This window comes from Rothia sp. HMSC071F11, from assembly GCF_001809115.1.
GTDB lineage: Bacteria > Actinomycetota > Actinomycetes > Actinomycetales > Micrococcaceae > Rothia > Rothia dentocariosa.
In genome coordinates this window covers 136,469-194,139 of record NZ_KV795763.1, presented here as the reverse complement: position 1 = coordinate 194,139, position 57,671 = coordinate 136,469, and the positions used below count along the sequence as shown (strand labels likewise).

The following is a 57,671-nucleotide window of genomic DNA, read 5'->3' as shown; positions in this document are numbered from 1 at the left end:
AGCAGCAACCCTGCTGGCAGCACGCGGATCAGGGCTGCGGTGAAGGGACGGTTGGGCGGCAGAAATTCGGAGGTGATGAGGTAGGTTGAGCCCCAAACCATGGGGACGAACGCCGTAATGATCAGCAAAGGCAGACGGTTTTTCATAGTTCTTCGCAGTCGGATAGATGCCTTGAGTTCAAGATAAATCCTAATCACTTTTTGTCTTGAAAGCAAGATAAAATAGTAATGAGTTGATTTTAGGAGGAATATGTCGAGCGCCCGTTCCCGCAGTATCCACCCCGATGCCGTGGACATTATTATCGATCAGTGGAAACGTGAACTCCCCGAGTTGGCTTCTGAAAATATGGCCCTGATTGGCCGTCTTAGGCGATGCTCCATCCTGCTCGCGCCGCGCCTTGACGAGGTTTTTGCTGCTTATGATCTTAGTAATGGCGCCTTTGATGTGTTGGCGACATTACGCCGCGCGGGTGCGCCCTATATTCTGACCCCGACCGAGCTTTTTGCTTCGCTCATGGTTACCTCGGGCACTATGACAACCCGTCTGCAGAAGGTGCAGAAGCGCGGGCTCATTGAGCGCATCCCTAACCCGGACGATGCCCGCAGTATGCTCGTGAAGCTGACGGCTTCCGGGCGTGAATTGGTGGAAAAAGTCGTCTTTGAACACGTGGAAAATGAGCGGCGTATTCTGGAAAAGCTGCCCACTGAGACACGCCGTCAGCTGGATGCGGGCCTCGCCGAACTGATGCGGGCGCTGGAGGATGCAAAGAAGGGCTAGGGTGGTGCCGCGTTAGGCTACCGTGCTTCATGGTTCCTCTGAGAGACGCTTTTTGATATATTAGTAAATGCATTGATAATCAATGTATTTACTAATATACGCAATGGAACATAACACTCTCGTAAGAAGGGAATACACGATGTGGAGCACCCAGCATTCTCAGATTACTGATGTCAGCATACCTGCTTTGTGGCGCACCTTTATTGCGGTGCACAGCGGCGAACTTACCCTGCCCGGCGGCGACCATTTTGAACCTGAACGGGAACTCGCAGTGGGTACGCGTATCGCAATGACTCCTGCCGGTCAGGAACAGGTCATCTCAACGGTCACCGAGTTCGTGCCTGAAAAGCGCTACGCCGACGAGACCCCGTTTAACGGTCTAATCCTGACCTTCCGTCACGAGTTTGAGCCGGTCAAGGAGGGCACACGCATTACTCACACCCTAGAAATCACAGGGGATGAGGCAGATACCCTAGGTGCACACATGGGGCCTGGTATAAGCTCTGATTTTCCCGCCCAGATGAGCGAGCTTATTAAGGCGGCACGTGCATCATGAGTGTTAGCAGGTTTGCTAACCCTGGTGCTGACAGCCCGGGGTTTGTGCTGTGGAAACTAACCCAGCGATGGCAGCGAGCGGTAGCTGATGCCCTGGAACCGCTGGGTGTTACGCAGACTCAGTTCGTGATTCTCGCCTGCGCCTACTGGCTAACTCAAAAGACCGAATCTGTACAACAGATCGATATTGCTAAAGCTGCTGGTATGGATGCACAAATGGTCTCTGACGTGCTGCGGCGCCTAGAGAAAAGCGAGCTTGTACAGCGTGTTTCAAACCCCGCGGATGGGCGGTCAAAGAATGTTCTTCTCACGGACGCGGGGCAGGATATTGCGATTCAGGCGATTCCCGCTGTCGAGCAGGTAGATGCACAATTCTTCGGTACAATGCGCTCGACAACTCTAGCGGACCTGCGGGCGGCACTTGAGAGGTAAATGGGGGCATTTCTCTCCGGGAGGAGAGTGCCTTCATGGTCTTTTGGCAGTGTGCTAGGCTGGAACCATATTTGCAAACTGGATGCCTGTTATAGGCAAGAGGAGCCGGTAGCGCTAACTGCCAGCCCCTCTCTGTGAGTAGGGTATTACCTCAGGCTCTTAAGCCAAGCTGAGATAAAGCCTACAATATGTGAAACGGCTTGAGCCGATCCATCAATCAGAATGTAGTTGATGAGGATCGCTTGAGCCGTTTCTACTATCTCGTAGAACAGCATTCCTACTGCGCTTGCGCGCCTTCCGCACGCAGATTTGGTGCCTCGCGCGCTCGGAATCTACGGTGCTCCAGCTCATCCGCCCCGAAAGTCATCACTGAATGTAAATTTGCAAACTGTACCGGTGACTCATTCCGGGAAGAAGGCACTCATAACTTTACCGCATGCTTTACGAGGAAATTTCGTGTGATTCTGGAGAATGCTTAAAAATGTGATTCTTCTATTTTTAAATTCTTTTCACGCGCACTAGGGATATTCCTAGAAGAAATATTGCGTCATAAAGCGTTATTCCATAACTTTGCCTGTACTCAGCGTTGATACCAGCGTTACACCCAATCTACGATAGAAATATCCATCCCGGATTTTTGTAAATTCTGCAATATCTTATTCAATCACCAGGAGACCCCATGCAGACCCTTATTATTAACGCCCACCCGGATCCCCAGAATAAAACTGCGTATTGCACCAACCGCCTCGTTGATTGCCTGACCAAGAAACTGCCGGATGCAACCGTGCTGAACCTCTACAATGAGGATATTCCCGAACTTACTGCCGAAACCCTGCCGCTTTACGGGTCGGTATATGATGAAAAATCGTCCCTGAGTAAGCGGGAACAGCAGATTCTTGCGCGCCGTGCTGAACTCATTGAACAGTTTAAAGCGGCTGATCGGCTGATTATCGCTATGCCCATGCACAATTTCACGGTGACTTCACGCCTGAAAGACTACCTGGATAACATTATTATGGGAGGGCAGACTTTCCAGTTTAGCGAGAATGGTCCGCAGGGTCTCATGGGCGGGCATAAGGCGCTGCTCGTGCAGTCAAGCGGCTCCGTGTACAGCACCGGTCCGCTGGCACCGTGGGAGCAATCGTACCCCTTCCTGCGGACCGCATTTGGGATGCTCGGGTTCGATTCGACCGATATTGTGCGTGCCGAAGGCACCATGGATCCAAATATTGGCCCAGACGTCGCTGTTGAGCGTGCCTGCGCCGAGCTTGAACAAAAACTGCCCGAGTTCCTTGCCTAGGCATCCAAGAATTGCTGGATGGGGAGAAATACCACAAAGTTCTAAGGTCTTGAAGCGGTGTGCTAAGCTGGAACCATATTTCATAGGATACACTCATGGCGGAGGAGCCCAGTAAGTTGGAATTACTAAGCTCCTCCTTGTGAGCAGGTTGTTACCTCAGGCTCTTACTCCAAGCTGAGATAAAGCCTACAATATGTGAAACGGCTTGAGCCGATCCATCAATCAGAATGTAGTTGATGAGGATCGCTTGAGCCGTTTCTACTATCTCGTAGAACAGCATTCCTACTCACCCCCTCTCCACCCTAAGAGTCATCACGGGGGTATATTTCATAGGATGTTCCGTGTGCTCTACCCCGGCGAAAAGGGTTATTTCAACTTTACTGTATATTTTTTGAAGAAAGTATTTTTCTTAAATACTTGTGGTCAAAAAGGGTCTTTATTCAAATAAAGAGCCTTTTTGCGTGGGAGGTTAGAGGGGGAAACAGGGGAGAGGACCGGGAGGAAAAGCAGCGGGAGGAAGGGCTTACTTCTCAACAGGAAACGGGTACAATAGAGTCCCCTGCCCGCATCCGGCATGTAGCGCTGACCGATATTACCTTGAGCCATGCCGCCCCAGAGACGGGCGCACTCCACAGACCGAGAAACGCATCTTCATGATACATAAACCTACACACGCCCTGCCCGAAAATACCGGCGCGGCAGACAAACCTAACGCAGCAGCAAAACTTGGCACAGTAGCGCCGTCCGAGGCGAACCCGCCCGTCACCGGTGCAGTTCCGGCGGTGATAGGTACCGTGCCCTCCACCACTGGTGCCATCCCGGCTGTGCCCGCACCTGATGCAGGCCCTGGGATGCCCAATATGGACGATCCCAAAAACATCTACCTGCTCAAAGATGCTCCCATTTTCAAGGCGCTTCTTTCCCTGGGTATCCCTATGGCAGCGGGTCTGGCGATCACCAGCATTTACAACGTCATTAACTCCTACTTCGTGGGGCACTACGGCACCGTCGAAGAGCTCGCCGCCACCGGATACGGCGTACCCGTCTTCGGTATTATCATGGCGATTGCGGGTGTGTTCGGTCTGGGCTCATCAACCCTGGCTTCGCGTCTGCTGGGTGAAGGCAATAAGGCACGTATTCGCAACGTAACCTCATTCGCCCTGTACTCTGCGCTTGCCTGTGGCGTGGTGGTCGCCATTGCTGGGTTCCTGTTCGCAGACCCGATTACCGGCCTGATGGGCGCTTCCGGGTCATCCTTTGAACCGACCAAAACCTTCGTGCACCTGCTCTTTTTGGGTGCGCCGTTTTCGGTCGGCCTGTTTACCCTGGAACAGCTGGTGCGTTCTGAAGGTTACGCCAAACAGTCCATGTACGGCATTATCTGGGGCGTCGTCATCAACTCAATTTTCGATGTTCTGCTGATTGCGGTCCTCGGCTGGGGTATCGCCGGTGCCGGTTGGGCGATGCTCGCCGCAAACGCCGCATCCATGGTGTACTACCTACAGTTCCTTATCCGCAAGAGTCCTAACTTTTCGTGGAAACCCAGCGATTTTGTGATCGCTGGCGACATTATTAAGCCCGTGTTCGCTGTGGGTGCCGCCGAACTGATTCAGAGTGCGAACCTGACCGTTTCTGCGCTGGTGCTCAACAATATTGCGGCAGGATACGGTGACGATTCTGTGGCCGCCTTTGGGCTGGCGATGCGCCTGAACATGGTACCCGAAATGCTGTGTATGGGTATTTGCATGGGCGGTATTCCGCTTTTCGCCTACGCCTACGGTGCCCGCAATCGAGACCGCGTGCGTTCGGCCTTGAAAACCGCCGCAATGGTATCGGTGGCAACCTCCATTATCTTCACCACCCCCGTTTTGATATTCCGTCGCCAGCTTCTTGAGCTCGTGGGTGACTCCTCGCTGGTCGCCACCGGCGAGAAAGTACTGGTCGCACTCATGCTTGCCGCCGTGTTTAATGCCGTGAGTATCGTGTTCGTCTCGTGGTTCCAGGCCGCCGGTAAAGGCTTGCCCGCCACGCTCATGACCCTGGGCATTGCCCTGCTTTTCTTCCCCGCAGTCATCTTCGGCAATATGTGGTTCGGCTTCGACGGCCTCACCTGGGCGTTCCCCTTCACCCAGATTTCGGCGTGCGTGCTGGGCGTGATCCTCTTCTTCGCAACCGGCGGTACTAAGGTGAAGGATGCGCCCGCATCGGGCACCCCCCGAGCACGGCGTGACCGAGATTAAGGTTGAGTCTGAGTAGCGGGTCTGCACTTTCTTCATTCGCACCCGTGAAAACGCTCTGACCTGAGTGTATGCCCGAAGCGTTATATAGCGGTGAATCCTGGAAACGGAATTTCACCTCTGTATAACGCTTTTGGTATATATCGGGCAAAGCAGCTCGAATAATATGCTCAAAACAGCATATAGGATTCTGCCGTGCAGCGCAGTATCAGAAGTTATTCCGTCATGGAACGACCTGCATATGCCCCACACGGGCACAGCCGTGTATGATAAGCGAGGCGGCAGCCCCGCACTCAGGGTAGAGCCAACCGGTTATATGCGTTTACCGGCATATAAGGAAAAACTTGCGGTATTGGTGCCATGTGAGGTTATTGCATGGCACGTACATATGCCGCAGGATTATTCCAGACTGGGTATATACCCTTGTCAGGCTTATATGCCTATACTCCATGCGTTCGCACGCCGCCTACGTTCAGCGACCATTACCCTATAAGGAGGTACACCGTGCCCCAAGCCGAGCATCTCGGTGTACCCGAAACACAGGTTGCCGGGGAGGCCGCATCGACAGCGAGTGCAGACGAGCTTTCCCGCGAAGTGCTTCATCAAAGCAACCTGAGTGAAGACTCCCGAAATATTTACTTCCTCAAAGATGCCCCGGTGATGCGCGCCCTGCTTGCCCTGGGTATCCCCATGGCAACCGGGCTGGCGATCACCGCCATCTACAACGTGGTAAATTCCTATTTCGTGGGGCACTTTGGCACGGTTGAAGACCTTGCCGCGCTTATCTTCGGGTTCCCGGTGGTAGGCGTCATTACCGCGCTGGCGGGGCTTTTCGGGGTGGGCGCATCCACCCTCACGGCACGATTGCTGGGTGAAGGCAACACCGCCCGCATTCCTGCCGTTACCTCTTTTGCTGTCTATGCTTCTCTAATCTTCGGCGTAGGGCTGGCGGTAGCGGGGATTTTCTTCGTCGATCCGCTCACCCGACTGATGGGTGCCGGTGGTGCCACCTATGAACCGACGCGCTGGTTCGTGACCGTGCTGCTCCTTGGCGCCCCGCCCTGGATGTGTATGTTTACCCTGGAACAGCTGGTGCGTGCCGAAGGCTATGCCAAACAATCCATGTACGGCCTGCTGTGGGGAGTACTCGCCAACCTCGTGCTGGATGTGCTGCTCATCGGCGTTTTACGTATGGGTGCGGCGGGCTCCGGTTGGGCTCTCATGGGGACAAACGTCGCCTGCATTATTTATTACATGCTGTTTTTGACCGCGAAGAGCAAGAATTTTTCGTGGTCGCTCAAGGATTTCACGCTCTCTGCCGACGTGCTTAAACCCGTGCTGTCGGTAGGTTCCTCGCAAATGGTATCGAGTCTTTTCCTCGTTGTCTCGGCCCTGGTGCTCAATAACCTGGCGGTTAAATACGGCGATGCGGCGGTCGCCTCCTTCGGCGTTTCGATCCGTTTGATTATGGTTCCGCAAACCCTGTGTACGGGTATCTGCATGGGCAGTATTCCACTTTTTGCATATACCTACGGTGCGGGGAACCGGGAGCGTCTGCGCGCCGCACTCAAGGTCGCGGTGCTGCTCTCGGTTGGAACCTCGGCGGTATTCTCGATTCCGGTTTGGGCGTTCCGCGACTGGGCGCTGTATCTTGCGGGTGGCCCCAGCATCATCACGACGGGGGATCAGGTGCTCACCGCTCTGCTTTTCTCAACCGTTTTCTACGCGCTAGTGATGCTGCTTGTTGCATGGTTCCAGGCCTGCGGTAAAGGCGTGGCGGCGGTAGTTTTGACCGCGAGCGTGGGTGTTTTCTTTTTCATCACGGTCTTCGCGGGCGATACACTTTTTGGATTTACCGGCCTCACCTGGGCGTTCCCCGTTACGCAGATGGGGTCGTGCGCGCTCGGGGTGGCGCTGTTTTGGGCGAGCGGGCGCACGCGCATCCGGCAGCTTGAAAAAGCGTGAGCACAGAATAAGCCGCCGGGCAACGAGCCTCACCCAAGGATTACGCTATTTCCACCAGGTATCGGCGATGCCTACTGGAACCGTGCGTTTATGCCGACTGCGCAGGTAGATGTTCTCCAACTTTTCGGCGACGGCGGGGTCAATATCTTTACCCTCCAGGTAGTCGTCGATCTGCGGGTAGGTGATGCCGAGTTCGTCCTCATCGGTGCGCCCGGGGATACCGTCAAGCAGGTCGGCTGTCGGCGGCTTAGCCCACAGCCGCTCGGATGCGCCCAGAACCCTCAGAAGCAGCTGATTCTGCCGCTTATTCAGCCCGGACAGCGGCAGTATATCCGCCCCTCCGTCGCCGAACTTCGTGAAGAAACCGGTCACGGATTCCGCCGCGTGGTCGGTGCCGACGACCAGCAGGGACGGGTCGCCAGCGAGCGCATACTGGGCGATCATGCGGGCACGCGCCTTGATATTTCCCTTGTTGAAGTCGCTGATGGGCGTGCCCACGGCAGCCGTGTAGGCGGTGTCGAAGCCATCGACCGCATCCGCAATATTGAAGGTGACGGTGCGGTCGGGGGCGATGAATTCGAGGGCTTTTTGTGCGTCTTCTTCGTCTACCTGCGTTTTATAGGGCAGGCGTACCGCCATGAACTGCGCCCGGTATCCTTCGGCGTTGAGTTTTTCGCTGGCGAGTTGGCAGAGCCTGCCCGCCAGTGTGGAATCGATGCCGCCGCTAATGCCGAGCACGAATCCGTGGGTGCTGGTTGCTTTCGCGTAGTCGCAGAGGAATTGTACGCGCCGCTGTATTTCCTCACGCGCCTGTTCTTCGGTCATATTGGGACGAACACCCATCTGTGCCACGATTTTTTCCTGAAGTTCACGCATATTTCTAGTGTACGCGGGCGTCGTCTTGCTGAGGGAACGAAAGATAATGCAGATACTCTAAAAATTTCATCAAATCTTTTGCTCTAAAGACCTAATTTACCGTTGTTTTTAATCCAGAAATACTACAAAGTGTCGCGGTGTATAAAACAGGCGGAACTATTTGCATTTTTGTTAGCCTAGGGTAGGTTCGCCTAATATTCGGTGAACCTCACACATCGCACCGATAGACCTCGAATGAAAGTACACTATCATGAGCCAACAGAACTTTGACCCTAATCAATATGGCCAACAGCCCGCACAGGGTATGCCTCAGCCGGTCTTGGGACAGGCAGCGGATGCGCAGGGCAAGGCAACGCTCGCGCATATATCCGTTTTTCTCACCTGGATCGCCACGCTTATTATGTGGTCGATCTATAAGGATAAGCCCGGATACGAGGTTGTTAAACGTGCCGCAGCGCGTGCCTTCAATGTCGCGATTACCATTTCGATTGCAACGATTGTGGGTATGATCATTCCCCTTATTTTGGCAGTAGTTGCTGTAGCTGGGAACAACGGTGGGCTCGCGGTTGTAGCCCTTATTCTTATCGTGGTTGTGGCAATCGTCATTGGTATATGGGGGATTGCCGGTGTCGTATGCCATATTATTGGCGCGGTGAAGGCCAACGCGGGAGAGACGGATTATAAGTACCCGCTGCCCGCCTTGAAGATCTTGAAAGATTAGTAAGACCTAGAGCATAGGCTTTCAGAGCCGATAACAATACCCCTGCAGTGAGACGCTCCTTCGATAAACCTGGAGCTTTCTACTGTGGGGGTATTGTTGTACCGTTCTGGATAATCCGCCGCATGAAACTGGTTCACAAGACTTCCCTAAAACTTCACACATAGGCACGGACAAGGCTTTATACCAGTATCGGAATATAAGAATATGCTCTCGGAACCCTTACTCTTGAGGGAGCCGAGAGCATATTCGTGATCGGTTATATACCGTGTGGACTATATACCGGAATCGGTATATGGCCAGGTCAGCGTGCTAACGCATAGTTGGCGTATTCCGCACGCTATTTCGGCAAAGACGTATCTGCCTTCGGAGAGCCCGTGGGCTCTGAGGGGCCCGGTAGCGAGCTATCCTTTGGAGATTCCGTGGGCTCCGATGGACCTGGCAGTGAGCTATCCTTTGGAGATTCCGTGGGCTCTGAGGGGCCCGGCAGTGAGCCATCCTTCGGAGATTCTGTAGGCTCTGACGGACTCGGCAGACTGCTCTGCTGCTGCTCACTCAGCGGAACCACTTGGGCGCGTTCACCGGCAGCTCCATTCTGACCGCTCAAATCGCCGGTACCGTTGTGCAGGTGCAGGAAGAGCGCCGAAGGCTTCTCTCCCTCAACGCGGTGCACCTTCCCCTCGCCGCCGTTACGGTCGGCAAAGAGCCCCGGAACACCCGCGCTCTCAGCCTCGAACCATACCTTCGGTGCGAACGGGTTGAAAGAGATCTTCTCGGTGACATCAACATAGTCGCCGCCAGCCTTCGCATTGCTCCACGTATTTGTTGAAACCGCATAGTCAATGCTTGAAGCCGTGTCAGCTGTCAAGCCCAGATCCTTGAGCGGCACGCCCAGCACCATCACGTTTGTATCCATGATGTTCGTGTCGGTATCACCCCAGGCGCCATTAAGCGGGTACCGGTTGGTTATTTCCCAGGTATCCCCATTCGCCTTCCACACCTTCACGAGTGGGTAATCCAGACCCTTTTCGGGCCCCACCTCAAGGTTGTAGTCGGGCTTACCGTCACGGTTGGTATCGAGCGTTACCTGAAGCTGACGTCCCGGGTGCATGGAATCCCAAATACCCCAGGTTGAAATACCGAAGTAGATCTTACCGTCGTTCGGATTCTGCCCGGCTGCCTTGAGCGCCGGGGCATCCGAGGCCGCACCTACATACTGCAGATCCATGCTCTGACTTGAGGGAAGATCCAAATTCTCGGTGGGGATGCGCGGGCTCGCAGCCCCCAGCTCGAAGGCTCCCATCATGGACCGATAACCGCCCTGGTTCACATCCTGCCCAGCGAGTTTGACGGTGGTTTCGGTGGCTTTACCATTCTCAAACTGAATCTCGGAGCCTTGAACCTTCATCGTAGAGATAGGCTTCGGTGCCGCATGAACGGGCAGGCGTATAAGCTCCTCCCCGTCGTCCTGGTTCGCATCCTCAAAGATTATGCGGCCGGAGACGCTCGCAATATACTGACGTTTGCCCGAGATAATAGGCTGGTACTGCCCATTAACATAGGACATGGCAGTTTGCTCTTTCTCCAGGGCGGGATCAATGGTCTTTTCCAGGAAGGGGGTGTAGGTCGAGAAGGTGATAGGAACTTTTACGGTCTCGCCCGGTTCGACGGTCACCAAAGGCGGTACCTCGGGACGTGATCCAGGGATTTCGGGACCATACTGGTACGAAAGCTCGTAGGTGTGGGCCACCGAATCCATATTCCGCACGACGATATTGCGGGTTACGGTATGGTCTTCGCCATCGAGGGGATATTCGAGAACGCCGAATGATAGGGAAACCCGCTCGGGATTTTCCTCATCGTAGACCAAAACCTTCGCGTTGACCGCCTTCTTGGCGTTCACGAAGCCAGACCCCATACGATCAACAGCATATTTATATCCTGAATTGTTGGTGATATTGGTGTCTGCGCTGTTCATGATCGCAGCCTTCACCATTGCCGGGGTATAGTCTGGATGCGCCTGCATCACCTGTGCAGCAATGCCGGAGACATGCGGTGCCGCCATTGAGGTTCCGGTGTTGTAAACCCCTTCGGTGCCCTGGCCGACTGATGCCGAAAAAATATCGACTCCTGGTGCAGCAACATCGGGTTTGATGAATCCTTCGGTGCCGTGCTGGCCGCGAGAACTCATAGAATTGAGGCCGAAGTCGAGCCTAGTAGGAATATGCGTTGCCTTCTTATAAGCCTCATTCGCTTCAACCTTGAAAGTTCCGGCCTCCACGTAGGGTTTTATGTCTGCGGCGAAGGCGGTGTTAATGCGGAACCCGGGGATTGTGGCGTTACCGCCAAATCCTTGCTGGGCAGGATAGTCCTTGAGGACGAGCAGCACGCCCGTGCCACCCGCCTGGGCAACATGATCGAAACGTTCGGCGGAAGTGCACTCGACCTTGTAGCTGTAGTCTACCTCCCAGTCGAGCATCACCCATTTACCCTTGATCTTTTCAGCTTCTTCAGGGGTGAAGGGCTTACAGCCGTCATGGTTGCGTTCGGGCGCGAGGGTTACATAGCCGGTGAGCTTATCGGCAGGTGCCTTATCGAGGGGGAAATTGAGCGAATAGTCACCATCAATAAACTTAAAGTCCCTAAAGGTGCCGTCAATAAAATCAAGGGGAATTCCGTTTTCGGGGCTGACAATTTTGAGCTGATCGGACACGCTCATAGCGCCGTTGGCGTTCGCAACCGAAATGCTGGATGCGGCGTTGGCGGGGCTGCCCGAATCCGAGTAGGTATCGCCCACGCCGTTGAACTCATTGGCGTTACCCGCCGCCGTGACGGTGAGAATACCTTGCTGCGCGAGGGCATCCACCATAGCGGAGTCGGGGTCATCAGCCGGAGAAAATTCGCTGCCAAGGGACAGGTTGATGATATTAGCGCGATCCGAGAAATCGCCGTCCTCATTGGGATCTAGAGCGCGGTCGAGCCCCTGCATCACTACGTTTGAGCTGCCCTGGCACCCGAACACGCGGATACTCAGCAGCTGCGCCTCGGGGGCGGAACCGGGACCGATCTTCATGTTCTTGAGATCGTTTTCGGTGAGTTTGGAGTAGTCGCCGCGGAAGGTACTGCCATCGGCATTCACCCCGTACCCTGCCGCGGTACCCGCCACGTGGGTGCCGTGCCCGCCGGTTCCATACCCTTCAGGACGGCAGTCGAGCGGATTGTTATCGGGCTTAGGGGTCGAACCCGCGTCGAGAGCGTTGTAGTCGTCACCCACGAGGTCGATGCCGCCAACCACCTTGGACCGGTCAATAAGCCCTGAGTCAGCATCGGGTAGGTCCGTCAGAGTTTTGGCCTTTTCGTAAGCCTCTTTCGTGCCGGGACCGCCAAAGTCGGTGTGGGTGTAGTCAATCCCGGAATCGACCACAGCGATCTTGACGCCCTTACCGGTGTACCCGGTGCTTTCAGCCCAAGCCTGCACGGCCTTAGAGTCTATATCGCTATAAGCGTTCATGCTCTTTTTCGCCACAATGGGGGTGATGCGCTCGACATCATCCCGCCCGGCAAGAGAACGGATTTTCTCAGCATTGCCGTGCAGGGCTACACCGCGCATCGTATTGTGCACGGTATAACGTATTTCTGCATCGGAATCCTGAGCCGCTTGGCGAGCCTGATTCTCGACTTGATCCTTGATAGAGGTGGCCTCACCCTGCTTCTTAACGGGTTCCTGTTTATTGTGCAGAACTTCGTCGGGCTGGGTCTGCTCGTAGGCACCCTGACCCTTGAATTTAACGAAGACGAGCACATCTCCCTCCGCCTTTTTCATGGTGGGGGAGAGCGCATCTGAATTCTGCGGTGCGGGGTTTGCGACATACTGCCCGTTTTCGTTGGTACCGCCCGGGTTTATGTCTGCGCTGGCAGGTGTGCCAAGCGCTAACAGAATACTTGTCGCGGCGGCAAGGCACCCTAAGGCGCCTCGTCTGCGATGATTCGGAGGCATATCATACTCCTTGATCCTTTGAAGGTAACAATGTACAGATGATGCGGAGTGAATATGTGTTAACCCTCGTAAGAAGCGGGGATACGCCCGAAAAGGTAGGATTTTCCCACCTTCTCGGGCGAAAATCCGCTGCTCGCGGGGTGGATTAGGGGAAGGGACTAGCCCTCAGCCTTGAGCACGCCCTGGTTGTAGCGGTACAGGAATGCCGCCATAGCATCGCGGTGGATAGGCTCCAGCGGGCGGTAGGTTTGATCCGGCCACCCGGTCGTCACCTTCTGCGCGGCAAGCCACTCGATCTCGCGGTAGAACATGCTGTTCGGGGCAACATCCTTAAACGTGGGTTTATCCGGTGCCGTGAAGGCCGGGCTGCCTGCATACCGGTAGAAGAACGCCGCCATTGCATCGCGGTTAACCGCATCCTGCGGGCGGAAGGTTCCATCCGCATACCCCGTCGTCAGCCGCTGCGCCGCAAACCACTCAATCTCCTTGTAGAACTGGTCGCCGGGAGCCACATCCTTGAACGTGGGCGTGCTCGGCGCGGTGAACTGCGGCGAACCCGCCAGGCGGTAGAAGTACGCCGCCATGGCGGCACGACTCGTATTCTCGGCGGGACGGAACGAACCATCCGGGTAGCCAGTCGTGATACGCCGCTGCGCCAGCCAGGCGATCTCGGTGTAGAACATATCGCCCTCCTTCACATCCGTGAAGCGTGGGGCAGAAGGGGTCTCTGTGCTCTGCTCGCTCACCGGAAGCACCTGGGCGCGCTCGCCGCTTGCACCCTGGGAACCCGAAAGGTCCCCGGTGCCGTTGTGCAGGTGCAGGAAGAGAGCCTTAGCCGAACCCGCATCCGAGGCGCGGTGCAGCGTCAGCTCGGTGGCGGGGGCATCCGCGAAAAGTCCGGGAATGCTCGACTCGGTACCGCTGAACCACACCTTCGGGGCGAAGGGGCTGTAGGTAATCCAGTCGGTCTGGCTGACGTTTTCCCACTCGTACTGAGTGATGGACTCAACACTGTAGCGAATCTGCGGGGCGTTCTCAGCCGTCAAACCCAGATCCTTCAGGGGCACGCTCATGATGAGTGTGTTTGTGTCCATCATGTTCGTATCGGTATCGCCCCAGGCGCCGTTAAGCGGATAGTAGGCGAGCTGCTCCAAAGACCCGTTCTTGTAGCCCATCAGGCGCACGATCGGGAAGTCCAACCCTGCGGAACGGTCAGTTTTGAGCACATAATCGGCGCGGTTATTGCCGTCTGTATCGATATTAACCGTGAAGGTGTTTTCCTCAGAGATCACATCCCAGTTCCTCCACGTGCTGATGCCGAAGGAAAGCGTACCTTCGTTCGGGTCTTTGCCTGCTTCCTTGAGCGCGGGCGCGTTCGAGGCCGCACCCACATGCTGCAGGTTCGCCTTCATATCGCTGCTGACCCACAGGTTGCTCGGGTTAACACGATTCACCGATGCGCCCCACTCGAAGGCTCCCAGCAGGGAACGGTATCCGCCCTGGTTCAGCTCAGTGCCCTCTAACGTGACTCGCGTCTGGGAGGAGCCAGCGGGAACCTGAACGTTGTTGCCCGCAACCTTCATGGTCGAAACCGGTTTGGGTGCCGCATGCAGGGGAACGCGCAGGGTTTGGTCGCCTTCGGTCAGCTTAATACGCCCGGATTCGGAGGCGATAAACTGCCGTGCCTGTTCGGGAACCATGGTCTTACCCGTGTTCAGGTCGATGGAGGACTGGGTCTTTTCCATCGCCGGGTCCATAGTTTTCTCCAAGCGTGCAGGGTCAATCGTGACCTTCACCTGGAAATTCTTCTTCTCACCCGGCTGCACCGTAATGCTGGAAGGCATCGAGAATTCAACACCAGGCATATCGGTGCTTCCCGCATAGGAAATCGAGTAGGTGTGCGCCTTGGAATCGAAATTCTCGACCGTCATCTCGCGGGTGAGCGACTGCTGACCGGCATCTGCCGCATATTCCAGCACGCCGAAAGTCTGCGAGACCTGCTCAGGACGGTCCGCGTTGTACAGAAGCACGCGGGTATCGACGGCAGCCTTCGCATCAATGCGCCCCGAACCCACGCGATCCACCGCGTAGGTATGCCCGTCGGCATCGTGCAGGTCATGGTCTGCGCTGTTCATCATCGCCGCCTTGATCTGAATCGGCGAATAATCCTGATGAGCCTGCAATACCTGCGCCGCCACACCGGAGGCAAAGGGCGCAGACATCGACGTACCCGTGTACTGAATCGAGCCCGTTCCGGTACCCACGGCGGCAGAGGAAATATTATTCCCCGGCGCGGCGAGATCGGGCTTCGTGTACCCGTATGAGCCGTGGAACCCGCGTGCGCTTGAGGTTGTCAGCTCATCAAATTTACCGCTCTGAACGCGCAGACCACCCTTGAGGTCTTCGCCCAGGCGAATCTCTAAGGTGCCAGCCTGCGCGGCCTCGCGAACCTTATCGGATGCGCTCTTCGTCACCCTGAAGCCCGGAATAGTTTCGTTCCCGGCGATCCCCAGTTCGGCGCGCTCTTCCTGGGAGGAAAGGACGACACCCTTAGCGCCAGCTTTCTCCGCATTGTCGAAACGGACTTTCGAGCCGCACGAAATAGTACCGTCTTCGTTCGCCCACTCGATAAAGACCCACCGATCCTTGATTTTGGCGGCGTCTTCGGCGCTGAACGCTTCACACCCGAACTTATTCGATGCGGATGCCGCAACGACTTGACCCCGCAGGGCCTCTTCGGAGGCTTTCGAATAGTTGTAGTCCACCGAATAGTCGCCCGGAACCTTCCCGGCAATCTGGCTGGGTGCAAGAATCTGCGCCGCATCCATGGCGTAGGTTGAACCCACCGAGTTCGCCACCGTCAGCGCCGAAATGGCGTTCGCGGGCTGGCCAGAGTCCGAGTAGGTATCGCCTACACCGTTGTATCCAGTCGCGTTACCCGCCGAGACAACAGCGAGCACACCCTGGCGGAACAGCGTTTCGACGGCGTAGGATTCCGGGTCATCTTCGGGCGAGAACTCGCCGCCAAGAGACATGTTCACCACCTGCGCGCGGTCGGAAAAATCGCCGTCGCCGTTGGGGTCGAGCACCTTATCGAGAGCCTGACCCACCAGGTTGGTGGCACCGCTGCACCCGAAGACGCGGAAGCTGTACAGCTGGGCATCCGGTGCAGAACCGGGACCGATCTTCATCTCGCCCAGTTTCTCAGGTGTCAGCGTGGAATAGTCGCCGCGGAAGGTCTTGCCCTGCGCATCCACACCCCAACCTGCCGCGGTACCCGCCACGTGGGTGCCGTGACCGCCGCTGATGCAGTCGATCGGGTTGTTATCGGGCACCGCCGTGTTCAGTCCGTTATAGTCGTCACCGGCAAGATCGTACCCGCCTAAGAACTTCGCGGGGTCGTAGAGACCGGACGATGCTTCCGGCATATTGGTGAGTTTCGTGGCCTCATCAAAGGCTTCTTTCGTGCCGGGCCCGCCGAAGTCGGCGTGTGTGTAATCAATGCCCGAATCGATTACCGCAATCTTGATGCCCTTGCCGGTATACCCGGTGTTTTGTCGCGCCCAATTCTCGGCGGCCCCGGTATCGACGACAGAACCCGCATTTTGACGGTATTTCGGCACGATCGGGCTAATGCGCTCAACATCCGGGCGGGATGCGAGATCACGAATCGCCTGGGCATCGCCCATGAGCGCCACGCCCGGCATCACGTTATGGGTGGTGTATAGAACTTTCGCGTGCGATTCTCCTGCTACGGACTGCGCCTGTGACTCTACGCGGGTCTTGATCGCCTGCACCTGTGCCTGAGCGTTCACGGGTGCCTGCCTGTTCTGCAGAACCGCCCGCGGCTGGGTCTGCTCATAGGCACCTTGACCCTTGAACTTGACGTAGACCGGTATGGTGCCTTGCGCCTTTAGCATGCTGGGGGAGAGTACCTGCTGCTGCGTGTGCTGTTGTGAGGTTCTCAGGTCTGGGTCTTGCCCTCTCAACGGTGTCTCTGCTGCGTTGAGTGGTACCGCCGTGGAGGCGATAAGACCGAGCCCCAGAACCGCCGATAACCCGATGCGGGTGCACGCCCGCCAGGTGTTGGTGGATGCCATGATGCTCCTTGTGTTTGATAGTGTCGAACCCGAGTCAGCACTTTTGGTAACTATGGTTCGGTGTGATATGCGAGCGCATCGCGTTTTAAAAAACGATGTGTCTTGCACTATCAATTCTAAGAAGTTTTACTCTAGAGTTTTATCAAGGACACTAAAAATATTTATAAAATTTATACATAAATGTAAATTCTTTACTTCTATAGTTTATATATTCCCTCAAAACATCCGGTATTCGTGCCACAAAAATCTACCGTATAAATATGGTGCGCGCTATGATAAAAAGACCAAAAACACCGAATAAAAACCTTGTCGAAGCTGAGTTGCTCGTATCGTCGAGCACGGTAAGGATGCTGTGCCCGGCTCGCATGGAAGTCTGCATCAGACCCGACGGGGTGGGGCAGCAGCCTCAAGAATGGAATATTGTCATGAGTCAGCCAAATTTTGATCCCAACCACAACCCTTATCAGCAGAACCCGCAGCCTAATCAGGGTCAGCACCAACAGCCGTACCCACCGGGGCAGCCTATATATGTGACTCAACAAACCAACGATGTCAGCACGGTCGCCCTGTGGGGGCATCTTTCCGGGCTTTTAGGTGGGTTTATTATTCCGCTCGTTATCTGGGCTATCTACAAAGATAAACCCGGGTACGAACTGGCACGCCGCGCCGCCGCGCGGGCCTTCAATTTTGGGCTGACGGGATACCTTATTGTTCTTATCACCCTGCTGAGCGGGTTTGTCTATATTTTTACGATGGTCGTACCCGGTATGGCATCGACTAACGATCCGAGCACCGCTGTTTCCAGTGCCATGGGGATGTTCGCACCCATAACCCTCATGGTTCTGATAAGCTGCGTCGTCCAGATTATGATGATTATTTTCCAGATTATCGCCGCGGTTAAATCAAACTCTGGTGAAGACTATAAGTACCCTCTGCCCACCTTGCCTATCCTGCGATAGTACCGAGACGGCGGGTGCATCGGGCAGGGTTTTACCTCAATCCTTACCGAAGACAGAGGCGAGGTAAAACTCGTACACGAAACCACGAAACACAGAGACGACAACACACAGAACGGGTGAAAACATGAGCCAGTCAAACCCAAATTTTGACCCCAACCAAGACCCTTATCAGCAGAATCCGCAGCCTAACCAGGGCCAGCAGCCATACCCGCCGGGATACAACCCACAGCAGCCGAACCAAGGCTACCCACAACCGGGCTACGGGCAGCCGGTCTATGTGATACAGCAGCCCACCGACGTTAACAACATGGCGATGCTCGCGCATCTTTCCGGGATTGCAGGATTCTTAATTCCGTTGATCTTCTGGGCGGTTTACAAAGACAAGCCCGGCTATGAGCGAGTACGCAGCGCCGCCGCACGAGCCTTCAACCTGGGTGTGACCCTAGTGATCACTATTTTCAGTTCATTCCTGCTGCTGGTTCTGCTGATGATAATATCCCTCATCATAGGGGCGCAAAGCCAATCCGGCGAACCATTTATGCTGTTCTTTGCGATGTTTCCCATACTGTGGCTTCTGATCGCGGGCTTGGGCGTTACCGCTGTCGTGTTCCACATTATCGGGGCGGTTAAAGCAAATTCCGGTGAGGACTATAAATATCCTCTCCCCACGATTCCCATGTTGCGTTAAGGTAGGCGGCATATACTGTAAAACACAGCCCAACACGCTGCATTGAGGAGGTTCTTATGACCTACGACCCTAACTACAACAACGGACAGCCGAACTACCAGAATCAGCCCGGTTATAACCAACAGCCGGGTCCGGGGTACAGCCAGCAACGGCCAGAATATAACCACCAAGGTATTACCCCGGACGCAAAAAACATGGCGATATTCGCGCACCTCTCATCGCTTCTCGCCATGCTGCTGTCGCTGAACACGCTGAGCTTCATAGCCCCGCTCATCTTCTGGCTCATCTACAAAGACAAGCCCGGCTACGAATTCACCAAAGAATCATCGCGCCGCGCCTTCAATTTCAACTTCTCCATGTGGGTTATTAACACCGCCGCATTCCTCCTGATGGTTATCACCTTCTTCATCCTGTCTCCGATATGGTTTTTGGTGGTATCAGTCACCGGCATACTCATGATTATCTTCCACATCTTAGGTGCTATCGCGGCTAATCGCGGTGAAATGTACGACTACCCCATGACCTTCATCAAGATTCTCAAATAAGAAGGTTCATGCGGTACCTGGGGCATATACCCGGGCATAATTCATGGATGCGCGCTCGCGGCAGGTTGCCCCGGGCGTGCATCTTGTATGCTGGCCTTCCAAAGCGGCTTTTACCGCCGAATCACGGGGTTTACGCCGCAGAGACTCACGGAAAAATGTGTTGCAACCGCTAAATAATAGATGCACCATCACGGGGTCGCGTTATGATTAACAAATGTGTGCCTAAGAGGGTTGAAGAACCCGCGCACGGCCGCCGAAACGGCGGGGAGTACATCCTAGAGGAGCAAGAATGTCAGCTGTTGTGATCGTGGGCGCCCAGTGGGGCGATGAAGGTAAAGGTAAGGCAACCGACCTGCTTGGACCCCGCGCGGACTATGTGGTCAAGCCGAACGGCGGCAACAACGCTGGGCATACCGTGGTGGTGAACGGCCAAAAATTTGAGCTTAAGCTGCTTCCCGCCGGCATTCTGAGCGAGAACGCAACCCCCGTGATCGGCAACGGCGTGGTGGTAAACCCGGAGGCACTTTTCTCTGAGATTGAGGGTCTGCAGGCGCGCGGCGCCGACACCTCTAAACTCAAAATCTCGGCAAATGCTCACCTGGTGGCACCGTACCACCAGACGATGGATAAGGTCACCGAACGTTTCTTGGGGAAGCGCGCGATCGGCACGACCGGGCGCGGTATTGGGCCTGCCTATATGGATAAGGTAGGGCGCCTGGGTATTCGCATGCAGGATATTTTGGATGAGTCGATTCTGCGGCAGAAGGTTGAAGGCGCGCTGCGGCAGAAAAACCAGCTGCTCGTGAAGGTCTATAACCGCCGCCATGTTGAGGTAGACGAAATCGTGGACTATTTCATGTCTTACGCCGAGCGGCTCAAACCCATGATTGTTGATACTACTCAGCTGCTCAATAAGGCGCTTGATGAGGGTAAAACTCTGCTCATGGAGGGCGGCCAGGCGACCTTCCTCGACGTCGATCACGGTACCTACCCGTTCGTGACCTCCTCGAACCCGACCGCCGGGGGCGCCTGCGTGGGATCGGGTGTTGGCCCCACCCGCATTTCCCGCGTGATTGGTATTCAAAAGGCGTACACCACCCGCGTGGGCGCCGGTCCGTTCCCCACCGAACTCTTCGATAAGATGGGTGATTTTCTGCGCACCACCGGCGGTGAGTTCGGCGTGAACACGGGGCGTCCGCGCCGATGCGGCTGGTACGATGCGGTGCTTGCGCGCCAGGCGGTGCGCATCAACGGGTTTACCGACCTGTTTATTACCAAGCTGGATGTGCTCACCGGACTTGAGAAGGTTCCCGTATGCGTGGCGTATGAGGTGGACGGCGTGCGCTTTGACGAAATACCGATGACGCAGACCGATTTTCACCATGCGAAGCCGATTTACGAGTACTTCGACGGCTGGAACGAGAGCATTTCGGATGCGAAAACCCTGGACGAGCTGCCCGAGAACGCCCGCAAGTATGTGCATAAGCTTGAAGAACTTTCCGGCTGCCGCATCTCGGCAATCGGCGTAGGACCCGACCGCGACCAGACTATTGTGGTCCGCGATTTGATGGATTAGGTTCTTTCCCGCTCCCTCCCAGAAAAAGGCTCTTTATTCCAATAAAGCGGCGTTTTTAATGCTTTATTGGAATAAAGAGCCTTTTTACGTTGTAGGAATGATGCAGAATTAAATGATGGATAATGTGCAAGATATTTTGCCGGTGATAGCTGCACTGGCGAATGATGAATCCCGAGAAATATATGCCAAGGTTATCGTGCAGGATGTGCCGAAAACGCCTAACTATCGTGATCGTAAACTGTTGGCGCGGCTTGAAGCAGTCAGGCTCATTGAGAAGTCAGAGGATGGGCTTTGGCAGGCTACCGAGGTATTCTCTGACTACTTGAGTCGTTTGAAATCCGCGAAAAACCAGGTAACAGATGATGTTGAGCGGTTTTTAGTCAAGGGACGAGTGCATACCTGGCCCTCACGCGCGCAGGATAAGGATGCTCTTTTGCGTTGGATTCTTCAAAAGAGTATTCCAGCCTCCGAGCAGTGTTCGGAGCGTGAGATGAACGAGCGCATCAGGCAGTACACGGATGACCCTGCTTTGGTGCGTCGCTACGGCGTGGATCACGGAATACTTGAACGGGACCCCGCAACTCAGATCTACCGGCGCATTCGATAAATCCCCTGCATAAAAAGAGCCTTTATTTGAATAAAGCGGCGAAAAATACTCTTTATTCGAATAAAGGCTCTTTTTAGCACCTGGGGGCCTACCCCTACACTTAACCTATGTCGTATGTAACCGGTGCTATTTATCCGCTGCAGGACCGCATCCGTATGGGGGTTACCCAATCCGAGGCGCTTGATGCTTACCGTGAGGGCGGCGCAAGCGTGGCGCTCGGCTACATGACCCCGAACGCGCGGGAGCTGCGCGAGCTTCAGCAAACCTTTAACCTGCACGAACTTGCGCTCGAAGACGCCTCGCACGGGCATCAGCGTGCCAAACTTGAAAGCTACGAAGGCTCCCTGTTTGCGGTGGTACGTCCCGCGATTTACTTGGATGCCGAAGAAGAGGTGCGTCTAGGCGAGATGCACATGTTCTTGGGGCGTGATTACCTGCTGAGCATCGTGAACGACCAGATACATCCGCAGCAGGCAGTGTATGAACTCTTCAACCTGATCTACGCCACTCCGGACGGCTCGCCCATACGCCTGCTGCACCGCATCATCGACCAGACGGTAGACGGTTACATGCCGGTGCTCGAAGGGCTTGAAAACGACGGCGATGAAATTGAGGATGCGCTTTTCCAAGAAACCGGCGCTGGCGACCGCACACTGTCACGCCGCACCTATGAACTACTCAACCAGGTTGCTGATTTTCAGCGTGCCTGCAAACCGCTCGATATGATGCTCGCGCGCATCATGCAGCAGATTCGTGACGGCGTACTTGATATCAGCCCCTATACGGGTGCTACCGCAACCGAAATCGCGCAGGAAAAGGATGAGCTGCAACGGCAGTTCCGCAATATTCAGGATCACGTGGTGCAGGTTAAGGAGCGCCTAGAGGATCTGCGCACATCCCTACAGAACACGCTCACGGTGCACGATACGATTGTGGCGCAGCAGCAAAACGAAGATATGAAGCGTATTTCGGCGGGTGCCGCAATCCTGGTGGTGCCCACAATTATTGGGTCTATCTACGGTATGAACTTTGAGAATATGCCCGAGCTGAAGTGGACCTACGGATACCCGGCGTCGCTCGTGCTCATGGTGGTGGCGTGTGTGGCGGTGTATCTCTTCTTTAAGAAGCGTGGCTGGTTCTAGCCGTAATATTACGTATTTTAGAAGAGCATATTAAAAAGATTCTCACGGTATTTAGCGTTAGAAATACCGAATAAAATCTAGAGTTTTTCGGTGGTCTGCATGTCGTCGTTAGCTCTCTATTGCAGCGAAGTGAGGGCATTGTAGTGTATGAACACTTTGTAGCGACAACTCCTCACAGAGTGGTGTTAAGCTCTTTTGTATTAAGGGTAGCATGTTGCTACATTAAGGGTGTCCTAACTCAATAGATCAACGAGGATTACACATGTCTTTCACGTTTGCATCGCGCCAGCGCACCCTCAGACGCATCTGCGCACTCACTCTCGCAGGCACAATGCTCTTGCCCGTAGCTCCGCTTTTGGCCGTAAACGCTCACGCCGATTCCGGTGTAGCGGTAGCCGCCGAACAGAACCAGAGCACCGGAAATATCACCTGGGGCATCAAAACCTCATTCCGCAACTACATCGGCGAACCGTACAAGGTCAGCGAAGGCGCAAGCTACAACTCCACCGACCTGTTCACCTTCCCCAACCAGGAAGCCAAAGTTTCCGAAGACGGCAACCAAGTTTCACTTCAGGGCTCCGGCAAAGTTCAATATATCTCGCACTGCGCCGACCGCAATAAACCCGAAGAATGCTCGCTGAACCTGACGCTCTCAAACCCGCGCATCGAAGTGGATGCGGCACAGGGCACCGGCATGCTCTACATGGTTGTGCGCACCAAGAATTACACCTCCGGGCAGTGGGAAGGACCCCACGAAATCCCGATGGCGAAGCTCTCGCTCAAAACCGCTCAGCAGAGTGAAAAAGACGGCATTGTCACCTGGAACAATGTTGCTGCCAACCTCACCGCCGAGGGAAATCACGCATTCTCGAACTTCTACGAGGACGGTGTGGGGCTGGACGCTCTTACTTTCTCGTATTCCGGTACTCAGGCGAAAGATGCCCAAAACAGCGGCTATAAACTGGGCGAGAGCCTGAACTCGGGTACCGATATTAATAATCCGCAAAATACCGTGCGCGCGGGCTCTTATCTTTTCTACGCGGCCGGTAAAAGCTTCGGCGGCGGGGCGGATGCACGCTACGCGGTCATCGACCCAAAGACTTTGCAGCAGACCGAGTCTGCAACCCTGCCGATGGGTTCCAGCGCGCACTTTGCCGCCAACCCCGCCACCGGCGATATCGTGTTTGTGAACGCGAATACTCGCGCCTTGGAACGCTACCGGGTAGATGAATCCGGCAAGCTCGTATCTCAGGGGACCTTCGCGGGTGTCACCTTCAGCGAATCCGAAAATATTCTGGCGCTCGGTTACAACGAAGCGACCAACAGCTGGGCTGTGCTCACCGCCGATAGCAGCGGGCAAGCGCGGTACGTCAACGTCGCATCCGACGGCACGGTGAAAGCGCAAACCGTCAAATCTCCGCTGGATTTTGACCCCTCGGTGGCACACGCCGATGACCTGAGCGAATATTATGGCGACGTTTTCACCGGAAGCACCCGCACGCTTGCGCCGCTGCCCGACGGCTCGTTCCTATACAGCCCCAATAAATCTGTGTACAACGAAGAGGGCAACAAGATTCAGAACGGTCAGCTGCTTCACCTGAGTGCTCAGGGTATTTCGGTGGTTGAGCAAACCCAGCCCAAAGATGCGGAAGAGGCACCCAGCCTCAACGGCCTGCTCACCACTCCAGACGGATACGTCTACCGGTGGAATAACTACGCCGCAAGCGCCAGTGCCGTGCAGGTTCTCAAGTACGATGGTTCTTCCTTCACAACGGTGCGCGAAAGCTCCACCGCGCCGCACGGTATGGGGGCGATCGCCTCGTTCTTCACCGCTGGCGACAAGATTGTGGCGGTCGATTCCGCAAACGGCCGTCTGGTCTGGATGTCAAAGACCCTCGAATTCGATCACGATGTGCCGCTCTCTGACTTGCGTTCGACCGATAAGAGCGGGTCGTACAACGCGCTTGAGCTGCCGAACGGGGATATTATCTTCCCCACGATGGTTGAGAAGAATGACGGCCTGGAATCTAACCTGTGGCTCAACCGCCTGGTGAATACCGCCAAGACACCGGCACCCGAACAGCCGAAACCTGCTGATCCGACCCCGGAACCCACCCCTGAGCCGACGCAACCCGCGCCCGAGCCCAGCAAACCGGCTGAAACACCGACTCCCGAGCCGTCGGAAAGCTCCGAGGCACCAGCGCCTGAGCCTACCAAACCCGCTGACCCTGCTCCAACCCATGAACCGAGTAAACCGGCGGACCCGGCCCCGACGACCCCAGCACCGGAACCGTCGAAACCTGCCGAGCCGGAGCCCAGCAAGCCAGCCGACCCTGAGCCGAGTAAACCGGCAGAGCCCGTTCAGTCGTTCTCCGATGTGCATGAAGGCGATATGTTCTACCGCGAGATTACCTGGCTTGCCGGGCAGAACATCACGACCGGCTGGGTCGATGGTACGTTCCGCCCGCACGAAAGCATCGAACGTGAGGCTATTGCGGCGTTCTTCTACCGTATGTCCGGCTCGCCTGAGGTACAGCTGCCGAAGGAATCTCCCTTTACCGACGTGAAGGAAGGCGATCCCTTCTACAAGGAAATCGTCTGGTTCCAGCAGCAGGGTATTACAACCGGCTGGCCTGATAAGACCTTCCGCCCGCACGATCCCGTCAGCCGCGAGGCTATGGCGGCATTCTTCTACCGGTACTCTGGGAAACCGCCGGTTGAAGTGCAGAATGCGCCCTTCAAGGATGTTCCCGAACAGAACATGTTCTACCGTGAAATTGCTTGGCTGCATGACAGCAAGATTACGACCGGTTGGGGTGATGGAACGTTCCGTCCCCACGAGAGCATCAGTCGTGAGGCTATGGCGGCGTTCCTGTACCGTTACGCACACCGTGGCTAATCCGTAACCGTGCTGGCTCTCCGCGCACCGCATCGTTCGGTGGTGGGGAGCTTTGCTCTGCCCGAAAAACCTAAGCGGTCATACCGTAATCTTCGCGGATGCGACGGCGCACATCCCGGCGTTCCCGTTTGAATTTGGTGCAGGCGTCTTTGAGGTTTTCGCATTCCCACAGGTCCCATTCACTCACGTCAAGCCCCATCATGGCGACTTCCAGCAGGCCCAGCATATTGAGGAACTGCGCGGTATTAATCCTAAAATCACCGGAACCCGGGCGGCTCTCGGTGGCGAAAGCATACCCTTCCAAGGGCAGCACCCGCGGCGCCCAATGCTTATACCAGGCATCGCCGTAACGGGGGCTGCAATACATATGCGTCAGTGCCAGTTTGGTGCCCTGAATCCGCTCGAAACGAAGACCAATCTCAAGCTGATCGTGCGGGAAAACCATTAGGATAGCGTTCTGCGCCGCCCGGCGTAATTCGTGAAGATTTTGCTGGAATCCGGCCTCGCCATAACGATGCTGAGTGAGCATCCGGGCGCAGGAATTTGACGCCGGGGCGACCTGTAGACAAACACGCTCGGCAATGAGCTGTTCTAGATCGCGGCGAATAGCCTCTATATTGAAGGTTTCGTGGTGTACGAGCGTTCCCGTGGACATGAGGAACTGATGATCGGCGCTAACAATATCCTCGGCGGTTGCAACGATGCGGGATGCGCTTAGGGGGTGCTGTGCCATAGGTGCTGATCCTCTCTCGGTGGGGTGCCGCCCCGTGAAAGTGCGGGGTATTTTTCTGATACCTCGACGGTACCTAGGCACCCTGACACTTTAACCGTGCCGAGCCGCCAAGAGAGGTTTTTATACAGCATATATTCCAGATACGGAATGTGGAATATATACTCTGACAAGTTTATATACCGTTTTTGGAATATAACTGTGCGGGTTGATTTTGTAGCACGAAAATTATCGAATATCTGAAGTGCACAGGATTTAAAGCGCCTAGGGATGTCAGGCGAGTGAGGTACGAACGAGTCTGACAGGGTCCCTGTAAAGCGACTAAATCCTGCGCACTTCAAAGCGGCGTTTTCGATTAACTAAATCACTTACTCCGGCGCAGAAGCCACAGCATATAGGCACCGCCCAGAGCACCGGTCATCAGCCCGACCGGAATCTGGAAGGGTGAAAGAATCCGTGATGCCGCATAGTCAGCTGTCACCAACAGGGCTGAACCCAGAAGCGCTGAGTGCCACATCGCCGCACCTGGAGTATTCCACAGCCGCCGCGCAATCTGCGGGGCAACGAGCGACAAGAAACCTATGGGCCCTGACATTGAGATAGCGACCGCCACCAAGAGTACTGCTGCGGCTACTAAAATATTGATCGTGCGTCGCACCGGTAAGCCCAAGCCCGCCGCCAGGTCTTCGCCCAGTTCTAGGGTGCGCAGGTAGTGGGTGAGCATCAGCACGAGTGGAATCGTAATCGCAAGCGCTATCGCTGGTGCTGTCACCTGGGCCCAAGAAATCGCATTGAGCGAGCCGTGCTGCCAGGTCTTGGCTGCCTCCGCCTTTTCCAGATCGGAGCGTGTGATCAGGTAATCATTGACCGATGCGAGCATAGCGCTGACCGCAATACCGATCAGTACCATGCGCTGCCCCATAGAAGCGCCGCCGCGTATACCCGCAAGCAGCATCACCACGGTGGCGGTGAGGAAGCCGCCGATAAGTGCACCCATGCCGATACTCACGCCGGAATTGTCGAAGGAACCGACCAGAATGATGGAGAGCGCGCCGGTTGCCGAACCGACCGTGAAGCCGATGATGTCCGGTGAACCGAGGGAGTTGCGGGAAACCGATTGGAAGATAGCCCCGGAAAGCCCCAGCGCCGCACCCACCACAGCAGCTGCCACGATTCGTGGCAGATACTGATTCAGAATAAAATACCGGTCAATATCGCTGCCACCGCCCTGAAAAAGCACGCTCAAGACGTTAGCGGGGGAAATATTGTAGGTGCCATACATGAGCGTCATGCAGGCGGCCACTACCATGATCGCAATTACCAAAAGTGTGCGCGGCAGGGGAGTGCGGTACCGCCCGGGAATAGTCGGTCGTTTGCCAGACTTTCTGCGGGGATTCGGGGATGTGCTCGCCGCGTTGAGCTTATTCGTGTGCGTCGTTTGGTTCACCGGGAACCTCCCGCCGTCTGCGGAGCCGCCCCTGCCTGTTCGTGCTGTGCCGCCTTCACACCCAAGATGCTGCGCTTCCGGCCTTTCGCCCCGGAACTAAGCCGAAGTACCAGGACCATGAGCACGGGCGCGCCGATGAACGCGGTCACGATACCGACCTCAAGTTCCCCGGGCGGAACGATCATGCGTCCGGCAATATCGGCGGTCAGAACCAGCACCGGTCCGTAGACGAGCGAAAGTGGCAAAACCCGCGCAATATCGGTACCCACCAGCAAGCGCACCGCATGCGGAACCACCAACCCCACAAATCCGGTGGGTCCGGCTACCGCAGTCGCCGCGCCGCATAGAGCCATAATCGCCACGATACAGGCACCGCGCACGAGGGTGACCGGCACGCCCAAGCCGGATGCCGCATCCTCACCTAGCGCTAGAGCACGCAGGGGGCCGATCAGAATGAACGATAGAACCAGCCCCAACACCACGAGAGGAAGCGCCGTGAAAACCTGCTCGTAGGTGCGGTTTTCTAGGGAACCGACCACCCAGAACCGGTGTGAGTCGAAAGCCCGGGAATTGAACATAGTAATAATGCCGGTGATCGTTCCCAAACAGGCATTCACCGCAACGCCCGTAAGCACCAGGCGGGCGGTAGAATCCAGGTTTGGCTTGGAATCAATAAGGCCCAGCAGGAATACCGTGCCCGCCGCGAGACCAGAACCGGCGAGCGCTAACCACAGCTGTACGAAGGGTGAAGATACCCCGAAAATGCCGATGCCTACAACGACCGCAACAGCCGCCCCGGAGTTCACGCCCAGCAGTCCCGGTTCGGCAAGTGGGTTACGCGAGAGCGCCTGCATGATAACGCCCGCAACCGCCAGCGCCGCGCCCACCATAATAGCGGCGAGTGTGCGGGGCATCCGCTTGAACCAAATCAGTTTTGATTCGATCGTGGCGGCATCCGGGTGCAGAAATCCGTCGAGCGCCTTCTCGAAGGAAAACATGCGCGAGCCAACTGCCCCGGAGAGCACAATAAGAACCGCTAAAAGAGCCAGCCCTATCAGAAGTGCCAATCCCCAACGTGATAGCGAAGGCTTTGGCGTGCTCGGCTGTTCGGCTGGCGCCGCCGTCGTGTTCCGGGCGGATGCGCCTGCCCCGTCAGACCTGGAGGCGACGGGCTGTTTACCCCGGCGGGGCGATGAACTCATAGGCGTACTCTATCTTGTGCTGATCGGGGGGGCTTATGCCGATTTACTGCTCGAAAATCTGGGCGGCAGCCGCATAATATTTAGGACATATTTATGTGATTTATCCTACGTCAATATGGGGCTGATATGGCATTATCTATTTTATAAGGGTATCCTCAGTCTATGGCTAATACTAGTTCACCCCAACACAGGGACTCTCACCGTTCATTGACCAGACGATCCTTCGGCGTACTTGCCCTGGGCTCTTTCAGCGCCCTCGCCCTTGCCGCCTGCGGGTCTTCCAATTCTTCCGATTCCAACGCGTCCGCATCCTCTGCATCGACGAGCGCAAAGCCCGCTCCTTCAGCCCTTCCTTCTGGCATGGGCTCGACCGCAGGCGACGGCGAATTCCCGCGTACGGTCAAGCATTTCCGCGGCGAAACCAAGATTGAATCTGCCCCCAAGAGCGTGGTTATCCTCTCGACCGGGCAGCTTGACGATGTTCTCGCTCTGGGTCTGGTACCCATCGGTGCAGCAACCGCTAACGATGCCGACCTCGTACCCGAATACCTCAAGACCAAGTTCTCCGATAAGTCGGCCGAACTCGATAAGATAGCCAAGGTGGGCAAGCGCACCGAACCCGACCTTGGTGCTATCGCAAATCTGCACCCCGACCTCATCCTGATTAACAACACCAATAAAAAGGAAGAGGTCTACGAATCACTCTCAAAGATCGCCCCAACCGTGGTGACCGAGGGTACCGGACATAACTGGAAACAGGACTTCCTGATGATCGCCTCGGCGTTGGGTGCTACCTCTAAAGCTGAGGAGATGCTCAAGGATTACGAGGATAAAGCCAAGAAACTGGGCGAGAAAGCCGGTCAAGAGAAGACCTTCTCATTCCTCTACGCTGCTGGGGACCGTACCCGCGTATACGCGAAATCTTCGTTTGTGGGCTCCATTTGTGAGGATGCTTCCCTCACCCGCCCCGCCGCGCAGCAGGAAGGCAAGACCTCGATTGACCTGAGTTCCGAGAACCTCGACCAGGCAGACGGCGACTACCTCTTCTACGGTGTGCAGGGCGGCGACGAATCCAAGCTCACCTCTGAGACACTGTGGGAAAGCCTGAAGGCGGTCAAGGAGAAGCACGCTCATAAGGTAGATGCCGATATGTTCTACCTGAACGCGGGAATTACCGCGGCCCTAGGCGTGATCGAGGAAATCGACAAAAATATCTAGTATGCGCATCACAGCGACAGCACCCTTGCCCGGAATTCTCCAGGGATTCCGGGCAAGGGTGCGGTCGTACTGGTTCACATTGTGTAGTATGCGGATGCGTTCGTTTTTCACCCCACAACGATATTCAAGGCATACTATAAAAAAGTGTGTTCTCATGGTTAATACATGCCATTAACCACGCCTTGGAGGATGTCCATGAGCACTCTAGAAGAAAAAGCGCAGCATGTTGCCGATGCGCTCAATAAAGACCACGTCAAGCAGGCGGTACGCATCACGGCAACTGCCTCTAAAACCCCGCTGCCAAAGACAGCCTCAAAATTTGGGGGCATTCCTTATGTACCTATGGGTGCTTCGGCGCCAACAAACTCCAGTGGTCAGCCCTTGGGGATGATCGCGCAGATTAACTGTGCAGAGCTGCCGCCGAATGATATCTATCCAAAAACTGGCATGGTGCAATTCTGGATAGACCCGAAGGACGAGGCGTGGGGGTTCGATGCCGCGAAGCCTGCATCTCAGGAGAACTGGCGGGTTATCTATTACAAGAACGTGGGCAGGCCAGACCCGAACACGACTCTTCCTGCCGTGGATCCCAAGGACAATTGGCCCGTTGAACCCACACAGACCGAGTTTGCGCTTTCGTTCGAGGCGATCGAGCAGGGTATTACCGGCGCCGCCAACTACTACTATGAAGATTTCGCGCGCGTGTGGAATAAGATGTACCCCGAAGCGCAGCTTGAAAGCTACCAGGAGGCGCAGGGTGCCGCCCTCACGATTGAGGAGAACGACGAATTCTCGAAGATTGGCGGGTACCCCTACTTTGTGCAGAGCGACCCCCGGTTCTTCAACGAGGCTCTGCAGGGGCATACCGTGAACCTGCTGACCATTGTTTCTGAGGTGGACTGGGCTGAGCCTCATGACGGTTCACCTAAGCTCATGTGGTGCGGCGGAGGCGCGGCAAACTGGCTGATAACGCCCGAACAGCTGGCGGCGGGCGATTTCTCAAACGTGATCTTTGAGTGGTCGAGCAGCTAACCGGCCCGCTCGATAATTCTTATACAAGGGGTTGTGGTGTACTCAAGCTACTTGATACACCACACCCCTTGAACCTTTGGGACGCCTAGAGTCATGTTCCGAATCATGCAGCGTGTGGCCTCCCAGAAAAAATACACCGTTGAATAAGCGCACGAGTGACGAAGTTCTGCGCACGGCACCGCAAAATGTGTTCTGATGGTTGTAGCACTGAACCAACCACCCGGAGGAACACATGAATACCACCGAGCAGAATGCAGCTAAAAACACCGAAGCGCAGGTGCGTCGAGTCCTCGATGTTATGAATCAGGGAAAACTCAAGCAGGCTATCAGGATTACGGCAACCCCATCGCAGCAGCCGTTGCCGAAGACCGCCTCTAAGTTCGGGGGAGTGCCGTACCTGCCTGTGGGAGAATCCGCGCCGACGAACGCATCCGGCCAGCCCCTAGGCATGATCGCGCAGATTAACTGTGCGCAGCTGCCGCAAAATAATATTTACCCAAAGAACGGTATGCTTCAATTTTGGATTGACCCTCACGACACCGTGTGGGGGTATGACTATAACAAGCCTGCGGTTCAAGAGAACTGGCGGGTGCTCTACCACGAGAGCGTGGGTGAGCCGAACCCGGATGCGCCGCTGCCGGTGATCGACTGGGACACGATCGGTTGGCCTATCGAACCGGAGAGCGTGGAATTTGCGCTCTCGTTCAGCGTGGTCGAGCAGGGAGTTACCGGTACTGCGCACTACTACTATCCCGATTTTGCACGAGTGTGGGACGAGCTGTATCCCGAGGATAAATTGCCCACGGGAGACGACGAGCGGGCGAGGATTCAGCGGACGGACGCCGTTGAGGAGCTTACTCTCCCGTATGAGGAGAGTGATGAGTACTCTCGGATTGGCGGTTACCCCTACTTTATTCAGAATGACCCGCGGGATTTCGACGAGAACCTGCAGGGGCACACGGTGAACCTGCTGACCATTGTTTCTGAGGCGGACTGGGAATCGGAGGAAGAGACCCCGGAACTCCTCTGGGGCGATGCGGGCTCCGCAAACTGGCTGATAACGCCCGAACAGCTGGCGGCGGGTGACTTCTCGAACGTGATCTTTGAGTGGTCGAGTTGCTAGACAAGAAATATATATGCTGGTGACGCAATTGCTTGCATGTTCTAATTCCCGTCATAAACCGACACAAACGACACATTGCTACGCGCACTTGGCGCATCCGGGGACCGTGGCACAGTATAGGGTTGAGTACCTCTGTTCCTCGACCTTGGCGCGTCCTTCGGCTGCGCTAAGCCAACCAGGAGTCATGCATGGCTGAATATACTTTCGGATTCCGCACCCGCGCCCTGCACGCGGGCGGCACCCCGGACGCTGAACACGGCGCCCGCGCGGTCCCTATCTACCAGACCACCTCGTTCGTTTTCAAAGACACCGACGATGCCGCCAACCTCTTCTCCCTGCAGAAATACGGCAACGTCTACTCGCGCCTATCGAACCCGACCGTTGCCGCGCTGGAAGAACGCATCGCATCTCTAGAGGGCGGTATCGGGGCGGTGGCGACTGCATCCGGCATGGCCGCCGAGTTCATCACCTTCGCCGCGCTCTGCCAGGCGGGCGACCATATTGTGGCATCTTCCCAGCTGTACGGCGGAACAGTCACCCAGCTGGATGTCTCCCTGCGCCGATTCGGCATCGAAACCACTTTCGTGGAAGGCACCGACCCTGCGGATTACAAGGCGGCGCTGACCGAGAACACCAAGGCAATCTACACAGAGGTCGTCGCCAACCCCTCCGGCGAAATCGCAGACCTTGAAGGGCTCGCCGCCGTAGCCCATGAGGCGGGAATCCCCCTCGTCGTGGATGCCACTATCTCAACCCCGTACCTGATTCGCCCGCTAGAACACGGGGCCGACATCGTGATTCACTCCGCCACCAAATTCCTGGGCGGGCACGGAACCACCCTCGGCGGCGTGGTTGTTGAGAGCGGACGGTTCAATTGGGCGAACGGCAACTTCCCGCTCATGACCGAGCCGGTGCCTTCGTACAATAACGTCTCGTGGTGGGGGAACTTCGGCGAATACGGGTTCCTCACAAAACTGCGTTCCGAGCAGCTGCGCGACTTCGGCCCTGCGCTCTCACCGCAGTCGGCATTCAACCTGCTTCAGGGTGTCGAAACCCTCCCGCAGCGCATGGATGCGCACCTCGCCAACGCGAAAAAGGTCGTGGACTGGCTGGTTGAGGATGCGCGCATCGCCTACGTAAACTACGCCGGTTTGCCGGGACATGCGCACCACGAACGCGCGAAAAAACTGTTGCCGCTGGGCGTTGGGTCTGTGTTCTCTTTTGGGGTGAAGGGCACCGATAAGGCGAGCGGCCGCGTGGTTGGCGGCGAGTTCATTAGTGCGCTTGTGTTGGCATCGCATCTGGCGAATATTGGTGACTCGCGCACTCTGGTGCTGCATCCGGGTTCGACCACGCATCAGCAGCTTTCCAGTGAGCAGCTTGCTGCTGCGGGCGTGGGCGAAGACCTGATTCGTATTTCGGTTGGGCTTGAGGATGTTGAAGACATTATTTGGGACCTTGACCAGGCGCTCACCCACGCGACTGGCATGAACCACGCGGGTGAACGTGTGGGCGAATCCAGTGCCGATAAGCTCGTTGCGGCGCAAGAGGCTCTCGCCGCCGAAGAGGCTGACCCGCAGCAGGGCGTCGCCTGCGCACTGCCGAATAGCGCCGCAGCTTCGGGCGCCTCAGAACCCAAGGATGCACCCGCGAAGGAGGGCAACTAATGACTGAGAAACGTACCTGGGTAGGCCCGAGCGCCCCCGAGCGGCTGAACATTCTGCGCAATACCCGCACTATCGCGATTGTGGGGATGAGCGATAAAATTTCGCGCGCCTCAAACTTTGTGGCAACTTACCTGCTGTCTTCATCGCCGTATACAGTGTATTTTGTGAACCCGATTCTTGCGGCGAAAGGCAAGACCGTGCTGGGGCAGCCGGTGTACGCCTCGCTTCAGGATCTACCTGAGGTGCCCGATCTCGTCGAGATTTTCCGCCGCAATGAAGACCTCCCGGGTGTGGTTCAGGAGGCGGTTGATCTGGGCGCAAAAACCGTGTGGATGCAGCTGGGCTCATGGAATGAGGAAGCTGCCGCAATTGGTGAGGCAGCTGGGCTGAACGTGGTCATGGACCGATGCGTGAAGATCGAGCACGCACGCTTCCATGGTGGACTTCACCTTGCGGGCTTCAACACCGGCGTGATTTCCTCGAAGCGCCAGGTCACGGCGTAGCTCGGCGACTGTCGTAGGCCTAATCTTCACAGCGGCGGCTGTTTGGGAGTAATAAGCTTCCAAATGGCTGCCGTTCTTGTGTGATAGGTGCGCATCTTCCTGCCCTACAGAAATGGGGGGCGGTATGTTCCGCATCTGGGGTGCTTGGCTGGTCATCATCACAACATCTTCACAACATCATTACAAAAAGTTGTCATGATACTGGGATGACCGAACAGTCGCAAAAACCTTGAAATATCAGGGGTTTTTCCCTATGAGACGCAACGACAACAAGCGTCATAACAACATCTTCACAAAAAGTTGTGATGATATTGTGATGATGCTGTCCTTCTGTCAGCGCAAGAGGGGCTGGATGGGCTAAGAAGGCAGAAAATAGGGCTGGTTGGGGTGTTTTAGCGCGGTCGTATCGCTGGCGCATCGGGCCGAAGAAAATTAATCGTCAGAAACACAAAATTATATATTTATATTGTTTCCACCCGAAAATCTAAATCGGGTTAACCACTTGACAGCTTAAAACCCTACCCTTAGGGATAGGTTTACGGGTATGCTAATACGAGTGCCTTGCGACAGGGGGCTTTCGCGGCGGTCGCAGGGTACTTTTGTGGCGGTGGGGTGCTTGGCACACATGAGCATCCCGCCGCCTTTATCGTTTCTTTCCGAACAGCGTTGAGGAACCTCTCAGGGCGAAGTAGCAGACCCGTTACTTACCGCGTTGCTCCCGTTCACGATGCAGCTGATCGCGGTACGCCTGAATCTGGTCCTCTGTAATCACATCCAGCTGATTTGTGAGCGGCGTGCCCGGTGCCCAGCCTTCGTTCTCAAGATGTTCGTGGTCGCGACGGAATACATCCAGCAGGCGCGGGCGCTGAACCTTCAGCGTGGTGGGCATCGGCAGTCGCCAGTCGCGCCACCGCGCCACAATACCCAACACCGTGCAGGTGAGCACAGACATAGCGATCGCCACATGAGGGCGTTCCAGCATCCTGAAACAAATTGCCGTTTCGGCGGCGCCCACGAACGCCACCGTGGCGTAGAGCGAGTTCCCGCCGAAGATAGCGGGGATGCGGTTCACCATAATATCGCGGATCACCCCGCCGCCAACCGCCGTTGTCACCCCCAGCGCGATTGCTGGGAGCCAGTGCAGCCCCAGGGTAAGAGATTTGATGGTGCCGGTAGCCGCCCAACAGCCCATACCCAGAAAGTCTACGACCACAAGGGCGCGGGTGGCCCAGTTTGAGCTCAGATCCAGCACATACGCCAACGCCGCCGAGGTAATAGCGCCCACCCAGTACCAGCCGTCGGTAAGCGCTATTGGAAGCCCCACATTCAGCAGGATGTCACGAATCATGCCGCCGCCCATGCTGCAGACGACCGCCAGTAGCAAGAAGCCCACCATGTCGAACCGCAGGGCGCGCGCCACTGCTCCGCCGAGCAGGCCATTAGCCACTACGGCTGCAATATCTACGATACGGAACAGCGTCTCGGGCTCGATATTGAACACGGTCGGCCTCCTTTCGACGGCTCAGGAGTAGAGGAGTGCGGCCCGCAGTTTTAGGCGCAACGTCTGCTATCTTACCGTGTGTGTTGCCGCTACGATACCCGCAGGTTTGTGGCGTGCCGCATACGCCAGACCTGTGCGAGACAATGGAAGAAAGTAAACGCAGGGTGAAAGTGCTGAGAGGAATGCAATGGCGGTTTCACGTGAGCAGGTTTTTGAGGTTCTTCAACGGGTGCATCCGGCGCTAGAGCAGGGTCTGCCTGGCTGGTTGGTGCGCCCAAATATTACGGGAACTGGCGCGGTGGGACTGTACCTTGACGGCCCCGAGTTGCCGCTGATGGGTGTGAACCTGGCGGGCGAACCCGTGGCACGGCATCTGTGCGGAACGGTTCAGAGTGCCGACCGTGGGCTTCCCGACGAGCTGGGTCAGGTGCGGTATCAGTACATTCTGGGTGTGAGCGTGACCGAGCGTGATGAGGAATATCCCGAATTAACCGACCTGCCCAAGATGGGGGAGCCCAGCTGGGTTAATGCTCTGCGGGTGTTGGATCAGCAGGTTCTCGCCGAACGCCGGGATGAATTTTTCATTAGCCGCGGCGGGTATGTGCCCGGTCGTCGGGCTTTGGGGAAACGCCGTGTGGCGCTGCGGCGCGAGTTCTTCCCCGGCAAACCCTGGCTGGGTCTGGGCACGATTGACTGGTGCGCGGGTGTGCGGTCCACTCCGGTCTACGCCAGTGAGCTGGATGCGCTCGCCGCCGCCGCGGTGCGCCTCGCCTCCACCTGGGATGCGGCGCTCCGGTCGGTCTAAAATTCATCTGACAAGTGGTTTTATAGGTGGCCTACCTAATCTATGCACAATATACACAAGTTATGCGCACCACCTGCATGGGGGAGTGGGGGGGGGCTCTTAACGCTCGTGACGCCCGCAGTTTTCACCTGTGCGGGTAAAACCCCACAATACTCTTCTATCGTGCGTGATATGTATCAGGGCGTGCGTGCGGCACAGGTACTTTCTACTCTTGTGCTTATTATGGCGATTGCGCCGATTGCCGGGCCGCTTCTTGGCGGGTTCCTGGTGGTCTCGGGCGGGTGGCGGCTGACTTTCTGGGCTATTGTGACCATCAGTGCCATTATTCTGCTTTTGGTCTTTTTCCTGCCCGAGAGCCTGCCTGAGAATAAACGTGAAAGCAGTACGGTACTTGCGGCGTTTAGAAGTTATCCGCTTCTGCTGCGCCGTCGCACTTTTATGCGGTACGTGCTGTGCGTGTGTTTCTTTTACGTGGCGATTTACGCTTTTATCACGGCATCGTCGAGCGTGTATATCACGAGGTTCGGGGTTGATCCGCGCTATTACGGTCTGCTTTTCGGCGTGAATATCATCGGGGTGATGGTGCTTAGCAGTTTCAATCGACGATTTGTGCAGCGCTATAGTCTAGATTTTCTGCTGCGTATTTCGACTGCGGTTGCCGGGGCGGCTTCTATACTCGCCGTGATAACTGTTGCTGCGGATGTGGGCGGCCTGTGGGGCGTGGCGATTCCGGTGTTCCTGGTGTTCAGTATGAACGGCATTGTTGCCGCCTGCACGAACGCCGCCGCCCTAAATTCTGTGGAACCCGCCATTGCCGGTTCCGCTGCGGCACTCTTAGGGTCGTTCCAATATGGAAGCGGTATTATTTCCTCGCTCCTGCTCGCGGTAATTCCGGGGGAGAGGACGATTCTGATGGTCTCTATTATCTGTGCGTTCGTCCTGCTCTCGGCGGTGATGGGCTTCCCGAAAACGCCCGAAGAAAAGCCTAAGGAACAGCCTCAGAGGCAGGAAGTGGCTTAGAATTTATTGTCCTACTCGCATCTGCATCTGAACTTGCGTAGGTAAAACTCTGGGTATAGCCCGGTGCCTCAGGGATTGAGAGTAAGAGGGAGCAGCTGATTCAACTGCCCCCTATTCACTTTAAGTTAAGCTGCCGCTAGCCCCTTAACAAGTAGTTCGCGGGCAACTTCAGAGGTGCTTTGTCCTCGTTGAGATGCTAGGTCTCGGATAGTATTGTTAAGGGGTATTCGGATTTTATGGTGGAAAAGGGCTTATAAATCACCCTTCTCCAAATTCTTAATAAGTGTGGAAAAATCGACACCTAAGTTGTCTGTAATGTCGTGATCATTCACTTCATACCAATTGAAAGTATCGTATAACATAGCTTTATTGAAAGCACTTGAATTAAATCGTGGCTTACGCTTTTTATGGAGCTTCTCATTGAAAAGGATTTTGGCTCGTAAGGCATCAAACGAGTAACCTCTACCCATTCGCTCTACCTGCCTAATAATGCTGTTAATTGACTCCGTATAAGCATTAGTGAGCCTTTTATCAAAGTAGTTGAATATTTCAACATGCCAGTTGTCTACGGCTCTCACGAGGTCTTTATATGCGTCTTTAGAGTTGCTGGACATACAACGGTGTCTCCATTGACTATAACGAAGATGACCTTCATCTGGATCAGGAGTATCCCATATCCAGTAAAACTCTTCTTTGAGTTCATAGGCTTCTTTTAAAGCAGGAAGATTACCTAACCAAGTATCTAAGAGGAATGATTCACGTTCATTTAGATCGTGTTTACGCTTTAGAAGGATAAACCTTTCACGCATAAGGGTACGTCTTTCTTTTTGGCTCATATGGGCTTTCAAAGACTTTCTGACGTTATCTAAGGCTTGATTAGCCATTCTAACTACATGAAACTTATCTACGACAACTTTAGCGTGTGGAAGGATAGTGTTCACTGCGTCTTTGTAGGGCTTCCACATATCCATTGTGACTTACTCAATGTAAGTCCTGTCACTGATTTCTGAAAGACGTTGGATGACTGTTTCCTTGTTACGGTTAGGCTTGATGTCATAAATAGTCCTGCGTTCAATATTAGTCAATACAAGCCGAGGTCTACGGATAATATGTATCTCGTCTATCCCAAGCCACTTAGGAGTTTCAAACTGGTATTCACGTTCTTTGAGTGCCACATAGTCCTTAAAAACGTTCCTAATGGTTTTCTCGTCAACACCAACGCTTTCTGCGACTTCTACAAAGGTCTTAGACATGGATTGCTCTTGAATGGACTTTAAAAGCCTTTTGGTCATACTACGCTTTTCATCTACAGATATTAGGCGTTCCCAGAAGGTAGATCCGCATTCACGACACTTGTATCGTCTACGGTTCAATTGTAATCCCACTCGCTTTAAACGAATGGGCAAATCCATAATTAGTTGATTTCTTGAACTGTGTTTGTACAACTTGTCAAAACCACATTCAGGACAACGTTCAGGTGGTCCGACTGCTTCAACTTTAAACATCATATCGGTTTCATTTTCTTGTGGCGGTTCTATTGTTTTAATGTCTGGTAGGGATAATAAGTCTGACATATTATTCATCCTTTATTACTCTGCGGTGTTAAGGTATCAATTATAGATTTGATGTCGAAATCATCAGTGTTAAATTATTTTTGTGACCACAAATTCACTTAGAAAATCCCTTAAAGCATTAGCTGGTTCACTTGAATAGGGAGTTGTAAAAAAGTTCCCTTAGCCTGCACAACAAGATAATTTCGAAATATCTTTATCGAACGTAAGTGCAACTAATTTTAGCCCTTCAGCCATTGTTAAATATGGTGCTAGGGTTTCTGTTAAATCTTCTATCGTTAAGCCAAATTTAACAGCTAATGATGCTGCATAGATGACATCTCCTGCATTTTCAGATACAATATGAACCCCTAATACTTTTAGTGTTTCTGTATCTGCTACTAGTTTAAATACACCGGTTGTTTCACGGTTTACAATTGCTCTTGGAACAGCATCTAAAGGTAATACAGATGTCTTCACATCATACCCTTTCTCTTTTGCTTGTTCTTCTGTTAAACCAACCGTTGCAACCGTCGGATTCGTAAACGTAACAGCAGGAACTACCGATAAATCTATTTTTTTGTTTAATCCACCAATAGCATTATCAGTAATAATTCCACCTTCATAGGCTGCTACATATACAAATTGTGGTCCTAAAGTCACATCTCCTGCTGCATAAATCTTTTCATTACTTGTTTGACCAAAATCATTGATCAGGATTTCATTATTTTTTCCAGTTTCAACACCTGCTGCACTTAAATTTAAAGAATCCGTATTTGGTTTTCTTCCAGTGGCAACAAGTAACTGATCTGATTCAATGACTTCTCTACTGCCATTTACTGTTACGTAAACCCTTTTTATCTCTCCACTTTGTTCAACACGCTCAAAAGTTGCCCCTTTGACAAGGTTTATACCCTGTTCAATTAACGCTTTTTCAACTGACTCTGAAATCTCAGGATCATACTCCTTTAAAAGTCGCTCACTTCTTTGCATAAGCGTTATTTCTGAACCTAAATGATGAAATAGTTGTCCAAGCTCCATTCCAATGTATCCTGAACCAATTACAGTTAATCGTTTTGGTATTTTCTTTAACTCAAGAAGTGTTGTACTAGTTAAATAGTCCATTTTTTCAAGTCCTGAAATTTGGGGCAACGAAGGCGATGCACCTGTTGCAATTAAAAAGCGTTTTGCAGATAACTTTGCCCCATTGACCTCAACCGTACTAGCATCAACGAATTTTGCTTCACCTTTAATTAAATCAAAATTATATTCATCAATTAAATCCATATATTTTTGATTCCGAAGTTCGCTCACCAATTTATCCTTTTGCGTGATTAAACTAGCTAAATCCACTTCTCCAGCGGATGTTTGTAAACCTATAAACGGATTGTCTTTTGATAAATGATTGATTTCCCCTGCCCTAAGAAGAGTTTTTGACGGAACACAGCCAATATTCACACAGGTTCCCCCAACCGTTCCACGCTCAATCATTCCAACTTTTGCACCGTATTCTATAGCTTTAATTGCCGAAGAAAAGGCAGCAGCACCAGAACCAATAATAAGAAGGTCATAATTGTCTTCATTAATTAACGCCACGTTTTCTAGTGATGATACTTCTTCAATTTCTCCGGCTTGGTAATTTGCTTCATCAATCGCCTTTATTGCACTTTCAACCTCAATATCATCGGGCAGTTCAAATACTGCTTCACCACGACGATAACTAGACTCAATATTTTTAGCACCTATCTTTTCAAGTGCTGATTCTACGTGTTTTTCACAACCCGTACAAGTCATTCCTGAAATGTTTACCTTAAATTTATTCATAAAAAAGCTCCTTTCGTTAATTAATCTCTCATGTTAATGTTTCTATTATTGGACACGAATGTAATTGCTTTTCATCTGGACATCGTTGTTTTAAGTCGTCTAACATAGTTTCATATCTGCAAACTCACTAATGCGATAAATCATCTTATTTCACCCCCTGAATATTATAAACCATGTACCATAGTACACGGTCAAGTAAATTGGACTATTTTATTTTTTCCCAAAGTATCACTCGTATGTGATTGATACTTTTATATAATACTATTGATTATCCTAACATCCCACCAGAAAATCCGATTTAAACACCAGTTGTTTTTAAACTATTAAGAAAGTAATTCCACTATATATTCCGAAGACCCTTGTTAAGTTCTTCAGGCAGTCGCATATGCAGTACTGGTGAGTGTTGAGATGCTTGTTCTTTCTGCTCTGAGAGCTTGCGGCGGCCGCGAGTCATCTTAACGAGCTCTGTATAATCATCAGTTCCTGTTGCCGCTTTGAGCATTGCCAAAGCAGACTGCCGAGCTTCTTCCCCGGTGAGTAGAGTATTAGGAACGGGGGTAAATTCTCCCCTTTTGGCTGCCTCCGCATTTCTTCAAAATATTTGTCATTGTATGCAGTCATAGGTCTTAGCCCCTTCCAGTTCTGTGGTGTGTGCTAGTTTCTAGAATACATACTTCGCGAGGGTTACGCATCCGTTATCCTGCACCGGGGTGAAGCCGAAGCGCTGGTAGAGTTCGATGACGGGTGTGTCCACAATATCTGTAGTGATGAACCTCTGGCGAATGCTCTCCCGGTCAAAATCGGCGAGGATCTTTCCCAGTAGAGCCGAGCCGATGCCGTGGTGCTGAGCCTGCGGGTGCACCAGTAGATCCTGGATATACGCAATGGTTTGTCCATCACCCACCGCACGTACCAGGCCGATAAGCCGCTCGGCTCCTTCCGCCGTGTTCTCACGCGCTACATAGAGGTACCGCGACCCAGCCAGCATAGGGGCCAATCGCTCGGGCGTGCGAGTGTAGGCGCTCCAGCCCACCGCATCATACAGTTCAACGAGTTCTTCGGTGCTTGGTAGGGAATTCTTGGCGTTCAAAATACTGTACTGCATACCCGTATTATCCTATGCCCCACACGAAAAAGAGCCTGATAGTGAAAAGCGGAATTTCTAACGCTTATTCACTATCAGGCTCTTTTTACGCGAGATTACGCGGGGGGTGAGGCCGTAGGGCTCTGTGTGCTTAGCCCAGTGCTTCAGCCAGCTGAATACCCTGTGCCACGCCGCCCATGGTTGCCGCAATGCGGATCAGGTCGTTAACCTGCTCCTTGGAGGCGCCCTCCTCGCGGATGGTGTGCTCGTGGGCAGCCACGCAGTGCGAACAACCGTTCACGGCAGAAACTGCGAGCGCCAGCATCTCAAAGTCGAGCTTGTCGATACCGCCGTTTTTGCCGATGATCTGCATGCGCAGGTTTGCGCGCTGATCGTCGTAGGCGCCGTCGAGGAAGCCGCGGGTGCGGTAGAAGATGTTGTTCATCCCCATGATGGTTGCCGCGCCGAGTGCCGCATCGAAGGCGGTTTCGCTCAGGTGCTCTTTCGCTTCTGCTGCGATCTCAACGATAACGGAATCAACCTTGGTTGCCGCCGCAGTGGCCAGGATTGCGCCCCAGAGCTGCTGCTCGGTGAGCGAGGTGATGCGCGGCAGCGAAGACAGGTTCAGGTTCATGTCCTTCGCGTAGGAAGGCAGCGCGTTACGCAGGTTCTCAATGCTCATTACTTCATCTCCTTGAAGGCGTCGATGGTTTCTGCACCCTTCTTCCAGTTGCAGGCGCACAGTTCGTCGGACTGGAGCGCATCCAGCTGGCGGAGTACTTCGTCGGTGTTGCGGCCGACGGAATCTGCGGTAATGGATACCGACTGGATGGTGTTGTGCGGGTCGATGATGAAGGTTGCGCGGTCTGCCACGCCGTCCTTGTTGAGGACGCCCAGGGCGCTGGTGAGTTCGCGCTTGAGGTCGGATGCCATGACGATGGGCAGATCTACGAGCTCTTCGTGGGAGCGGCGCCATGCGTAGTGGGTGTATTCGTTATCCACGGATACGCCGATAACCTGGCAGTCGCGTGCCTCGAATTCATCGGCGAGCTTGCCGAATGCGGCGATTTCGGTGGGGCAGACGAAGGTGAAGTCCTTGGGCCAGAAGAATACGACGCGCCAGGTGTCTTCGTCCAGACCCTCGGAGGAAACGGTGGTGAAGTAATCTTCGGGCTTGTTTGCCTCAATCTCGGCGAGCTTGCCGGGAACAACGCCGGTCAGCTCGTAGGCGGGGAACTGGTCGCCAATAGTTAGCACAGCCATAGTGTTCTTCTTTCCTGATCTAGGTGGGTACCTCAAGGCTGGTTCGTGTGTGACTTCAGCGGCCTTGAGGCATTCTTCTGTTCTCCTCACAAGAGGAATCCTATCCATTTTAATATGAGTAATTCATAATAATCAACCGTCCGTCGGTATGTTACAAGTGTTTTGAGTCACACAATATGGTGATTGGGGATTTGCAGACACAGCACGCCTCACAAAACAGCGCAGAAACTGGTAATGTCATGTCATGAGAATTCCGGAACTCATCACCGAAAAATTTACCCTCAGGTCACTGCGCGAATCCGACCTTGACGAACTGGTTCATATCTGCACAGACCCCGAAACCGTGCGATGGACCACCATCCCCCTGAACTATACGCGCGACGATGCGCGAACCTTCCTCAACTTCACCCAGCGTGCCGCAGCAGCCGGGCGTGAACTCACCTGGGCCATTGACTACAGCGGGGTGCTCGCAGGGGTTGTTACCCTGCGCCTGCCCGGAGGCTCCGCAAATGCGCCCGGAACACACGCAGACTTAGGGTTTTATACGGCTCCCCAGATGCGCGGGCGCGGCATCATGACAGATGCGGTACGCACAGTCCTCGGCTTTGGCTTCGATCCGCTCGGGTTTGCCCTAGACACCATCGGATGGACGGCGTTGGCGGGGAATACGGCATCCGAACGGGTGGCGGTGAAGGCCGGGTTCACGAATATTATCAATGGGATTAGCACCAGCGCGGCCCGTCCCGATAAGTACGGCAACCGGGTGGCTGTCGCCGTGCGGCAGGCGATGATGACACGCGCCCAATTCGCCGAGATCTGGCGTGATTAAGGCGTTTGCATGTTCGTCCTGGCTTCTCGCTTTTCCGCCGCTATCACTGCGTAAAAAGGCTCTTGATGTAAATAAAGCGTTGGAAATCCCGCTTTATTCGCATTAAGAGCCTTCTGATTACTGCATATTTTCGGCAGGGCGGCGTAGGAGCACCGCCCACAGCACAACCAACACCACGAGCGCCAATGCCGGAATTGAGGTCACAAACATAACCGGCTGCTCATCCGCCGCCCGCAGAAGCAGGGTATGCGCATCCACCCCCGGATACCTGCCGGTAAACGGGTAAAAATCGACACGCCGCCAGAAGCGTACCACGAGCTTTCCCCAGTCCAGAAGCGTATTAATCAACATGAGGGAACTCAGCGCATAGCAGGTATAACACAGGATGCGCCCCGCACGAGAACGCCACCGTGCCGCTAGCGGCAAGAAATCGACCGCCGCGCACACCATAAAAATCGGCAGAATCACGGCGTGATGGAACCAGCTGATTGGTGAGATAAACACCGGCACAAGAACCGCCAACGAGATCTGCGATAGATAGAGGTTATGCTGCTCCATCTTCCACAAGGCGTACCCCACCACCGCAATTAGTGTGATTGCCGTGATCCCGTACAGAGCCTTCAGCACGGTACCATCCTGAAAGGTCATGCGCCCTAAAATACCCTGAATCGCCACGCTATTGCTCGATATTGGGTTGCCCACGCGTGACGGATCCCAGATGACGCTGCTCCAATAGGTGAGAGACTGCTGCGGAAGCACAGCAAATCCTGCTGCAATGGTTCCCGCAAACGAAACTCCCAGTGCAATAATGGATTTCCACTCTTTACGCACTAGAAAAAGAATTCCTATGGCGAGCGGAGTAAGTTTAATGCCCGCAGCAATACCAATAAAAACGCCGCGCGGAATCCTGGTACCTGGCCGCAGAAGATCGTAGAGAATAAGCGCCAACAGATACGGATTTATTTGACCGTACAAGAAATTATTGCGCCACGGTGCCGAAAGCAATATAAGCGCAGCACACAAAACAATAAAGGAAAAAGGCGAAAGATATTTCTTAAAAAGCAGCCGAGAATTGCGCTTTACCAGATAGTCACGCAGAACCTTGGCGCAATAGAAGGCAATAGGTACGAAAAATGCTAGATGAAGGCCAATTGCCACCCGCAAGGGCAAGAACGATGCGGGAATAAAGAGGAGCGATGCAAACGGCGGGTACGTAAACGCAAGCCACAGGCCGCTGTCACCGAAAATATATCTAAAGTTTTCTGCCCGCACAGTTTCACGAAGAATATCGAGATCATAGAGGCTGCTGGGGTAATCAAGAAACCAGTTAACGCTTTTACCCCCGGCATAATAGACCAGATAATCATATGCCAAAAATTCGCGCAGGTTATAAACAATAACTCCGGCTAAGAAAAGAATGCAGGCACCGGTTATGCCCCAGCGATAGCGTGTCATCAAAGACCTTCATGAAATACGTGAATGATATGAGTGCGTAAACTATTATTCCACGTTACCGGGCATTTGGGGCATACTGCGGGGTGCATCGGGATCATAAAAAGGCTCTTTATGTGAATAAAGAGGCGTTTCAGACGCTTTATTCACATAAAGAGCCTTTTTAGCAGGGCGGCAGGGGAATGCGCTACCGGGTCCCGAACCCTTTGAACGTGCCCTGCGGTTCGGTGAAAGACGCATCCACAAAGTCCACATGCCCGGCGGTATCACCCGAATTAAGGGTCTCCAGCAGGCGCTCGCAGGATGCGCGGCTTCCCTGCGCTATCACCTTCACCCGACCGTCATCCAGGTTCTCGGCGTATCCGCTCAATCCCAGCGGCTTGGCGGCCCCGGCGCACCACCATCGGAACCCCACACCCTGAACCTTGCCTTGAACGTAGGCGGTAAGCTGAGCCTCGGCGGGCTCTTCCGGGGTTTTGTCGGCGAAGAGATCGAAGAATCCCACGGGAACCTCCTGCAGTTTCTCTAAAAATACCTGGTACTTTAGGATACCGAGCGATGCGGCTCCAACGGAATAGTCGCCCCGGAACTCGTTGCGAGATAACACCCGCACCCTGCGGAACTAAACCTGAAATGACAAGAGCGCGACCGCGTGCAAGCACAGTGGCACGTACACACGTCCCGCACCCCGGCGTGCGAACCAACCTTGCGCGAGAGAAAAACGCGCCCCGAACCCGTGAAGAGGCTCGGGGCGCATCCGCACTCAGCCGGGGCAGGCGCATCCGGCAAACCCTAGCGCAACTGTGAGCTTGACGGTGCCTGAGCGAGAGCCTGCCGAATCTCGGTATCGCCGCCGGTAAAGGGGATGCCCTTGCCGATCGTGCTGGAATCATCGACCACCTCAGTGAGCACCCGCGCCACGGTGGCACGCGGGGTATGGGAGCTCAAATCGGAGTGGTACACCGGATCGACCCCCATGGTAATACCGCCTTCATCCTTGGTCGTGAGCATGCCGGGACCTAGAATCGTGTACTCCAACCGGGTGCCGCGAAGATGCTGGTCGGCCTCCGCCTTAGCCTCCGCATATGTGAAGAACGGGTTATCTGCGGGTACTCCGTGCTCGGTTCCGGCCCCCAAATACGAGACCATAATGTACCGTCGAAGACCTGCCTGCTGTGCCGCCTCCATAGAGCGAATCGCGGCGTCACGGTCAATCGCATAGGTGCGTTCGGGGCCACCTACACCGCCCGCACCCGCGGACCACACCAGCACTTCTGTATGTAAATCCTTGAAGAGCTTCGCCATCTCCTCGGTGCTCAGGGTGGTAATATCGGCAACCACCGGGTTAGCGCCGGTCGCCATAATATCTGCCGACTGATCTTCACTACGAATAATAGCGTTCACCGTATGTCCGCGTTCACGAAGCATCGGTTCTGCCAGAAGAGCAACCTTGCCGTGCCCGCCAATGATCGTAACGTTAGCCATCGTATCCTCCCTGTGTGTTGAAAAATACTTGTATATCCAGGCTAGGCTTGCTGTGCCGCAATGTCTATGGTTTTTCTGTGCTTCCTGAGAACATCAGGAACCCGCGTTCCCTGTGCTGATGCGCTCAGACAGCACCGCATGATGAGAATTCTCGTGCGGGGCTCAAGACGGCGTTATGATGAAGTGCTAGGTTTTTATTGCCCGGCGGGACCGCCGAGAAGACAAGGCAGGGGATTTATGGCAGAGCCAGCCGCATCAAAGACGCACCGCAGCGTACCATCAATGGAGCAAACCGCCGAGAAACCGTGGGTTGCCATGTGGTCACTCGTGATCGGGTTCTTTATGATCCTGCTCGATACCACTATCGTCACCGTGGCGCTGCCCCATATGCAGCATGAGCTCAACGCCTCGCTCTCCGCCGTGATTTGGGTGACCAGCGCCTACCTGCTCGCCTATGCGGTGCCGCTGCTGATTACCGGTCGCCTGGGCGATAGGTTCGGGCAGAAGCAGATGTACCTGCTCGGTATGGTAGTCTTTACCCTCTCTTCGCTATGGTGTGGTCTTTCGCCCAATGTGGAGATGCTGATCGTTGCGCGCGTGGTGCAGGGGATAGGCGCCTCAATTATGACCCCGCAAACCATGTCCATTATTACGCTCATGTTCCCGCCGCATAAACGCGGGGTGGCAATGAGCGTGTGGGGCGCGGCGGCCGGTATCGCATCGCTCGTGGGCCCTATCGCTGGCGGCCTGCTCGTGGACGGTCCCGGATGGACGTGGATCTTCTTCATCAATATCCCTATCGGTGTGGTCGGCACCTATCTGGCGGTACGGAATATCCCGCATTTCCCCTCCAAACAGCACAACTTCGACTGGCTGGGCGTGGTTCTCTCCGCTATCGGCCTGTTCCTAATGGTCTTCGGCATTCAGGAGGGATCCACCTACGATTGGGGTACTATCACCGATTCGCTGTGGGGAACCGGAATCCCGGTGAGCGTATGGGGCATGATTATCGCGGGCATCATCGTGTTCACCCTCTTTATCGTGTGGCAGGCTGTTAATCGCAAAGAACCGTTGGTACCGCTGGGGCTGTTTAAAGACCGCAACTTCTCGGTATCGAATATTGCTATCGCGGCAATGGGTGCGCACACCCTCACAATGGCATTCCCAACTACTATTTACTTCCAGCAGGTGCGCGGTATGAGCCCCACTCAGGCGGCACTCATGACCGCCCCGCTCGCCCTGTTCTCGGGTGCGCTCTCTCCGGTCATTGGTAAGCGTTTAGGCACGTCAAACCCCAAATGGTATGCGGTCTCGGGGTTTGCCCTGCTGGTAGTCGGATTTGTTGTTCTGCGGGCTCTGATGACGGCGGATCAACCCCTCGCGCTTCTGCTCATACCCTTTGCGATCTTGGGTATCGGCAACTCTATGATTTGGGGTCCGCTAGCGGTGACCGCAACCCGCAACCTGCCGCCTCGTTTAGCCGGTGCCGGGTCGGGCGTGTATAACGAAACTCGTCAGGTTGCCGGTGTGCTCGGTTCGGCGGGTATCGCCACTCTCATGGGCGGTCTGATCGCCGACCAGATTGCGCAGACCATGCAGCGGATGCGTCCCTCGGGCGCCGGCGCAGGCGGAAGCGCCATGAACGCCCCCGCCGTCGGCGGTGAAGGGATGTCCGGCGGTCAGGTTCCCGACTTCCTGCGTGAACCTATCGCCACCGCGATGAACGACTCACTAATGCTGGCACTGGCTCTAGCTGCCGTGGGCATGGTTGCGTGCCTCTTCTTCGCCAAACCGGTGGATAAAGGTGCGTGGGCATCCGGGCAGAATGCCGCTGAGCCACAAACGGAAGCTGACTCGGCATGGGACGGCTCAAACTCTTCCGGTACCGATCCTGATGCGGAGGTGACGGCCTCCACCGAGGCACGCCCCGCAGACGAGACGCAACCGATTTCTTCGGAAAAGGACGCGAAAAATCCTTCTAAGCCATAATTCCATTTGAGGAATATACTATTTGACTAGTGTATATAGCCAGTGCGGCATATAACCAGCAGGTTATATGCCGCACTGTAGTTTCATCAGGGTATTGAGGGCGGGAGCTATTGCCTCCGCAAAACACTCGCGCTCGCAGAGAACCTTTCTATCAGATTCGGCGCGATGCCGCTGCCGAGCGTAACCCCTATGCCGCCTGATCCTCGGCGAACGCATCCGGGCTCACTCGCCCGGTTTCTACGAGCACCTGTGTGAGTTTTGGGGGTCTACTTTTGACTCTATAGCGTTTCATTTTATAGCGCGTGCTAAAATACAAAGTATGACTTTACACCGTGCGAGTAATAAACAGACACCACCTGATTCATCAACACGACTTTATGATGTTCGTCGATTAGCTGAACTTCTAGGTGTGGAACGCTCAACAGTTCGCACTATGCGTCACCGTGGACAACTGCCAGCACCAACCTCGCATGATATCAACGGGGGTGCAGTATGGTCTGAGGATGTTATTGAAGGATTCTACTATCCCAAGGAACCTGCTTTGATCAACATACCTGTGAATCCTGCTCTGCCGCCAATTCTTGATTTATTTGCTGGATGTGGGGGGATGTCTCTAGGGTTCCAAATGTCTGGTTTCAAAGTACTTGCAGGGTTCGATAACTGGGCTCCCGCTATTGAAACCTATTCTCGAAACATGGGGCATAATTCGACTCAGCTTGACCTTGGGGACGTTGAAAGTACTATCGAAGCTCTTCAACCATTTTTTCAATGTGAAGAGAAGCCTGCTATTATCGGTGGTCCACCTTGTCAAGATTTCTCTTCTGCGGGTAAGCGTACCGAAGGTGCCCGCGCGGATCTAACTGAGAAATATGCAACGGTTGTAACCCGCTTTATGCCTCCCTTTTTCGTGATGGAGAATGTGGCCCGAGCTCAACATGCAGGAGCTTTTAAGCGAGCAGTAGCGATTATGGAGGAAGCTGGTTACAAAGTGTCTATGACAGTCCTTAATGCTGCTAAGTGTGGTGTCCCACAGAGTCGCAAGCGCCTTATAACTATCGGTACTCTGGATGAAGTAAAAACTGCTGAGATTTTTAGATATCTTGAGTTACATCAGAGCGAGCGGGAAACTACGGTACGGGATTATTTGGGCGATTCCCTGCTCACTGAGCATTATTACCGCCATCCGCGTAGTTATGCTCGTCGTGGTGTATTTAGTATTGATGAACCTTCCCCTACTATTCGAGGTGTTAATCGTCCTATTCCTAAGGGGTATCCAGGTCATGCGGGAGACTCTGCACCGATAGAAAATGCGCGTCCTTTGACAACTAGCGAGCGTGCCAAAATTCAGACTTTTCCAGAGGATTTCCGATTTGTGGGAGCTCGGACTAATGTTGAGCAGATGATTGGTAACGCTGTCCCTCCCCTCTTAGGTAAGTACATTGCCAGTGCTTTATCTGAGAGCATGCCCTTTTAGAATTAGTTCTTAAACTTTTTCTCTGCTGACTCAAGGGCTTCTTGTTTAGACTGTTCAAAAGTAAGAGCTGCATCGAGACGGCGCTCGGGTTGTAGAGCAGCAATAGCCTCCTTATTTAAGAGATTTGGTATTTCCTCGCGTGAGAGACGAGGGTACTCAAACTCTACTGATTGCATATGTCGTAGAGTTTTCTTGCCGGTAAAAGCACCTGCTTTGTCAGTCTGAGTACCATAAGTAATTTCGCTATGATGACGATCGAACTGAAGCGAACCTTGCATTGACCAATCAAGTAATGATTTAACCAACCAACATAAGGTTCGAGCAGGTCGAGATATCTTGTTACCAGAGATAGTTTTTGAATCAGTAAAAAGTTGCAAAAACGCGAGGTCTGTCCAGACAAAGGCATCAAAAGCGTGTTCATCAAGAGTAGGGCGCTGTCCTTCAGTGCGCCACACAGCAGTTAAGACAAGAGGGGTTTGTTTTTCCAGCCCATTTTTAATGACACCTTTAACTGCGTCCTGCACTTCGTTGATATGTTTCTTCATGTAGGTTTCTTCGGACCATTTAAAGTCCATCGGGCGAGAAATATGCTGAAGAATAGTCTGTTGCATCAACATTCTTCCGTCCTCGCCGTATGAATTAGCAATAGAAAAAGCAAGCTGCTCAATGGTGGAGGGCCTACAAACAATTTCACAGGACTGGTCTGCCCTATCATTCTCTGCGGAGTTGGATGTGGGCACAACAACTAGTTTAATCTCTAACGGGCGCTTGTGAGACTTAGAGCTAGAGTTTTTGCATACTACAACATCGCTTTGATTAGGTTTACCGTCTGTGTACTTCCTATAGCCTTCATAAATGTGTTCGAACTCGAAGTAAGCCTCCATAGGGTCACAACCAATGATGTCTTTCCAACTAGTCTTTTTATGTTCGGTGGTTGGTTCCTGGACTTTCTGCTTATGGCCATTTTCGTCTTTCATAACGATTTCTTGATTGGTGGCCCTAATCTCTACGATAGGAAGATTTTTCTTGATCGAGAGGTACTGTGCGATAGATAGAGGAAAAGCATTTGTGAAGATGTTTTTACCGAAAGATTTTTTGGTGTCAAACTGGTGGTTAGCGTTGTTCAAGCCGTAGATCCATGATGTCATGAGTGACCTCCCATAAGGTTCAGATATAGGTTAAATGTACCGGATATATGGCTATTCTTCTAAATTTATTCTAGGTTGGGTTTCCGCCTGGATGTATCTTGTATCTATCTTGCGGACCTTTTACACAGATATATCAACTAGACAGCTTTCCTCTCTGTTCTTCTCCGCCGGGTAGGGGAAGAGGATAAAAACTGTATGCCTTATGCAACTCTTCAATTTTTGTTCTTATCGCAGTGATGAACAAGACATTCATGTCTTAGAATTTACATGAACATTTCGTTGCACATTCGTTCGGGGTTGATTCGTGTTGTAGCTTATGCCGCCTGATCCTCGGCGAACGCATCCGGGCTCACTCGCCCGGTTTCTACGAGCACCTGTGCGATAGTGCCGAGCGCCTCCTCATTCTGAAGCGAAGAAATATCGCCCAGCTTATGCCCCTGGTAGAGCTCACCCAGCAGACGGCGGGTAATCTTCCCTGAACGAGTCTTAGGAATATCGGCGACCGCGACCACATCCTTGGGTTTAGCGATAGGGCCAATATGCTCGCGCACATGCTGGGTGAGTGCAGTCTTCAGCTCGTCTTCGGTAAGTGCCCGACCTTCGTCGGTGAGCGTCACATAGGCAACTGCCTGGTGGCCGGTTAGCTCGTCCTCCACGGGGCACACGCCAGCCTCCACCACGGCCGGGTGCGTCACGAGCGCAGACTCAATTTCGATGGTCGAAAGGCGGTGCCCGGAAATGTTGATCACATCGTCAATGCGCCCCAGGATGTACACGTTGCCTTCATCATCGACCTTCGCGCCGTCACCGGCGAGGAACCAGCCGCGCGTACCGTAGTGCTTCCAATAGGAATTCAGGTAGCGTTGCGGGTCGCCCCAGACGGTGCGTGCCATGGAGGGGCCGATCTTATCGACCACAATGAAGCCCTGTTTGCCGGGCTCAACGAGGTCACCGTGCTCGTCCACCACGCGCACCGAGACTCCGGGGACTTCGCGGGTGGCGCATCCGGGAAGGGGAGTGCAGTGCGGGGTACCTTCGGGGAAGGTCCCTTCGGGCGCGAAGGCGGGGTCGTGTGGCCGTGGGGAGCAGATGGTCGATCCGGTCTCGGACTGCCACCACGTATCGATAAACGATGCGGTACCCCCACCCACGTGCTTGCGCAGCCACTTCCACGCCTGAGGGTTAATGGATTCGCCCACAGACCCGAGCAGACGCACAGTTGAGAAGTCGTATTTTCCGGGTTCGGGGCCGTCAGGAAAAGCCCCCATGAGGGAACGAATCAGGGTTGGAGCGGTGTAATAGTTGGTGACGCCGTAGCGTTCGATAACCTCGAAATGGCGGCCGTAATGCGGAGTATTGGGGGTACCCTCGAAAATAACCTCGGTAACCCCATTCACGAGTGGACCATAGATTTCGTAGGTGTGCGCGGTCACCCACGCGAGATCGGCGGTACACCAGTGCACGGTGAATTCGACCTTCGCCGGGTCGTTCACGGCAGACAGTTCATCGGGGCGCAGCACTCCGTCGTCATCCACATGGTCCGGCAGCAGATCGTACAGCAGCGCGTGGGTGTATGCGGTCTGCACCAAATACCCCGCCATCGTGTGCACCAGGCCCTTGGGTTTGCCCGTGGTGCCGGAGGTATAGATGATAAACAGCGGGTCTTCGGCATCGTGCAGCTCGTACTCATGGGTATCGGGCTGATCGTCAACCAGGTCGTGGTACCAAATATCGCGCCCGGTCGTCCAGGGAACCTGCGCGTGCGCCACGGGGTCTGCGGCGCTTGTACGATCCACCACGATCACGTGCTCGATTTTGTTCTCACCTGAGCATGCTTCATCGGCGTTCACCTTCACGGGCACGACCTTGCCTCGGCGGTTCTGCCCGTCGGTGGTGATCAGAACCTTCGCGCCTGTGTCCTCCACACGGAATTTCAGCGCTTCCGCAGAGAATCCACCGAACACAAGCGAATGAATTGCGCCGATGCGCGCGCACGCAAGCGTGAAAATAATGGTTTCGGGAATAACCGGCAGGTAGATTACTACACGGTCGCCTTTACGCACGCCGAGTTTGAGCAGGCCGTTGGCGGCGCGGGCGATGCGTCGCTGCAGTTCGGCGTATGTGATAGCTTCACGGTCGCCGGGTTCGCCCTCGAAATAGAGGGCTACTTTGTCGCCGCGGCCCGCCTCCACGTGGCGGTCCACGCAGTTGTAGGCGACGTTGAGTTTGCCGCCCTCGAACCACTTAATCTCGGGTACGGAGTATTCTTCGATGCCCTCAGCGTCGGTTCCGATAACCTGCGGTTTCTGGAAGGTATGTGCGTTGTCCCAGGTCTTGCCCCAGCTTAAGCGCTCGGCTTGTTTCTCCCAGAACGCTACCCGCGCCTCGTCAGATTCGTGCGCGGGGTTGGGGGTGGGTGCTAGAGGATTCGTGAATGAAAAAGGGGAGGGAAGTCCCACAGTATCTCCCATCGGTTGCTGGCGTTAGCACCTTCGGCGTTATGAAGGCGCATGATGCGCCACCGCAGGCGAGGTTGCTGCGACGTCGTCGAGCCAGGTCTCTCGGTCGCTCTAGATGGATTACCAATCTAGTAAACCTTGTAGCTAGCGCAGGTGCAAAGACACCCCGTCATATTGCGCGTGTATGCGCCACGTTCGTAACATTCCGCAACATTGCACCCATGCCCACGCATCCACACCACACCCCAATACCGCGAGCAGGTAGGATTTTGTCGACAAGGTAGGATTTTCCTACCTGCTCGGGTCAAAAACCACCTGCTCGCGAACAGCACAAGAAAAACACTCCCACCGGGATGCGCCTCGTCAAGAGGATTTACCCGGCGGGAGTGCCGTTTACTCACCCAAAATTACCGATTAGTTCTGTTTTTGTGCGTTGGTTGAGCCTTTCGAGGCTCCGTTAGGGTTTTTCTGCCCGGATAACCAGTCGTTAGGATCGATCTGAATGTCGTTACGGACGGTGAAGTCGCTCTCTTGATCCTTGTTTTTCTGGTCACCCGTTGATCCCGTCGAGTTGGACTTTGACTTGTCGCTGGGGGTGCTGGGAGTGCTCGGATCTGGATTCTCAGGTTCGCCAACATGATCGATGGATGCCACAGCCTGCTGACCGGTCAGGTCAATATCGCTCTTGGGGGCACCGTTCTCAGGCTCATAGCGCAGAGTACCGTTGAGGATCGTCAGGGTGGTGGTCAGTCCGTAGTGTTCGAGATGGATATCTTCAAAATGTGTACCGAACTGGCTGGCCAAGATCTGGTTGTAAACCTGAGTTCCGCCGCCATTGTGGCTGGAAGCTACAACATCCTGCTCAAGCTTGATATCAACGTAACCTATCAGCTCATTACCGTTAGAGGTCATCTCGCTGAAGGTACCGTACATAGCACCACCGTTGAAGGCGACGAGCTTAGGGTTATCGCCGTTTTCTGACGTGGGATTAACGGTGAGAGAAGCCGCAAAATCTTCAGTGTTTTTATCCCAGGGCGAAGGTTCAATGCCGTCGGCCTCAAACGAGGTGGGGAAAACGAAACGGTACTCCAAACGTAGGCGCGCACCGGCGAGCAGGGTAGTGGTGCCCGAGTAGTACGTCTGCTTACCGTCTTTAGTGGTTGCCTTGGGTGCTGAGAACCAGAAACCAGCGCCACCCCATTTTGCCTTGCCGATGCTGCCGCCGGGGGTAAACTTACCGCCGCCAGCCGAGTAGAGACCACTGGAACCTGCCGGAACATTGGCCTGCTCGTTCGCAACTGGGCCGCTAAATGAATCTAGCCCCAGGAAGTTGTCATAGGCTTGTTCCTGGTGGGTGACGAACGCCTGAGTAAAAATACCGTAGTCAGGGCGTGTGTCATCATACGAAGCCGCATAAGCCGGAACTACAGCGGAAGAAACAATAATTGGGGTTGTCCATGCGGCGCCCGCCAGAACACGACGGCGCGTTAGACCTCCCCGCGTAGATGCGTGGGTCACAATGACTCCTATGAGTGGTTGGGTGAATAAGTGGCGCTCGGATTACACGCCATTAATAATTTTACGGGATATACCCCAAAAATCCTAAATAATGTAAGACACACATGAAATCTTTACGATAAAACGCTTACTCGCCCCGATCTGAGCATCCTCAAATTATGCGGAAGATATGACGTGAGATAAGCCCTGAACCTTCACCAGAGATTGAGATTAATCTCATAACGGCTGATGATGCACGAGAGCAAGGTCTTATTCGCTAGCCTTGTATGCTGCCAGCGTGCGGGAGCGGGTTATGTTGCTGGAAACCTTTACTTATTCCTGTAATGTGGTCCGCTCCCAAAACTTGTTTTATGTCACAGATTTATAAAATTTTACGGTGCTAGGATGCAGGTGAAATCTTAATCTATCGGTTATTCATATACAACCGTTCATATACCACTCTCTTGCTCAAACGGCACCACAATGCCACTAATGCGCATTGTCGCATGTGGGAATCTGCCACACCATAGGTTCCCTACCATGAATACCGCTCACTCATAGAAAGATTTCCTCTCGCTCAACACAACGACACAAGGAATATCTCTCATGAAACTACGTACTATAGCGCGCCTGATGCTGGCATTCGTCAGCCTGGTGTTTCTCGTCCCTCTGAATTCCCTGCCCGCCTCGGCAGACACGTTGCCAGTCGCCCCTGGTAACCCGGGTGTCGCCCCGAAGGTGACTTCACCTGATACTGACGGTGACGGGCTTTCCGACAGTGTGGAAATCAACGGATACGATGCTGATGGTGATGGTAGACCTGAAGTCGATTACAAGAAAATGGGTGCAAATCCCTACCACAAGGATGTATTCGTTGAGATGGACTATATGCCTGGCGAGCTTGCAAGTGAGGAAGAGCTGGATCGCATTGTGCAGTCTTTTGCTGACTTGAATGTTACTAACCCTGACGGCAGGGCAGGCGTTAATCTTCACCTAGATGCAGGTTCTGCCCGGAGCGCCAAGTATAACTTGGGAGGCGGCAACCAGGTTCCGCACCAAGTGCTCAGCAACGATATGGAGTCTTCTGGGGAATGGGCAAATATCAGGGCTCGTAATTTTGATTCTGCCCGCTACAACAGCGGTTTCGACTACATGATCTGGGGCGATTACTATGTGGATAATGAAACCGGAAATCGAATCTCATCAGGAGTAGGGCTTATAGGCTCTCCCGGTTTCATGGTGACCGTTGGGAAAACCTATTGGGAAGGAGCCAACAGCGATATTCGCGTGGGCACTTTTATCCACGAGCTGGGGCACAACCTCAACCTGAAGCACGGCGGTACTGACGAATTCAACGGCAAGCCTCAGTACTACAGCGTGATGAATTACAACTATCAGCTCACTGGCATTCCCAAGGCGGACGGAACCCGATACTTCGGATACCTGCAGCAGGATATGCCGACCCTTAACGAATGGGCACTGAATGAGCGCGACGGCTTTGGCCCCCAAGCGAGCGAATACCTGTATACGCACAAAGATAAAAATGGGAAAGACGTTACTCAGCCCGCAAATCAACCCATCGATTTCAACCGGAACGGCGTTATTGATAATTCTCCGGTCTCGGTAGATCTCAATGGCGATGGGATACTAAATGAGCTAACTGCTCTCAGTGATCTGAAGAAGCTCAACTTTGATATGACGCCTACTCAGGCTGGAGCTGGCGGTCCTGTGGCTCAGCCTGAAGCGGAAGAAAACCCGGTCACTGCGGATGACGCCCGCAACCTGGGCCTTATTCCCTAAATCATTCGGCGTTCTTCCCAAAACGAGGGCGAAGAGGTGTAGCTGCTGAGGGATGTTATTCCGAGCGTGCGAGGACGTACATAACGTTCTGAAGCTGGCGAGGCAACGAGCCAGATGAAACACGCCCTCGCTGCGCCTCTTCGCTCCCGGGCTTTACCCCGCACAACCGTTCATATACCACTCTCTTGCTCAAACG

43 protein-coding genes, 2 pseudogenes and 1 riboswitch (1 of these 46 cut by a window edge) are annotated in these 57,671 nt (G+C 54.2%); of the genes and pseudogenes, 25 read left to right on the top strand and 20 right to left on the bottom strand.

From position 1 onward, the window contains the following. Nucleotides 1–146, bottom strand: the start of a protein-coding gene (locus HMPREF2554_RS08870; protein WP_070554818.1) for an EamA family transporter. Its footprint begins 736 nt before the window's first position; the window shows 146 of its 882 coding nt (coding positions 1–146); its start codon is at nt 144–146; its stop codon lies off the left edge, out of view. A 103-nt stretch (nt 147–249) separates the two neighbouring features. Between HMPREF2554_RS08870 and HMPREF2554_RS08865 the strand changes: the two genes are divergently transcribed. The 6 genes from HMPREF2554_RS08865 to HMPREF2554_RS08840 all read left to right on the top strand — a co-directional run bounded on the left by HMPREF2554_RS08865 (nt 250) and on the right by HMPREF2554_RS08840 (nt 7,266). Next, the gene (locus tag HMPREF2554_RS08865; RefSeq protein WP_070554816.1) at nt 250–777 is read left to right on the top strand and encodes a MarR family winged helix-turn-helix transcriptional regulator; all 528 of its coding nucleotides are present in this window, start codon (nt 250–252) and stop codon (nt 775–777) included. 139 nt (nt 778–916) lie between these two features. Further along, nucleotides 917–1,333, top strand: coding sequence for an SRPBCC family protein (locus HMPREF2554_RS08860; protein ID WP_070554814.1), 417 nt, complete (start codon nt 917–919; stop codon nt 1,331–1,333). After that, nucleotides 1,330–1,764 carry a MarR family winged helix-turn-helix transcriptional regulator gene (locus tag HMPREF2554_RS08855; RefSeq protein ID WP_070554812.1) on the top strand — a complete coding sequence of 145 codons (435 nt, stop codon included), beginning with the start codon at nt 1,330–1,332 and terminating at the stop codon, nt 1,762–1,764. Before HMPREF2554_RS08860 ends, HMPREF2554_RS08855 begins: the two co-directional genes overlap by 4 nt. A 679-nt stretch (nt 1,765–2,443) precedes the next feature. Continuing rightward, a complete protein-coding gene (locus HMPREF2554_RS08850; protein WP_013398336.1) occupies nt 2,444–3,064 on the top strand; it encodes an FMN-dependent NADH-azoreductase in 621 nt (206 codons plus the stop codon). Between the two features lie 653 nt (nt 3,065–3,717). Then, complete coding sequence (locus HMPREF2554_RS08845) at nt 3,718–5,304, top strand: MATE family efflux transporter (RefSeq protein WP_141744382.1); 1,587 nt, start codon at nt 3,718–3,720, stop codon at nt 5,302–5,304. 501 nt (nt 5,305–5,805) lie between these two features. Then, nucleotides 5,806–7,266: an MATE family efflux transporter gene (locus HMPREF2554_RS08840; RefSeq protein WP_246826044.1), complete on the top strand. Its 1,461-nt coding sequence runs from the start codon at nt 5,806–5,808 to the stop codon at nt 7,264–7,266. Nucleotides 7,267–7,311: 45 nt separating this feature from the next. Here the strand turns inward: HMPREF2554_RS08840 and nadE are convergent, their stop codons facing one another. Further along, nucleotides 7,312–8,142: an ammonia-dependent NAD(+) synthetase gene (gene nadE, locus HMPREF2554_RS08835; protein WP_070554811.1), complete on the bottom strand. Its 831-nt coding sequence runs from the start codon at nt 8,140–8,142 to the stop codon at nt 7,312–7,314. A 250-nt stretch (nt 8,143–8,392) separates the two neighbouring features. Here nadE and HMPREF2554_RS08830 point away from each other — a divergent pair, with 250 nt between their 5' ends. Further along, nucleotides 8,393–8,863 carry a DUF4870 domain-containing protein gene (locus HMPREF2554_RS08830; protein ID WP_070554810.1) on the top strand — a complete coding sequence of 157 codons (471 nt, stop codon included), beginning with the start codon at nt 8,393–8,395 and terminating at the stop codon, nt 8,861–8,863. A 337-nt stretch (nt 8,864–9,200) separates the two neighbouring features. On the opposite strand, the gene HMPREF2554_RS08825 is transcribed toward HMPREF2554_RS08830, so the two are convergent. After that, complete coding sequence (locus HMPREF2554_RS08825) at nt 9,201–12,857, bottom strand: S8 family peptidase (protein WP_070554808.1); 3,657 nt, start codon at nt 12,855–12,857, stop codon at nt 9,201–9,203. Nucleotides 12,858–13,015: 158 nt separating this feature from the next. Then, complete coding sequence (locus tag HMPREF2554_RS08820; protein ID WP_070554807.1) at nt 13,016–16,957, bottom strand: S8 family serine peptidase; 3,942 nt, start codon at nt 16,955–16,957, stop codon at nt 13,016–13,018. A gap of 425 nt (nt 16,958–17,382) precedes the next feature. Here HMPREF2554_RS08820 and HMPREF2554_RS08815 point away from each other — a divergent pair, with 425 nt between their 5' ends. The 7 genes from HMPREF2554_RS08815 (at nt 17,383) to HMPREF2554_RS08785 (ending at nt 25,373) form a co-directional block, all read left to right on the top strand. Further along, the gene (locus HMPREF2554_RS08815; RefSeq protein WP_070554912.1) at nt 17,383–17,916 is read left to right on the top strand and encodes a magnetosome magnetite crystal formation protein family; all 534 of its coding nucleotides are present in this window, start codon (nt 17,383–17,385) and stop codon (nt 17,914–17,916) included. Between the two features lie 124 nt (nt 17,917–18,040). Next, a complete protein-coding gene (locus tag HMPREF2554_RS08810) occupies nt 18,041–18,604 on the top strand; it encodes a DUF4870 domain-containing protein (protein ID WP_070554805.1) in 564 nt (187 codons plus the stop codon). A gap of 56 nt (nt 18,605–18,660) precedes the next feature. Continuing rightward, complete coding sequence (locus tag HMPREF2554_RS08805; RefSeq protein ID WP_070554803.1) at nt 18,661–19,149, top strand: DUF4870 domain-containing protein; 489 nt, start codon at nt 18,661–18,663, stop codon at nt 19,147–19,149. A 289-nt stretch (nt 19,150–19,438) separates the two neighbouring features. Then, a complete protein-coding gene (locus tag HMPREF2554_RS08800) occupies nt 19,439–20,725 on the top strand; it encodes an adenylosuccinate synthase (RefSeq protein WP_013398350.1) in 1,287 nt (428 codons plus the stop codon). A 112-nt stretch (nt 20,726–20,837) separates the two neighbouring features. Continuing rightward, nucleotides 20,838–21,332, top strand: a complete 495-nt coding sequence (locus HMPREF2554_RS08795) for a DUF2087 domain-containing protein (RefSeq protein ID WP_070554801.1) — start codon at nt 20,838–20,840, stop codon at nt 21,330–21,332. A 107-nt stretch (nt 21,333–21,439) separates the two neighbouring features. Then, nucleotides 21,440–22,474, top strand: a complete 1,035-nt coding sequence (locus tag HMPREF2554_RS08790) for a magnesium and cobalt transport protein CorA (protein ID WP_070554799.1) — start codon at nt 21,440–21,442, stop codon at nt 22,472–22,474. A gap of 262 nt (nt 22,475–22,736) precedes the next feature. Further along, nucleotides 22,737–25,373 carry an HtaA domain-containing protein gene (locus HMPREF2554_RS08785; RefSeq protein WP_070554797.1) on the top strand — a complete coding sequence of 879 codons (2,637 nt, stop codon included), beginning with the start codon at nt 22,737–22,739 and terminating at the stop codon, nt 25,371–25,373. Nucleotides 25,374–25,443: 70 nt separating this feature from the next. Here HMPREF2554_RS08785 and HMPREF2554_RS08780 read toward each other — a convergent pair whose 3' ends face one another. The 3 genes from HMPREF2554_RS08780 to HMPREF2554_RS08770 all read right to left on the bottom strand — a co-directional run bounded on the left by HMPREF2554_RS08780 (nt 25,444) and on the right by HMPREF2554_RS08770 (nt 28,752). Further along, nucleotides 25,444–26,106, bottom strand: coding sequence for a hypothetical protein (locus HMPREF2554_RS08780; protein ID WP_070554795.1), 663 nt, complete (start codon nt 26,104–26,106; stop codon nt 25,444–25,446). 361 nt (nt 26,107–26,467) lie between these two features. After that, the gene (locus tag HMPREF2554_RS08775) at nt 26,468–27,550 is read right to left on the bottom strand and encodes a FecCD family ABC transporter permease (protein WP_070554793.1); all 1,083 of its coding nucleotides are present in this window, start codon (nt 27,548–27,550) and stop codon (nt 26,468–26,470) included. Beyond that, a complete protein-coding gene (locus HMPREF2554_RS08770) occupies nt 27,547–28,752 on the bottom strand; it encodes a FecCD family ABC transporter permease (protein ID WP_070554791.1) in 1,206 nt (401 codons plus the stop codon). Before HMPREF2554_RS08770 ends, HMPREF2554_RS08775 begins: the two co-directional genes overlap by 4 nt. A gap of 162 nt (nt 28,753–28,914) precedes the next feature. Here HMPREF2554_RS08770 and HMPREF2554_RS08765 point away from each other — a divergent pair, with 162 nt between their 5' ends. From HMPREF2554_RS08765 to HMPREF2554_RS08745, 5 genes are all read left to right on the top strand, one after another. Then, nucleotides 28,915–29,970 carry an ABC transporter substrate-binding protein gene (locus HMPREF2554_RS08765; RefSeq protein WP_083297458.1) on the top strand — a complete coding sequence of 352 codons (1,056 nt, stop codon included), beginning with the start codon at nt 28,915–28,917 and terminating at the stop codon, nt 29,968–29,970. 195 nt (nt 29,971–30,165) lie between these two features. After that, nucleotides 30,166–31,002 (top strand): YwqG family protein, encoded by an 837-nt coding sequence (locus tag HMPREF2554_RS08760; RefSeq protein ID WP_070554787.1) that lies wholly within the window; start codon nt 30,166–30,168, stop codon nt 31,000–31,002. Between the two features lie 232 nt (nt 31,003–31,234). Continuing rightward, nucleotides 31,235–32,125, top strand: a complete 891-nt coding sequence (locus HMPREF2554_RS08755) for a YwqG family protein (RefSeq protein ID WP_070554785.1) — start codon at nt 31,235–31,237, stop codon at nt 32,123–32,125. Between the two features lie 188 nt (nt 32,126–32,313). Continuing rightward, on the top strand, nt 32,314–33,792 hold the full coding sequence (locus HMPREF2554_RS08750; protein WP_070554782.1) for an O-acetylhomoserine aminocarboxypropyltransferase/cysteine synthase family protein: 1,479 nt from the start codon (nt 32,314–32,316) through the stop codon (nt 33,790–33,792). Continuing rightward, nucleotides 33,792–34,295, top strand: coding sequence for a CoA-binding protein (locus HMPREF2554_RS08745; protein WP_013398362.1), 504 nt, complete (start codon nt 33,792–33,794; stop codon nt 34,293–34,295). The genes HMPREF2554_RS08750 and HMPREF2554_RS08745 overlap by 1 nt, the downstream gene beginning before the upstream one ends. A gap of 700 nt (nt 34,296–34,995) precedes the next feature. On the opposite strand, the gene HMPREF2554_RS08740 is transcribed toward HMPREF2554_RS08745, so the two are convergent. After that, the gene (locus HMPREF2554_RS08740) at nt 34,996–35,796 is read right to left on the bottom strand and encodes a trimeric intracellular cation channel family protein (protein ID WP_004006482.1); all 801 of its coding nucleotides are present in this window, start codon (nt 35,794–35,796) and stop codon (nt 34,996–34,998) included. A 187-nt stretch (nt 35,797–35,983) separates the two neighbouring features. On the opposite strand from HMPREF2554_RS08740, the gene HMPREF2554_RS08735 reads away from it, so the two are divergent. Both HMPREF2554_RS08735 and HMPREF2554_RS08730 read left to right on the top strand, forming a co-directional pair. Then, on the top strand, nt 35,984–36,601 hold the full coding sequence (locus tag HMPREF2554_RS08735; protein WP_070554780.1) for an L-alanine-DL-glutamate epimerase: 618 nt from the start codon (nt 35,984–35,986) through the stop codon (nt 36,599–36,601). Nucleotides 36,602–36,709: 108 nt separating this feature from the next. Next, nucleotides 36,710–37,621 (top strand): MFS transporter, encoded by a 912-nt coding sequence (locus tag HMPREF2554_RS08730; RefSeq protein ID WP_246826043.1) that lies wholly within the window; start codon nt 36,710–36,712, stop codon nt 37,619–37,621. Nucleotides 37,622–37,872: 251 nt separating this feature from the next. Here the strand turns inward: HMPREF2554_RS08730 and HMPREF2554_RS12015 are convergent. The 6 genes and pseudogenes from HMPREF2554_RS12015 to HMPREF2554_RS08705 all read right to left on the bottom strand — a co-directional run bounded on the left by HMPREF2554_RS12015 (nt 37,873) and on the right by HMPREF2554_RS08705 (nt 43,342). Then, nucleotides 37,873–39,195, bottom strand: a pseudogene (locus tag HMPREF2554_RS12015) (ISL3 family transposase). 159 nt (nt 39,196–39,354) lie between these two features. Then, nucleotides 39,355–40,995, bottom strand: coding sequence for a mercury(II) reductase (gene merA, locus HMPREF2554_RS08720; RefSeq protein ID WP_070554777.1), 1,641 nt, complete (start codon nt 40,993–40,995; stop codon nt 39,355–39,357). Nucleotides 40,996–41,023: 28 nt separating this feature from the next. Continuing rightward, nucleotides 41,024–41,113 (bottom strand): annotated as a pseudogene (locus HMPREF2554_RS11300) (Hg(II)-responsive transcriptional regulator); the annotation flags it as partial. A 543-nt stretch (nt 41,114–41,656) separates the two neighbouring features. Next, nucleotides 41,657–42,100, bottom strand: a complete 444-nt coding sequence (locus tag HMPREF2554_RS08715; protein WP_070554775.1) for a GNAT family N-acetyltransferase — start codon at nt 42,098–42,100, stop codon at nt 41,657–41,659. A gap of 130 nt (nt 42,101–42,230) precedes the next feature. Beyond that, entirely contained in the window at nt 42,231–42,761 is a 531-nt protein-coding gene (locus HMPREF2554_RS08710; RefSeq protein WP_013398369.1) for an alkylhydroperoxidase, AhpD family, read from the bottom strand. Then, nucleotides 42,761–43,342 carry a peroxiredoxin gene (locus HMPREF2554_RS08705; protein ID WP_004006488.1) on the bottom strand — a complete coding sequence of 194 codons (582 nt, stop codon included), beginning with the start codon at nt 43,340–43,342 and terminating at the stop codon, nt 42,761–42,763. Before HMPREF2554_RS08705 ends, HMPREF2554_RS08710 begins: the two co-directional genes overlap by 1 nt. A gap of 244 nt (nt 43,343–43,586) precedes the next feature. Here HMPREF2554_RS08705 and HMPREF2554_RS08700 point away from each other — a divergent pair, with 244 nt between their 5' ends. Beyond that, nucleotides 43,587–44,171: a GNAT family N-acetyltransferase gene (locus HMPREF2554_RS08700; protein WP_048752315.1), complete on the top strand. Its 585-nt coding sequence runs from the start codon at nt 43,587–43,589 to the stop codon at nt 44,169–44,171. Between the two features lie 117 nt (nt 44,172–44,288). Here HMPREF2554_RS08700 and HMPREF2554_RS08695 read toward each other — a convergent pair whose 3' ends face one another. The 3 genes from HMPREF2554_RS08695 to HMPREF2554_RS08685 all read right to left on the bottom strand — a co-directional run bounded on the left by HMPREF2554_RS08695 (nt 44,289) and on the right by HMPREF2554_RS08685 (nt 47,108). Further along, complete coding sequence (locus HMPREF2554_RS08695) at nt 44,289–45,626, bottom strand: glycosyltransferase 87 family protein (protein ID WP_070554773.1); 1,338 nt, start codon at nt 45,624–45,626, stop codon at nt 44,289–44,291. 184 nt (nt 45,627–45,810) lie between these two features. Beyond that, on the bottom strand, nt 45,811–46,230 hold the full coding sequence (locus HMPREF2554_RS08690; RefSeq protein WP_246826042.1) for an acylphosphatase: 420 nt from the start codon (nt 46,228–46,230) through the stop codon (nt 45,811–45,813). Between the two features lie 185 nt (nt 46,231–46,415). Further along, nucleotides 46,416–47,108, bottom strand: coding sequence for an SDR family oxidoreductase (locus HMPREF2554_RS08685; RefSeq protein ID WP_070554770.1), 693 nt, complete (start codon nt 47,106–47,108; stop codon nt 46,416–46,418). Between the two features lie 237 nt (nt 47,109–47,345). On the opposite strand from HMPREF2554_RS08685, the gene HMPREF2554_RS08680 reads away from it, so the two are divergent. Together HMPREF2554_RS08680 and dcm are read left to right on the top strand one after the other, a co-directional pair. After that, entirely contained in the window at nt 47,346–49,097 is a 1,752-nt protein-coding gene (locus tag HMPREF2554_RS08680) for a DHA2 family efflux MFS transporter permease subunit (RefSeq protein ID WP_070554768.1), read from the top strand. 319 nt (nt 49,098–49,416) lie between these two features. Then, nucleotides 49,417–50,571, top strand: coding sequence for a DNA (cytosine-5-)-methyltransferase (gene dcm / locus HMPREF2554_RS08675; protein ID WP_070554766.1), 1,155 nt, complete (start codon nt 49,417–49,419; stop codon nt 50,569–50,571). Nucleotides 50,572–50,573: 2 nt separating this feature from the next. Here dcm and HMPREF2554_RS08670 read toward each other — a convergent pair whose 3' ends face one another. The 3 genes from HMPREF2554_RS08670 to HMPREF2554_RS08660 all read right to left on the bottom strand — a co-directional run bounded on the left by HMPREF2554_RS08670 (nt 50,574) and on the right by HMPREF2554_RS08660 (nt 55,696). Next, entirely contained in the window at nt 50,574–51,719 is a 1,146-nt protein-coding gene (locus HMPREF2554_RS08670; protein ID WP_070554764.1) for a HindVP family restriction endonuclease, read from the bottom strand. A gap of 314 nt (nt 51,720–52,033) precedes the next feature. Next, nucleotides 52,034–54,178, bottom strand: a complete 2,145-nt coding sequence (locus HMPREF2554_RS08665; protein WP_070554908.1) for an AMP-binding protein — start codon at nt 54,176–54,178, stop codon at nt 52,034–52,036. A 5-nt stretch (nt 54,179–54,183) separates the two neighbouring features. Then, nucleotides 54,184–54,300, bottom strand: a riboswitch (SAM riboswitch). Nucleotides 54,301–54,592: 292 nt separating this feature from the next. Further along, nucleotides 54,593–55,696, bottom strand: a complete 1,104-nt coding sequence (locus HMPREF2554_RS08660; RefSeq protein WP_013398378.1) for a hypothetical protein — start codon at nt 55,694–55,696, stop codon at nt 54,593–54,595. A 585-nt stretch (nt 55,697–56,281) separates the two neighbouring features. On the opposite strand from HMPREF2554_RS08660, the gene HMPREF2554_RS08655 reads away from it, so the two are divergent. After that, on the top strand, nt 56,282–57,475 hold the full coding sequence (locus HMPREF2554_RS08655) for a C4-dicarboxylate ABC transporter substrate-binding protein (protein WP_070554762.1): 1,194 nt from the start codon (nt 56,282–56,284) through the stop codon (nt 57,473–57,475). The last annotated feature ends 196 nt before the right edge of the window (nt 57,476–57,671 follow it).

Coding starts and splice junctions, on each gene's coding strand:
- HMPREF2554_RS08795 (WP_070554801.1), top strand. CDS start 20,838: ATGATGGATAATGTGCAAGATATTTTGCCGGTGATAGCTGCACTGGCG.
- HMPREF2554_RS08850 (WP_013398336.1), top strand. CDS start 2,444: ATGCAGACCCTTATTATTAACGCCCACCCGGATCCCCAGAATAAAACT.
- HMPREF2554_RS08825 (WP_070554808.1), bottom strand. CDS start 12,857: ATGCCTCCGAATCATCGCAGACGAGGCGCCTTAGGGTGCCTTGCCGCC.
- nadE (WP_070554811.1), bottom strand. CDS start 8,142: ATGCGTGAACTTCAGGAAAAAATCGTGGCACAGATGGGTGTTCGTCCC.
- HMPREF2554_RS08750 (WP_070554782.1), top strand. CDS start 32,314: ATGGCTGAATATACTTTCGGATTCCGCACCCGCGCCCTGCACGCGGGC.
- dcm (WP_070554766.1), top strand. CDS start 49,417: ATGACTTTACACCGTGCGAGTAATAAACAGACACCACCTGATTCATCA.
- HMPREF2554_RS08705 (WP_004006488.1), bottom strand. CDS start 43,342: ATGGCTGTGCTAACTATTGGCGACCAGTTCCCCGCCTACGAGCTGACC.
- HMPREF2554_RS08680 (WP_070554768.1), top strand. CDS start 47,346: ATGGCAGAGCCAGCCGCATCAAAGACGCACCGCAGCGTACCATCAATG.
- HMPREF2554_RS08865 (WP_070554816.1), top strand. CDS start 250: ATGTCGAGCGCCCGTTCCCGCAGTATCCACCCCGATGCCGTGGACATT.
- HMPREF2554_RS08685 (WP_070554770.1), bottom strand. CDS start 47,108: ATGGCTAACGTTACGATCATTGGCGGGCACGGCAAGGTTGCTCTTCTG.
- HMPREF2554_RS08765 (WP_083297458.1), top strand. CDS start 28,915: ATGGCTAATACTAGTTCACCCCAACACAGGGACTCTCACCGTTCATTG.
- HMPREF2554_RS08770 (WP_070554791.1), bottom strand. CDS start 28,752: ATGAGTTCATCGCCCCGCCGGGGTAAACAGCCCGTCGCCTCCAGGTCT.
- HMPREF2554_RS08845 (WP_141744382.1), top strand. CDS start 3,718: ATGATACATAAACCTACACACGCCCTGCCCGAAAATACCGGCGCGGCA.
- HMPREF2554_RS08710 (WP_013398369.1), bottom strand. CDS start 42,761: ATGAGCATTGAGAACCTGCGTAACGCGCTGCCTTCCTACGCGAAGGAC.
- HMPREF2554_RS08735 (WP_070554780.1), top strand. CDS start 35,984: ATGGCGGTTTCACGTGAGCAGGTTTTTGAGGTTCTTCAACGGGTGCAT.
- HMPREF2554_RS08830 (WP_070554810.1), top strand. CDS start 8,393: ATGAGCCAACAGAACTTTGACCCTAATCAATATGGCCAACAGCCCGCA.
- HMPREF2554_RS08755 (WP_070554785.1), top strand. CDS start 31,235: ATGAATACCACCGAGCAGAATGCAGCTAAAAACACCGAAGCGCAGGTG.
- HMPREF2554_RS08805 (WP_070554803.1), top strand. CDS start 18,661: ATGACCTACGACCCTAACTACAACAACGGACAGCCGAACTACCAGAAT.
- HMPREF2554_RS08670 (WP_070554764.1), bottom strand. CDS start 51,719: ATGACATCATGGATCTACGGCTTGAACAACGCTAACCACCAGTTTGAC.
- merA (WP_070554777.1), bottom strand. CDS start 40,995: ATGAATAAATTTAAGGTAAACATTTCAGGAATGACTTGTACGGGTTGT.
- HMPREF2554_RS08810 (WP_070554805.1), top strand. CDS start 18,041: ATGAGCCAGTCAAACCCAAATTTTGACCCCAACCAAGACCCTTATCAG.
- HMPREF2554_RS08700 (WP_048752315.1), top strand. CDS start 43,587: ATGAGAATTCCGGAACTCATCACCGAAAAATTTACCCTCAGGTCACTG.
- HMPREF2554_RS08745 (WP_013398362.1), top strand. CDS start 33,792: ATGACTGAGAAACGTACCTGGGTAGGCCCGAGCGCCCCCGAGCGGCTG.
- HMPREF2554_RS08855 (WP_070554812.1), top strand. CDS start 1,330: ATGAGTGTTAGCAGGTTTGCTAACCCTGGTGCTGACAGCCCGGGGTTT.
- HMPREF2554_RS08655 (WP_070554762.1), top strand. CDS start 56,282: ATGAAACTACGTACTATAGCGCGCCTGATGCTGGCATTCGTCAGCCTG.
- HMPREF2554_RS08815 (WP_070554912.1), top strand. CDS start 17,383: ATGAGTCAGCCAAATTTTGATCCCAACCACAACCCTTATCAGCAGAAC.
- HMPREF2554_RS08790 (WP_070554799.1), top strand. CDS start 21,440: ATGTCGTATGTAACCGGTGCTATTTATCCGCTGCAGGACCGCATCCGT.
- HMPREF2554_RS08760 (WP_070554787.1), top strand. CDS start 30,166: ATGAGCACTCTAGAAGAAAAAGCGCAGCATGTTGCCGATGCGCTCAAT.
- HMPREF2554_RS08780 (WP_070554795.1), bottom strand. CDS start 26,106: ATGGCACAGCACCCCCTAAGCGCATCCCGCATCGTTGCAACCGCCGAG.
- HMPREF2554_RS08785 (WP_070554797.1), top strand. CDS start 22,737: ATGTCTTTCACGTTTGCATCGCGCCAGCGCACCCTCAGACGCATCTGC.
- HMPREF2554_RS08695 (WP_070554773.1), bottom strand. CDS start 45,626: ATGACACGCTATCGCTGGGGCATAACCGGTGCCTGCATTCTTTTCTTA.
- HMPREF2554_RS08820 (WP_070554807.1), bottom strand. CDS start 16,957: ATGGCATCCACCAACACCTGGCGGGCGTGCACCCGCATCGGGTTATCG.
- HMPREF2554_RS08860 (WP_070554814.1), top strand. CDS start 917: ATGTGGAGCACCCAGCATTCTCAGATTACTGATGTCAGCATACCTGCT.
- HMPREF2554_RS08800 (WP_013398350.1), top strand. CDS start 19,439: ATGTCAGCTGTTGTGATCGTGGGCGCCCAGTGGGGCGATGAAGGTAAA.
- HMPREF2554_RS08715 (WP_070554775.1), bottom strand. CDS start 42,100: ATGCAGTACAGTATTTTGAACGCCAAGAATTCCCTACCAAGCACCGAA.